Here is a 49724-nt window from a genome sequence, read left to right as displayed (position 1 = left end):
TCGCTGAAGGTGGTTCGGATCGACTGGTTCAGAACCGTGCATGAGTCACTCAACAGCGGTATCGGAAAAGAAGCCCGGCCTTATCAGCCGGGCTTTTTTCATTCTGATAACCGTCCAGCGCCAGGAAAGTCTCTAGCCGCGTTTCATGCAGCGCTGGTAGCGCTCGTCCACCCGCTTGGCGAACCAGGCCGTGGTCAGTTTGCGGGTAATTTTCGGGCTCTTGAGTTCGATGCCTGGCAACAACTGACGGGGCAGAGGCTGGCCGGCGGCGCGATCGGCCAGGGCGAACACCCGTTGGTACAGGCGGGTCTGCTCAAACTCCGCACCACTGCCCTTTTCCAATTGATCGCGCAGGGTCGGGTTGCGCATGTCCAACTGCTTGCCCAGGGTGCGCACCGCCAATTCGGTGCTGCCCGGCATCACCGAGTCGTAGCGGATCAGGTCGCCGTCCAGGGCCAGGGCAATCCCCGTGGCACGGCTGACGGCGTTCTGGAACGCGGCGTTGCGACTGGCGTACCAGCCGGCGTTGAAATCGGCGAAACGGTACAGCGGCTGCGGGTAATTCACTGGGTAGCCGAGTAAATGGGCGATGCCGAAATACATCCCGCCCCGGCGACTGAAGACTTCCTGGCGCACTGAACCCTGAACCGGATAGGGATAAGCCTTGGCCTGTTTTTCGGCGAATTCGATGCTGACCTGCATCGGCCCGCCGGTGTGCACCGGGTTGAAGCTGCCGAACAGGGTCTTGCCCATGGGCACCATGCCGATGAAGTCATCGAAAATCGCGCTCAACTCTTTCTCGGTGCGAGCCTTGGCCAGCCGCTCGCTGTAGGACTGGCCGTTGGGCGAGCGCACCTGCAGGGCCGCACTCACCAGCAGCGACGGCACATGCACCTTGGCCGCGCGCCGGTCGATCTCCTGGCGGGCGATTTTGCCCAACCCGGGCACCGGCGGGTCCACCTGAAAGGTCGACTCCTGCTCGGCCACCGCCAGCACCGCACACAGGTTGCCCTTGCTCGGCTCGATGCCCTGGGCGCTGAACGCCACCTGGATGTCCGTGGCCCAGCCCCGGCGATCCTGGGTCTGCGGCGGCAACAGGCGAACAACCTGCGCCTGCACCTCGGCCGGGCTTGGCGTCGGCGCCTGGGCACCGCGCTGGCCGGCGCAACCGGCCAGCAGCAACAGCGCCGTACTGGTGAAAATAACTCGATGCAGGTTCATGATTCCCCAAATACCGTGCCGGTCCACCCTGCTTCCAGTGAAGCAGGTTGCCGCGAATATCGACCGACAACCGCCAACGGCGTTCCCCCACGCCACCCGGCTAGACCAATAACCGCGAAGATCGGCGATTTTCACCTACGCTCAATCTGCAGCGCCCCGAGGGCGTCACGGGGCGCCGGCTGATCTGCCGTAAAACCCACTGTTCAAGGAGTTCGAACTGGATGTTAAGCCTGGATTTTCTCATCACCTCACTGCTCGTCGTGCTGATCCCCGGCAGCGGCGTGATCCTGACCATTTCCACCGCCCTGGTGGCCGGCAAGCGCGCCAGCCTGTTCACCGCCGTGGGCTGCACCGCCGGCATCGTCCCGCACCTGCTGGCCTCGGTACTGGGCCTGTCGGCGCTGTTGCACACCAGCGCCCTGGCTTTCCAGGGCCTGAAATTCGCCGGGGTCGCCTACCTGCTGTACCTGGCGTATGCCACCTGGCGTGATCGCTCGGCCTTCGCCGTGGACCGGCACACCGGCAGTACCCGCGCCGGCAGCCTGATGCTCAAGGCCTGCCTGCTGAACATCCTCAACCCCAAACTGACCATCTTCTTCCTGGCCTTCCTGCCCCAGTTCATCCGCCACGATGGCGCCGCCCCGGCCCTGCAAATGCTCAGCTTGAGCGCGGTATTCATGGCCATGACCCTGGCGGTGTTCGTGCTCTACGGGTTGCTGGCCAACCTGTTCCGCCGAGCCGTGATCGAGTCGCCCCGGGTGCAAAACTGGCTACGCCGCAGTTTTGCCGCGAGCTTCGCCGCCCTGGGCCTGAACCTGGCGTTCGCCCAACGCTGAGGGGGCGACTACAGCGCCCCGCCGTCCAGTGCATGCATTTGATTTCCCAGTGAGGGCAAGACATGAACTGCAGCGACGTATTGATCATCGGCGCCGGGCCTACCGGCCTGGTCCTGGCCCTGTGGTTACGCCAGCAAGGTATCCAGGTGCGCATCATCGACCGCACCTCGGGGCCCGGTACCACGTCCCGGGCCCTGGCCGTGCAAGCCCGGACCCTGGAGCTGTACCGCCAACTGGACCTGACCCAGGCCATCCTTGAACAGGGCCACCAGGTGCCGGCGGTGAATCTCTGGGTCCAGGGCCAGCGCGCCGCCCAGTTGCCCCTCAATGACATTGGCGAGGACCTGACGCCCTACCCCTTCCTGCACATTTTCCCCCAGGACCTGCACGAGCAATTGCTGGTGGAGCGCCTGGCGAGCCTGGGGGTGAGTGTGGAGCGCGACACCGAACTGCTGGGCTTCAACGACTTGGGCAACCTGGTGGAAGCCCGACTGCGCCATGCCGACGGCTACGAGGAACGCTGCCAGGCCTTTTACCTGGCCGGCTGCGACGGCGCCCGCTCGACGGTGCGCCAAACCCTGGGCAGCGGTTTTCCGGGAGGCACCTATCGGCAGGTGTTTTATGTCGCGGATGTGGACGCCAGCGGCCCGTCCATCGACGGCCAACTGCACGTGGACCTGGATGAGTCGGACTTTCTCGCGGTCTTCCCCCTGGCCGGTGCAGGCCGCGCCCGGCTGATCGGCACGGTCACCGGCGAACACGCCGAAGCCCCGGAAGAGTTGCGTTTCGAGGACGTCAGCCACCGCGCCCTGGACCAACTCCAGGTCGAGGTGCAACGGGTCAACTGGTTCTCCACCTACCGTGTGCATCACCGGGTGGCAGAGCAGTTTCGCAGCGGGCGGGTGTTTCTCTTGGGGGATGCGGCCCATGTGCACAGCCCGGCCGGCGGCCAGGGCATGAACACCGGAATCGGCGACGCCATCAACCTGGCCTGGAAGCTCGCCGCCGTGCTCACCGGCCAGGCCGAAGGACGCCTGCTGGACAGTTACGAAGTCGAGCGCATGGAGTTTGCCCGGCGCCTGGTGGCCACCACTGACCGGGTGTTCAGCTTCGCCACGGCCGAAGGCACCATTGCCAACCTGCTGCGCACGCGCCTGGCGCCGATGCTGATTCCCAAACTGGCGGCGTTCGAGGCGGCACGCGAATGGCTCTTTCGCACCGTGTCGCAGATCACCCTGAACTACCGCAACATGCCGTTGAGCAGCGGCAGCGCCGGCCAAGTGCATGGCGGTGATCGCCTGCCCTGGGCCCACGATGCGGAACACGACAACTTCACCAGCCTGACCCTGACCGGCTGGCAAGTGCACGTGTACGGGGTCACCAGCGACGAGCTGATCTCTTGGTGCCAGGAGCACAAGCTGCCCCTGAGTATCTTCGACTGGCGCCCGGCGCATGCCGCGGCAGGGCTGGCGCGCAACGGTTACTACCTGCTGCGCCCCGACACCTACGTGGCCCTGGCCGAGCGCAGCGCGGACCCCAAGGCCCTGGCACGCTATTTCATCGAGCGCGACATACGCCCCTGGCTTTGGGACAAAGGCCTTAGAAGCTGGCTTTGACCGAGACCATGAAGTTGCGCGGATCGCCGTAGAAGTTGCCGAAGTTCTCGGTGCCCACGGTGGCGTAGTAGCGCTTGTCCAACAGGTTGTTGCCGTTGAGCGCCAGGGACCAGGTGTCGTCGATGCGGTAGCCGATGCGCCCGTTCCAGATCGCATAGCCGGCCTGGGTGATCTTCTGCCCGGTGGTCGGCGAGCTGCGGAAGTTGCCGCTTTGCGCGTTGACCCCGGCACCGACGGTGAAGCGCTCAAGGGGACCACTGAGGCTGTAGTCGCCCCAGACTCGCAGCAGGTGCTTGGGCACGTAGCTGTTGAACGCCGCGCCATTCTTGCTGCTGTCCAAGTCGTCCAGAGTGCGGGTCTGGGTGAAGGTGTAGCCGGCCAACAATTGCAGGCGCTCGATGACTTCGCCACTGACTTCAGCCTCGAAGCCCTGGGCCCGGACCTTGCCGGCATTGGCGTAGCAATAGCCGTCGAACGATGCGCAACTGGACAGGTAGTCGGTCTGTGCCTGGTCTTTCTGAATCGTGCGGAACAGGTTGAAAGAGCTGTTCAGGCGCCCCTCGAACCACTCGCCCTTGATCCCCAGCTCGTAGCTCTGGCCCACCAACGGTTTGAGGGAAGAGCCGGATTCAGTGCGGTAACCGCCCTGGGGCGTGAAAATGTCCGAGTAGCTGGCGTACAGCGTCAGGTTGTCGTTGAGGTCATAGAGCACAGCGGCAAAGGGCGTGACCTGCCCGGTTTCCTTGGTCTCGGCGTGCTGGGTGCTGTTGTCGGAGATAAACAGGTAGTCGGTTTGCGACTTGTACCAACTCACCCGGCTGCCCAGAACCAGAGTCAGCGGATCGGCCAGTTTCAGGCGCAGGGTGGAATAGGCGCCGTACTGCTTGGTCACCGAATCCACCGGGCCGCCACGGGTCGAGTTGGCGTAGTAGTAGCTGTCGTCAGGCTCGGGGATGTGCTTGTTCGGGTTGAACACGTCCTGGCGCTGAGGAAGGATCGCGACGCTGAAAAAGTCGTCCTTGTTCGAGCGACTGGCGTTCACCCCCACCGTCAACTCGTGCTCCAGGCCGAAGGCATCGAATTTGCCGTCCACGTAGGCGTCGAAGCCGTAGTCCACTTGGTCGTAGTCGAACAGGCCGCTGATCAGCGGCGAGGTGGTGTTGGCCGGGGTCACCGAACCCGAGGCGAAGGCGTATTTGATGTCCTGGGTGTTCTTGGTATAGACCCCGGCCACCTTCAGCGACCAATCGTCATTGAACTGATGCTTGAGGTCGCCGAACAGGGTGGTGCGCTGGCTGCGCCAGGTATTCCACGACGGATTCAGGCAGGTGGAACGGCCGAGCTTGAGGTCGCTGCCATCGCGATAGCGCGGCAGGCCGCCCCAGCAAGGCGTGGCGTCCACGTCTTCATAGGCGATGCCCAGGCCCACGGTGGTGGCCGGGTCCAGGTCAACGTCCAAGGCACCGTAGTAGGTCTGGTCCTTGCGGCTGGCGTTGTCGTAGAAGTAGTGCTTGCTCTGCTCGGCCACCACCACCCGCCCGCGCACCGTGCCATCTTCGTTCAGCGGCCCGCCGGTATCGACCTGGCCACGGTAGTTGTCCCAACTGCCGCCGGACAACGAGAGCTCGGTGTGGGCCTCGCTCTGGCCGCGCTTGCGCACGAAGTTGACCGAACCCGAGGTGCCGCCGGCGCCCTTCATCATGCCCGCCGCGCCGCGGAGGATTTCCACTCGGTCGTAATAGGCCAGGTCGCCGCTGAAGCTGTCGGCCTGCACGTAGTTGTTGCCCATGTCCAGGGGCACGCCGTCGTACTGATACTGGCCGAGCATCTGGAAGCCCCGGGAATAGAAGTACTTGCCGCCCATGGGCGACTCGTAAAGGGTGATGCCGGGGGTCTTGGCCATCACGTCTTCGACCGTGGTGATGTTCTGATCGTCCATCAGCTTGCGGGTCATCACCGTGATCGATTGCGGGGTCTGCCGCAGGGAATGGGCGCCTTTGCCGATGGTCACCGCACCCGTGGTGTAGGAACCGGAGTTTTCGGTGGTGGCGCCCAGGGCCTGGGCCTGCACACTGGTCACCCCCAGTTCCAGGCTCGACGCGCTCTTGGGCACAGAACGCAGCACATAACTGCCGTTGCTCTGCGGCTCGGCTTGCAAGCCCGTGCCGGAGAGAATCCGTGCAAAGCCCTCAAGCACGCCGTACTCGCCCTGCAAGCCCGCCGAAGCCAAGCCGTCGGTTTGCCGCGCGTCGAAGGAAATCGCCGCACCCGCTTCGCTGGCGAAACGGCTGAGGACTTCACTCAGGTTGCCTCCGGCGATATCGAAACGCCGCACCTGGGTCTGCTCCCCCGCCGCCATGGCCGCCTGCGGCAGCGCTGTCGCGCCATACACCGCGAGCATGCCCCAGAGCCCGGCCTTCACCGCATTCGCCAACTTCGGCTTGTGAACATCCGACATGTCTTGCCTTCCCCCAATGATGAAAATGAATCCACTGGGGGATAAGCCGAACCAGGGGCGAACAAAGTGCAACGCTTGAGAAAAATATTTTCCGGCAGCCACGGGCTAGGCGCGAACCCGCACCCAATAAGGCGTATAGCGGCTGACTTTGAGGCCAAAACCGCTTTCCAGCGCCGCCAGGGCGCGGTCGGTGTTGTCGATGGGAAAGGCCCCGGAGACTTTCAGGCCGGCGATCTGCGGGTCGCAGTGCAGGAGCCCCGGCCGATAACGCGACAAGTCGGCCAGCAACTCGCCCAGCGGCCGGTCGATGGCAATGATGCTGCCCTGGCGCCACGCCCCTACCGAAGCATCGTTGCGCCGCACCGCGCCCACACTGCGAGCGTCGAAGTCCAGGCCCTGGCCGGCCTCCAGGCGCCGGGGTGGCGATCCGTCCGACAGGCTCAACTGCACCGCCTGCTCCAGCACCGCCACCTGGCCCCGAAGGGCCTCGGAACGCACCAGGAAGCGTCCGGCCAAGGTCTGCACCCGGCCGTGACGGGTGTCGATGCGCAACGGCCGCTGCAGCGAGTCCGGCGCCGCGCCGACCAGGACTTCGCCCCAAAGCAACTCCAGCACCCGCTGCTGGCCGTCAAACCGCAGGTTCACCGAGGTGTCGGTATTGAGCAGCAGCGAACTGCCGTCCGCCAGGCGCACTTCGCGACGCTCGCCCACACGGGTGCGGTAGTCGGCCATCAGGTTCTGCGCCGTGTCGCTGCGCCAGCCCAGCCAACCCAAGGCGCTGGCCGAGGTCAGCAGCAGGACCCCGCGCAACACCTGGCGCCGCGATTGCCCGGCACGGCGCAGCGCTGGGCCGGCCAAGCGTCCCGGCACCCCGGCCATTTGTTCGCCGACCATTTGCATGCGCTCCCAGGCCTGGCGATGCAGCAGGTCCGCCGCCAGCCAGTGCTGCCACTCCTGTTGCTCCTGCTGGCTGGCGCTGCCGGAACGCAGCCGCGCGTACCAGCGGGCTGCGGCGCTGATGGCCTGGAGTTCGCTGTCACTGAGCTGGGGGCTGGAAAAACTCATGAATACTGCATCCGGATCTGCATCAGGCAGCAGTGCTCCATGGCCTTGGCCATGTAGTTGTTCACGCTGCGCACCGAAATCTGCAGGCGCTCGGCGATGTGCTCGTAGGTCAGGCCGTCGCACTGGGACAGCAGGAACGCCTGCTTGACCTTGGTGCCCAGGCCGTCGAGCAAGCGGTCGATCTCCAGCAGGGCCTGAAGCAGGATGGCCTGCTCTTCCGGCGACGGATGCTCGCCTTCGGGCATCCAGGCCAGGGCTTCAAGGTAGGCCTGTTCCAGGGAGCGGCGGCGAAACAGATCGATCATCAGGCCTTGGGCGACCCGCGACAGATAGGGCCGCGGCTCGCGGATGTCCAGGGCGTTGCGCGCCTTGATGATGCGCACGAAGGTGTCCTGCACCAGGTCCGAGGCATCGCAGGCGTTGCCCAGGCGCTGGCGCAGCCAGCCGTGGAGCCAGCCATGGTGGTCGCAATAGAGGTCGTTGACGGCGCAGCGCAGGGACAGATCGTCGGCGGGCATGACAATAAAAGTTCACATTTGATAATGAATCGCATTGTCATGCAGACAGCAAAGGCTTGGCAATAGCCACGCCACCGGGAATCGGCGGCGCGGCTTTGTCGGGGCTCAAGAGCGCATCAGATGCCGCTCAGGGCCAGGTCCATGGCGAAGTAGGTGAAGATCAGGTCGGCACCGGCGCGCTTGATCGAGCCGAGGCTTTCACGCACCACGCGGGCTTCGTCGATGGCGCCGGCCTGGGCGCCGAACTTGATCATCGCGTACTCGCCGCTGACCTGGTATGCCGCCACCGGCAGCCGCGAGGCCTCGCGGATGTCACGGATGATGTCCAGGTAAGCCCCGGCCGGCTTGACCATCAGCGAGTCGGCGCCTTCCTGCTCATCCAGCAGCGATTCGCGCACCGCTTCGCGGCGGTTCATCGGGTTCATCTGGTAGCTCTTGCGGTCGCCCTTCAGGGCGCTGCCGCCGGCTTCGCGGAAGGGGCCATAGAGCGCCGAGGCGAACTTGGTGGAATAGGCCATGATCGGCGTCTGGGTGAACCCGGCCGCGTCCAGGGCCCGGCGAATGGCCTGGACCTGGCCGTCCATGGCGGCCGACGGGGCAATCACATCGGCCCCGGCGCGAGCGGCTGCCACGGCTTGCTTGCCGAGGTTGAGCAGGGTCTGGTCGTTGTCCACTTCATGACCGTGCATCACGCCGCAATGGCCGTGGTCGGTGTATTCGCAGAAGCAGGTGTCGGACATCACGATCATCTCCGGCACGGCGTCCTTGGCGATGCGCGACATGCGCGACACCAGACCGTTCTCGTTCCAGGTGTCGCTGCCGTCGCTGTTCAAATGGTGGGAAACGCCAAAGGTCATCACCGACTTGATCCCGGCCCGGGCGTAGCGCTCGATCTCCCCGGCCAGCCGGGATTCCGGAATGCGCATCACCCCCGGCATGCTCTTGATCGGCACGAAATCGTCGATCTCTTCTTCAACGAAAATCGGCAACACCAGGTCGTTGAGGGTGAACTCGGTTTCCTGGAACAGGCTGCGCAGTTGTTCGGAGCGACGCAGGCGACGGGGACGGGCTTCTGGGAACTGGCTGGACATGATTTTTCCTAAAGGCAGGCCGGGTGTGAAGCGGACCAAAGTCGAAAAAAGGCGCAAAGCTTATGCCCCAGCGCCGAGCGATACAAACCCCGGTTGCCCAAGAGTGCGTTGCCACTTTCGCAACAATGGGTTTTGCCCCTAGTATTTGCAGGTGTTAACCCCCCTATTCGTACCCGCACAGGAAGGCACCCGCGATGTTCGAGATCCAGAACTACGGCAGCTTTATCGCTGCCATCGTGATTTTCCAGATGATCCCCGGCGCCGGCACCCTGGCGATCCTCAATGCCACGGCGCGCAATGGCGTGGCCGCGGGGTTCGGTGCAGTGCTGGGGACCCTGCTCGGCGACATTATCTACATGGTGGCGGCGGTCGCCGGGCTGGCGGCGCTGATGCAGGCCAACCCGCTGCTGTTCCAGGGCCTGCAATGGTTTGGCGCGGCCTACCTGTGCTGGCTCGGCGTGCAACTGCTGCGGGCGCCGGCGGCCAGCAACGGCAGCGCCGTGGAGCCGAAGAAATCCGCCCGGGTGTACTTTCGCAATGGCCTGGCGGTGGCCCTGACCAACCCGAAAGTGATCCTGTTCTTTGTCGCGTTCTTTCCGCTGTTTATCCGCCCGGACGGCTCCAGCCTGACCTTGCTGGTGATGATGCTGCACATCACCCTGATCAGCCTGGTGTACCAGGTCGTGCTGGTGCTGCTGGGCAATGCCGCGGCCATCCGCCTCAAGGCGCTGCCCCTGGCACGGGCCATTGCCACTCGGGTGGCGGGCCTGGCATTGATTGGTTTCGGCATCAAGCTGGCAGCCAATAACCGCTGAACCCTGACCTGCCGCCGATGGCGCGATGACCGCCGCCATCGCCGGCACTTACAGCGACAACGTGCCCTGCAGGCAGGTCACGGCCGCACCGCCGATCCACACGTCATCCCCCACCTGCTCCACCTGAATCCACCCCGCGCGCCCCATGCTCACTCCCTGGCTGACCACATAACGGCTCGGCGCCAGGCCGGCACCCAGCAGCCATTGGGCGATACCGGCGTTCAAGCTGCCAGTGGCCGGGTCTTCAGGCATGCCGTCACCGGCAATAAAACCCCGCACTTCGAACTGTGCATCCGTGGCATCGCGCGCCGGGTCACAGCGGGCGATCACCCCCACGGCCAGGCCCAGCAGTTGCGTGTAATCGGGCTGCAAGTCCAGCACCTGCTGGCGCTCGGCAAGCATCACCGCCAGCCAGCCGGCGCCGTTGTCCACCCACTGGGCGGCAATGATCGCCTGCGGTTCCAGGCGCAGACCCATGCGCACCTGCTCCAGCAACTCGGGTTCCACTGGGCCGGAACGCAGCAACGGTGGCGCCAGGAACGCCAGCTCCGAACCCTGGCGCCGGATTCGCACCAGGCCCACACCGCATTCCTGAATGATCTCCTCGCCCTTGGGCTGGCCGCCGGATTCCAGCCAGGCATGGCAACTGCCCAGGGTCGGGTGGCCGGCGAACGGCAGCTCCTGGACCGTGGTGAAGATCCGCAGGCGGTAGTCGGCGCGCGGGTCCTGGGGTTTGAGGATAAAGGTGGTTTCAGCGAGGTTGGTCCAATTGGCGAACGCCGCCATGCGCTCGTCACCCAGCGCGTCGGCCTCGAACACCACCGCCACCGGGTTGCCTTTGAGCGGCTGATGACTGAACACGTCGACTTGTTTAAATGGCAAGGGGCCCATGAGCGGTCCTTGTAGTCAAAGCGCCCGCATCCGATGCGGGCGAGGTGCGCGGTCAGACCGCCTTGGGTATTTCCAGGCCACGAATCACCGCCGGCCGCGCCACGAAGCGCGCCAGCACTCGCTGCACATTGGGGAAATCGTTGATGCCCACCAGGTCCCCGGCTTCATAGAAACCGATCAGGTTGCGCACCCAGGGGAAGGTTGCGATGTCGGCGATGGTGTAGCGCTCGCCCATGATCCAGTCACGGCCCTGCAAGCGCCCTTCAAGCACGCCCAGCAGGCGCTTGGATTCGGCCACATAACGGTCCCGCGGACGCTTGTCCTCGTAATCCTTGCCGGCGAACTTATTGAAGAAGCCCAACTGGCCGAACATCGGGCCGATGCCGCCCATTTGCCACATCAGCCATTGCAGGGTCTCGTAGCGCGCCGCGCCTTCCTGGGCCAGCAACTGCCCGCTTTTGTCTGCCAGGTAGATCAGGATCGCCCCGGACTCGAACACCGCCAGCGGCTGGTCGCCCGGCCCGTGGGGGTCGAGAATCGCCGGGATTTTGTTGTTGGGGTTCAGGGACAGGAACTCGGCGGACAGCTGGTCATTGCTGTCGAACGCCACGCGGTGCGGCTCATAGGGCAGGCCGATCTCTTCGAGCATGATCGAGACCTTGACCCCGTTGGGCGTGGGCAGGGAATACAGTTGAATCCATTCGGGGAACTGAGCAGGCCACTTTGCAGTGATGGGGAATGCAGAGAGATCAGTCATGACAGGCTTCCGGTGACAATCAGGGGGCTAAGACGCATGCCGGCTAAGGCGCGGGGGATTATAGGCACGGCGCCGCGCCTTCTTAAATCGGCAACATTCAACCGTTAGGCTGCACCGGCATCGAACCAAACGGCGCCCAGGGACTCAGACAACTGCCTTCGGGCTGACGCACAGGTTCAACGACAGGGACATCACGGCACGCCAACGGCCACCGTGGACAGGTTTGTCAGCCTTAAACCGCTGCGCTGAAGAATGACTAACCCATGACTCGATTGCTGACGCTGATTCGCCGCCTGCCCCGTCGCGGCCCGCTGTTGTTGCCGGCCCTGCTGCTGGGCGGCGCCTTGTGCCTGTCCCTGGAATCCAGCGACAGCCGGGCACAACCGGCGGACGGCACCCAGACCCTGGTGTTCCTGCGCCATGCCGAAAAACCCGCCGGCGCCTTGGCCAGCTCAACTGCCAGGGCTTGAACCGCGCCATCGACCTGGCCTCCCTGCTGCCGGAAAAATTCGGCAAGGCCGACTACGTGTTCGCCGCCAACCCGACGCGCAATGTCGAGGAAGGCGAAGCCGACAACTCCTACAGCTACATCCGCCCGCTGATGACCATCAGCCCCAGCGCCATCAAGTTGGGCCTGCCGGTGAACATCGAGTACTCGGCCAACGACACCAGCGAACTGGCCGATGAACTGCTGGACGACCGCTATCACAACTCGATTATCTACACCGCCTGGTCCCACGGTTACCTGCCGGAGTTGATCAACAAAGTCGCCCGCGAAGCCGTGGGCGAAAAACGCAGCATCGCCGACGACTGGGCCTCCAACGACTATGACTCGCTCTACGTCTTGACCCTGACCTGGCACAACGGCAAAGCCAGCCTCGACAGCCGCAGCTACAAGCAAGGGCTGGATAACGGCGAACAAAGTTGCCCGAGCTGAGGCGATAGGGATCTCACGGGCCCTATCGCTGGCAAGCCGGCGCCTATAAAAAGCGTGACGCCTGCCCCGTGGCTCAGGGGATGAGGATGATTTTTTCGCCGCGGCCCTGATTCACTTCGGCATAACGCGCCAGGCCCTCGGCCAGGGGCGATTCGAGTAAGCCTTCGGGCAGGGGCAGCAAGCCCTGGTCAAAGAAACGGCCAAACTCTTCGAGCATCGCCGCGCAGGCTTCGACGCCGTACAGCAATGAGTTGATCCCCACCACCGAGCCGCCTTTGCGGTACAGGGCCAGGGCCGGCAGTTGCACCTGCCCGTCCACCGGCGCGGCAATGATGGCGATGCGGCCGAAGGTGGCCAAGGCCGCAACCGACGCTGGCAACCAGAACCCGGTGGTGTCGAAGATCACATCGGCACCGCCGGCAAACACCCCATTGACCTGCTCCTGCAAAACTTCCGGCCCCTGCAACTGCAACGTGGCATAGCCCTGGGCCTGCAAGGCCTGGACCTGCTCCGGGCGCCGCGCCGCAGCAAGCACCTGCGCCCCGCGCACCTTGGCCAGGGCCAGGGCGGCACTGGCCACGGCACCGCCACCGATCACCAAAAAACGGGTTTCAGCATTGACGCCGCTGCGTTGCAGGGCATCCCAGGCGGTGGTGTAAGGCACGCCGAGGCTGGCGGCCTGGGCAAAGCTCAGGTGACTCGGCTTGGGGCTCACGCCCTGGGCCGACACCACCAGATACTCGGCGTGGGAGCCATCCGCGAAAAACCCCAGTTCCTTGCCCGTGCCCCAGACCTCACGGCCCAGCAGCGCGTCGGGCCCCTGCACCACCACCCCGGCAAAATCGCGCCCCGGAATCCGCGGCAACGTGGTGTAGGGGAAACGCCCAAGGACGTTTTTCACGTCGCTGGGGTTCAGGCCGGCGGCCTTGATCTGCACCAGGACCTGGCCAGCGCTCGGCACCGGGGTCGGCACGTCCACCCATTGCAGGGAGGCCAGGTCACCGGTGGCGGAAAATTGCAGGGCTTGCATAAAAAACTCCTTCAACGAACACAGGGAAACCGCTTCAAGACAACCAACTGCTGAGCAACTGCCGGCCCCAAGGCCAGAGTTGCTCACCGCTCAACATGCCCAGCAGCCCCACCAGGGCGATGGCCGGGGGCGCCGGCGAGCGCACCTGCAGCGCGCCGTAGAGCAGCCCCACGGCGAGGCCGATGGCCAGGGATATCAGGTAGTTCATGCTCAGCTCCGGGCAAGGGACAGTCGATGCACGGAGTCTAGGGAGGGGCGCGGCCAGGCATCGGCCAAGTGCTTCAGGATTTCGGCCAAAGGTCCGGGTTCAGACTCAACCCTGTGTCAGGCCGACACGCCTTCGGCGGCGTATTGCGAGGGGGCCAGGCCCAGCTCCCGGCGGAACATGTCGCTGAAGCTGCTGGGGGAGTAGCCCAGTTCTCGGGCGATGCGGCTCACCGGCACGCCCTGGATCAACTCCGCCGCCGCAGTGGCCAACTGCACCTGGCGCCGCCACTCGGCAAAGCCCAGGCCCAACCCCTCTTTGAACAAACGCGCCAGGGTGCGCACGCTGGCCCCCGCTGCTGCCGCGTGCTGTTCAAAGGAAACCGCCAGGGACGGCGCCGCCATCACCGCCTGGCACAGGCTCATCAGGCGCCGGTCGGCAGCGTCCGGCAGGGCAATCTTGAGCTGCGAACGGCGGGCCCGTCGCAACTCCAGCAGCGCCAGCCCCACCAAGGCCTCGTAATAGTCCGCCGACGCCCCCTCGCCCTGCTCCACCAGCCGCAGGATCAGCTCGCGCAACAGGTTGTCCACCTGCAACACCTGAACCTGAGCATCGAGGGTGGCCGCCAGGGCCGGACGCAAGTAGATATTACGCATCTGCAGGTCGCTGACCACGCGGATCCCGTGTTCCACCCCGGGCGGCAACCAGACCGCTCGCTGGGGCGGCACCACCAGGGCTTCGTGGGGCGTCTCGACCCACATCACCCCGCTCATGGCGTACAGCAACTGGCCCCAGTCATGCTGGTGGGGCTCGATAAACAACCCCCGCGGGTAAGTGCGGGCCAGGGGTTGCAGCGGCACATCGGTGTCGGTGAGGTCGGGGGGCGCGGCAAGGGCCATGGCAAGGCGTCGTCACTGAACGGGCGGGCGCCCATGTTAACCAGCGCCCCGGGCAGTCGCCAGCATCGATCTATGCCGTGGTTCGCCAGCGTTTTCGGGGCACGTGACCGTTGGTAGCGGCGTCGGACAATCCGACTGAATTTTTCGCCACCACAGGGATCACTAAACCAACACAGGGAGGATCAACGGCTTTATGAACAACGCAAAACTCTTCGTCATCGAATACACCCTGCACGGCAGCCCCAAGTCTTTCATCATCCGCCTGGACAAGATGGACAACGCCGAAGCCTGGCACTGGGCAAGCTGCGACGCAGGGGTCGGTCGCATCGGACGCTTTGGCCGGGAACAGGTGAAAAAGACCAGCAAACCCATGGCAGAGAAATTCGGCATCGAAAACGTCACCTGGCGACCGTCGGCCTGAAGCGTCACCGGCCCCTCGGGCATCGCACCCGAGGGGTCGGCTACAGGTGACGAGGTCATCCGCCTTCGGAGCCCTCCGCGCATTTACACCCGTCGTGGGACACACAAGGTGCACCGTCGGCATGATGATCGGCACAGGCCATGCAGCAGTACTGCTTGCCGTGACGGACGATGGCATTGGGGCCGACCTTGCAGGTACAGGCCGGGCAGGCACAAGTCGAATCGGGCATGGTGCGGACTCCTATTGACTGAAGGCGCCCACTGGCTGAGCGCTTCCAATGGCAGAGGGCACTCATCGGCTGAGGCCCCCAGGCGCGTCAGAGCACGCGCCTGTATCCATGACTTTAGCCGGGGACGGCCAGATCATCGGCCTTTTTGCGTGACCCTCGTCTAGGCTCAGCGGCAACGCCCTCACAGCCACGGCTGGCCAACACACGCGGCGCGGCCGAAAAAAACAACACGATAAAAACAACAAGGGTCCTGACCGCCCATGAACATCCTCTACGACGAAGCCCTCGACGGCGCCTTGCCCAAGGTCGACAAAACCGCCCTGCTCCACGCTCTGCGCAGCCAATTGCCGGACTTGGATATCCTCCACCAGCCCGAGCAACTCAAACCCTACGAATGTGACGGCCTCAGCGCCTACCGAACCACGCCGCTGCTGGTGCTGTTGCCCCGGCACCTGGAGCAGGTGCAGACCCTGCTGCAGATCTGCCACCAGATGAAGGTGCCAGTGGTGGCCCGGGGCGCCGGCACTGGCCTGTCCGGCGGCGCCCTGCCCCTGGCCAGCGGCGTGCTGCTGGTAATGGCGCGTTTCAATCAGGTGCTTGAAATCGACCCGCAGGCGCGCACCGCCCGGGTCCAGCCCGGGGTGCGCAACCTGGCGATCTCCCAGGCGGCGGCGCCCTTCGGCCTGTACTACGCGCCAGACCCTTCGTCACAGATTGCCTGCTCCATCGGCGGCAACGTCGCGGAAAACGCCGGCGGCGTGCACTGCCTGAAGTACGGCCTGACCGTGCACAACCTGCTGCGCCTGGAAGTCCTGAGCATCGAGGGCGAGCGCCTGGTGCTGGGCAGCGACGCCCTGGACGCGCCGGGCTTCGACCTGCTGGCGCTGTTCACCGGCTCCGAAGGCCTGCTGGGCATCATCACCGAGGTCACGGTGAAGTTGCTGCCCAAACCTCAAGTGGCCAAGGTCTTGCTGGCGGCCTTCGACACGGTGGACAACGCCGGTCGCGCGGTGGCCGAGATCATTGCTGATGGGATCATTCCCGGCGGCCTGGAAATGATGGACAACCTGGCGATCCGCGCCGCCGAGGACTTTATCCACGCCGGCTACCCGGTGGACGCGGCGGCCATCCTGCTCTGTGAGCTAGACGGTGTGGAAGCCGATGTCCATGACGATTGCCAGCGGGTCCACGCCGTGCTGCAGCGCTGTGGCGCCACGGACGTGCGCCAGGCCCGGGACGAGGCCGAACGCGTGCGTTTCTGGGCCGGGCGCAAAAATGCCTTTCCCGCCGTCGGGCGGCTGTCGCCGGACTACTACTGCATGGACGGCACCATCCCCCGCCGCGCCCTGCCCCAGGTCCTGCGGGGCATCGAGGAACTGGGGCAGGCATACGGCCTGCGAGTGGCCAATGTGTTTCACGCCGGCGACGGCAACATGCACCCGCTGATCCTGTTCGACGCCAACCACCCCGGGGAACTGGAACGAGCGGAAAACCTCGGCGGCAAAATCCTCGAACTGTGCGTCAAGGTCGGCGGCAGCATCACCGGCGAACATGGCGTGGGCCGGGAAAAAATCAACCAGATGTGCGCCCAGTTCAACGCCCACGAACTGCACGTGTTTCATGGGGTGAAAGCCGCCTTCGACCCCGGCGGCCTGCTCAACCCCGGCAAGAACATCCCGACCCTGCAACGCTGCGCCGAGTTTGGCGCCATGCATGTGCACGCCGGGCAACTGCCCTTCCCCGAACTGGAGCGTTTCTGATGCTGGAGACTGCGGACGACGACACCAGTGCCGTGCTGCTGGAGCAAGTGCGCCAGGCCTTGGAAAACCGCACGCCACTGCTGATCCAGGGCGCCAACAGCAAGGCGTTCCTGGGCCGCAGCGGCGCCGGCGAGGTGCTGGACACCCGGGCCCATCGCGGCATTGTCAGCTACGACCCCACGGAACTGGTGATCACCGCCCGCGCCGGCACCCCGTTGCGCGAACTGCAGGCGGCCCTGGAGGCGGCCGGGCAGATGCTGCCCTGCGAACCGCCCGCCTTCGGTGAGGGCGCAACCCTGGGCGGCATGGTCGCCAGCGGGCTGTCAGGTCCGCGGCGCCCTGGGCCGGCTCGGTACGGGATTTCGTCCTCGGCACCCGGGTCATCAGCGGCCAGGGCCAGCACTTGCGCTTTGGCGGCGAGGTGATGAAAAACGTCGCCGGCTATGACCTGTCGCGCCTGTTGGTGGGCAGTTACGGCTGCCTAGGGGTGCTCACCGAAGTGTCCCTCAAGGTCCTGCCCAAACCCCGGCAACGCCTGAGCCTGGTGCTGAAAATGCACAGCACCGAAGCCCTGGCCAAGCTCAGCGAATGGGGCCAGCAGCCGCTGCCCATCAGCGCCGCCAGCCAGCATGACGGGCGCCTGCACCTGCGCCTGGAGGGCGGCGCGGGCTCGGTGGCCGCGGCCCATGAGCGCCTCGGCGGCGAGCCCCTGGCGGACCGCTATTGGGACGACCTGAACGAGCAGCGCCTGGACTTTTTCGACGCTGGCCTGCCGTTGTGGCGCCTGTCGCTGCCCAACCACTGTGGGCCCCTGGCGTTGCCCGGCGAGCAACTGCTGGACTGGGCCGGCGCCCAGCGCTGGCTCAAGTCCGAGGCCGACGCCGAACAGATCCGCGCGGTGGTCAGCGCGGCTGGCGGCCATGCCACCTGCTACAGCCACGGTCTGATCGACAGCCCGTTCCAACCCCTGGCGCCGCTGATGCTGCGCTACCACCGGCAACTCAAGGCGCAGCTGGACCCCCAGGGGATTTTCAACCCCGGCCGCCTGTACCGGGAGCTTTGATCCATGCAGACCACCCTGAGCGAACAGGCCCGGCAACTGCCAAGGGCCGAAGAAGCCGAGCGCATCCTGCGCAGTTGCGTGCACTGCGGTTTCTGCAACGCCACCTGCCCCACCTACCAACTGCTGGGCGATGAACTGGACGGGCCCCGGGGGCGCATCTACCTGATCAAGCAGGTGCTGGAAGGCGCCCCCGCCACGGCCCTGACCCAGCAGCACCTGGACCGCTGCCTGTCGTGCCGCAACTGTGAAACCACCTGCCCGTCCGGGGTCGACTACCACCACCTGCTGGACATCGGCCGCGCCGTGGTCGACGCCGCCGTGCCCCGGCCCCTGGGCCAGCGCCTGCTGCGCCAAGGCCTGCGCGCACTGACAATCAATGCCCTGGGGTTCAAGGCCCTGGTCAACGGCGCCAGCCACTGGCGCCCGCTGCTGCCCCAGGCCCTGCAAGACAAACTGCCCCAACGCGCCCAACCGGCTGGCGTACGCCCCACAGCACGTCATGGGCGGCGGGTACTGCTGCTGGAAGGCTGCGTGCAACCGGGGCTGTCGCCCAACACCAACGCGGCGACGGCGCGGGTCCTGGATCGCCTGGGCATCAGCGTCGACAGCGTCCCCGAGGCCGGCTGTTGCGGCGCCGTGGACTATCACCTGGACGCCCAGGCCACCGGGCTGCAGCGGGCCCGGGACAACATCGACGCCTGGTGGCCGCACCTGGAAAACGGCGCCGAGGCCATCGTCCAGACCGCCAGTGGCTGCGGCGCCTTTATAAAGGAGTACCGCTACCTGCTGGCCGCCGACCCGGCCTATGCGGCCAAGGCAATGCGGGTCAGCGAATCGGCCAGGGACCTGGTGGAGATCCTGCGTGACGAACCCCTGGAGCCCCTGGCGGTGTGCAGCGACCAGCGCCTGGCGGTGCATTGCCCTTGCACCCTGCAACACGCGCAACGACTGGGCGGCGCGGTGGAGGCGGTGCTGGTTCGCCTGGGCTTCAACCTCACCCAGGTGCCGGACAGTCATCTATGCTGCGGCTCGGCGGGCACCTACTCACTGACCCAGCCACAATTGGCCCGGCAACTGCGGGACAACAAACTCTGTGCCTTGGAAAGTGGTCGACCGGACGTCATCGTGACTGCCAATATCGGCTGCCAGACCCACCTCGGCGGCGCCGGACGCACCCCGGTGCGGCACTGGATCGAACTGGTGGACACCGCCCTTTCCCACACTGGAACCCCTCGATGAACAGCAAAGCCGTACTCAGCCAGCATGAAGTGCAACAGATTCTCCAGGCCGCCCGCGCCGAAGCGGTGCGCAACCAGTGGGCCGTGAGTATCGCCATCGTTGACGACGGTGGCCACCCCCTGGCCCTGGAACGCCTGGACGGTGCCTCGTCCATCAGCGCCTACATCGCCACGGAAAAGGCCCGCACCTCGGCCCTGGGCCGTCGCGAATCGAAGTTCTACGAAGAAATGGTCAACGGCGGGCGCACCGCCTTTCTCGGCGCGCCGACCCTCACGCCCCTGGAAGGCGGGGTGCCGATCCTGCATGAAGGCCAGGTGATCGGCGCCATCGGTGTGTCCGGGGTCAAGTCTGCGGACGATGCACAGATCGCCCGCTGCGGCGCTCAATGCCTGGGCTGAGCAATACCTGGGCTGAGCCGCCTCAGGCCTGGCGACTGCTGCGGTACATAAACACCAGGGCCAGCGCCAGGCACAGCATGGCCAGCAAACGGTTGGACGACAGCTCGATGGCCGGGTTGCCGAGCCAACCGAAGTTGTCGATCAGCAGCCCCATGGCCAGTTGCCCGAGAATCACCGCCACCGTGGCCACCGCCGCGCCCAGCCGGGGCACGGCGCCCACCATGACCATCATGTAGACCACGCCGAACAAGGCTCCGACCAATTGCCACTTGGGCACCTGGAGCAGGTTCATGGCCTGGGGCGGCTGGAAAAACAGGATCAGCAAGGCACTGACCACAGCCCCCACCACAAAGGTCAGCAGGCTGCTGCGCAACACCCCCACCGTCTCACCCAGACGGCCATTGATCGCCGCCTGCACACTCAACACCGCACCGGCGGCCACCACCAACAGCAACAACAGAAACACACTCATATTCAACCTCGGGCAATCAGGACAAGGGCCGCGACAATCAATACCAGCGCCAGCCAGCGCTCGGCATTGACCTGCTTGCGCGCCGCGCCGAACCAGCCGAAGTGGTCGATCAGCACGCTTTTGCCCACCTGGCCGGACAGGATCGCAATCATGGTCATGGCAATACCGATATGGGGCGTGGCCAGGGTCAGCACCACCACGTAGATCGGCCCGAGCAGGCCGCCGATCAATTGCCAGCGCGGCAGGCTGCTGAAGGCCGGCCCCGGCTGCGGACCGCTGAACAGCAAGAGCAGAAACAACAGCGCCGAACCGACCCCGAAGATGCTCAAGGTGGCCCATAAATGGCCAACCTGGGCCCCCAACGGCCCGAGCAAACCGGCCTCTACGGAAAGGCCCATGCCGGCGAGAATCACCAGTGGCAACAACAGTAAACGGCTCAGCGAAGGGCGCGAAACCCTGAGCGACACGCGCTCATCCAGCGACGAAGACGGCATGCAACAACCTGCAATAACGGGAAAGAATGGCGGCCATTATCGATTGCCCAAGCTTTGCGATAAATGGGACCATCCCGACAACACCTTTGCGCATTACGCACAGCAGGACATTCCCATGCAAGGCTTCAACGATCTCAGCTTCAAGGCCCTGCGCCTGTTCGTGGCGGTGCTCGACCAGGGCAGCTTCTCCGCCGTGGCCCGCCGTGAAGGGCTGGCGCCGTCTTCCATCTCGCGGCAGGTGCAATTGATGGAACAGGCCCTGAGCCAACAGTTGCTGTACCGCCACACCCGCGCCGTCAGCCCCACCGAAGCCGGGCGTCTGCTGGGGCACCACGCACGGCGGGTACTGGCCCAGTGGCAGGAAGCGGAACAGGCCCTGCAGGAACAGGACAGCGAACCCAGCGGCCTGGTGCGCATCAGTGCACCGATGGCGTTCGGCCAGTTGCACCTGGCGCCGTGGCTGGGGGAACTGTGCGGGCGCTACCCCAAGCTGCAACTGGATGTGCAGCAGACCGACCGCTACATCGACCCGCTACAGGAAGGCGCCGACCTGCTGTTTCGCATCGGCAGCCTGAACGACTCCGGGATGCAGGCCCGGGTGCTGGCGCCCCAGCGCTACTGCGTCGCTGCAAGCCCGGCTTACCTGGCCCGATACGGCACGCCTCGGCACCCGCAGGAGCTGCACGAACATCAGTGCCTGGCGTACAAGGGCGAGGCCGGGCAACAGCGCTGGTTCTACCGCCAGGGCCAAGAGGATTGGGTGCCTTACAGCGTCAAGGGGCCGTTGACCGGCAACCACGCCGACACCCTGACCCAGGCGGCCGAACAGGGCCTGGGGCTGGTGCTGTTTCCGTCCTGGCTGATTGGCGAAGCCCTGCATCAGGGGCGCCTGGTGGCCTTGTTCGACGACTATCAAGTGGCCATCAGCCTGGAGCCACAACAGATCGCCGCACTTTGGCCCGGCAGCCGGCGCCTGTCGGTGAAAGTCCGGACAGTGATTGATTTTTTTGTCGAGAAGTTCGGCCCAACGCCCTATTGGGACCGCTAGCCTAGGCCGCGGCACCCGCCAGGGCCGGTTCAAAACAGCAGTTGGGCAATCAGCCAGGCATTGGCTGCGCTGATCACCGCGAACAGGCTCCAGGCCAGGACCCTGGTTGGCCAGCGGTTGACGAACTCGCCCATCAGGCGCGGATCGTTGGTCATGCGGATCAACGGGTACAGGGCAAAGGGCAACTGCAGGCTGAGCACCACCTGGCTCAACACCAGCAACTTGCCCACCGCGCCGTCGCCCATCAGCCACACGCCGACAAACGCCGGCACCAGGGCCAGGCCCCGAGTGATCAGGCGGCGCTGCCAGCACGGCAGGCGCAGGTCGAGGTAGCCCTCCATGATCACTTGCCCGGCGATGGTGCCGGTGAAAGTCGAGCTTTGCCCCGAGGCCAGCAACGCCACGCCGAACAGCACGCTGGCCAACGCCCCGCCCACCAGCGGGTCGAGCAAATGGTAGGCGTCCTGGATTTCCACCACGTCGCTGTGCCCGGTGCTGTGGAAGGCCGCCGCCGCAAGGATCAGGATCGAGGCATTCACCAACAGCGCCAGGGCCAGGGAGCCAATGGTGTCGATGCGCGCCAGCTTGATCGCGTCGCGGCGGCTCTCCAGGTCCTTGCCGATCAACCGGGTCTGGACGATGGAGGTGTGCAAATAGAGGTTATGAGGCATGACCGTGGCCCCGAGAATGCCGATGGCCAGGTACAGCGGCGCGGCATCGCTGATGGCCGACAGCGACGGGGTGAAGCCCCGGGCCACGTCGGGCCAGTAAGGTTTGATCAGCAGCAGTTCAATGAAGAAGCACACGCCAATGGTCGCCACCAGCGCCAGCATGATTGCTTCCAGGCGCCGAAAACCGCGGTTCTGCAAGGCCAGAATGAGCAAGGTGTCGAAGGCGGTGATGACAATGCCGGTGGTCAGCGACACCCCCAGCAGCAAATGAAACGCCAGGGCGCAGCCCAGCACTTCCGCCAAGTCGGTGGCGATGATCGAGACTTCCGCCAGCAGCCACTGAGTGCGCGCCGAACGGCGGCTGTAGCGTTGACGGCAGAGTTGGGCCAAATCACGCCCGGTGGCGATGCCCAGCCGCGAGCACAGGCACTGCACCGCCATGCCCGCCAGGCTGGCCAGCAACACCACGAACAACAGGTTGTAGCCGTAACGGGAACCGGCCTCAATGGCCGTGGCCCAGTTGCCTGGGTCCATGTAGCCAATGGAAATCAACAGCCCGGGGCCGGCAAAACGCAGGATGCGCTTGAACAGCGAAGCGTTGGGGTCGACGCTGACAGAGCCCGCCACTTCCGGCGGGCAGAACGGGGCGGTACCGATTTTGGGCAGGCTGAATTTCACACAAGCATCCGGGCGGCTGAAACGATGGCCAAGCTTAGACGTTTCAGCCCACGCGCCCAAGCCGGAAAATTCACCGTGCCACGCCGCCCGGGCGCGCCCCTGCCCGCTTAAGGCTGCTTGCGGAAGAACAGGGTGACCTGGCCCAGTTCGAAGCCGAACTTGGTCATGTAGGAGCGATTGGCCAGGGTGTTTTCATCCAGCAGGAACATCCAATCGTCGAAGTGCACCTGGTAGGTCTTGCCGTCCACCGGCAGGTTCAACACATAGCGCCAGCGCAAGGCATTGCCGGCCACTTCGCCCTCGGCCTCGCCAACCACGTCGTCGGCAGTGCCGCGCCAGCGCCCCGGACCGTCGGGGTGCAAGGTCCAGACACGGGTCTGGCGGGTGCCGTCGCTGTAGGTGAAGTCCTCATGCATGATGAAACGGTCGCCCTCGCTGCGGCTGTTGATCTGCACATGGAACCGCTTGATCACCTCCCCCGAACGCTTCTGGAACATGCCCCAGGCCTCGACCCGCCCCGTGAAGAACTGACGCAGTTCAAGTGCTGGGGTCTGCTCACGGTACTGGCTGACCTCAACGCCCCCACAGCCGGACAGCAACGCGGCGCATAGCAGCAAGATCCATGTCTTGAACATCAGCAAACTCCTCGATAAAGGCGGTTATTGCCCGAGCAACCGGGCGCGTAATTCCGGGTTGCGGGTGCGCGGGTCGAGCCAGATGGCGAAAAACGCCTGGGCGAACGCCGGGTCCTTCACTTCGTGCTGCAAGGTCTGGTCGACGAAGAACTGCGCGCCACGCCCGGGCAGAAACACCCCAGTAATGATCCGCCCCGGCACCACGTCGACAAACGAACGCTGCATCTGCGCCCGCCAGTCGCTGAGCTGGGCCGCGCTGACCGCCGGGCCCGACAGGCGCTGGATCTCGTCCAGGCTGGTTTGCACCAAGTCGTCGCGGCTGATCTTGCGCTGGTAGGTCAGTTCCAAGGCAAACGGCGTATCGGCCGCCAGGGGCGCCGCCGAGCTCCACAGCCGCGCCTGGTAAACCTTGAAGCCGAACCAGGTGAATTCACCGCTGCCCACCACCCGTGCGTTGGGCAAGGTCGCCTGCCAGCCGGCCGATGCCGTGGCGCTGAGCAGCACCAGGAGCCAGAGCGCACGGCGCAGGGCCGTCAGCGGTGGGCGCTGCACTTAGGGCTGCCTTCTGATCAGTTGCAGGAATTCCTGGCGGGTGCTGCTCGATTCGCGGAACGCGCCTAGCATCACCGAGGTGTTCATCAGCGAATTCTGCTTCTCCACGCCGCGCATCATCATGCACATGTGCCGCGCCTCGATCACCACGGCCACACCGGCGGCCCGGGTGACCTCCTGAATGGCCTCGGCGACCTGCCGGGTGAGGTTTTCCTGGATCTGCAGGCGGCGGGCGTACATGTCAACGATGCGCGCCACCTTTGACAGCCCCAGCACCTTGCCGGTGGGCAGGTAGGCCACATGGGCCTGGCCGATAAAAGGCAGCAGGTGATGCTCGCACAAGGAGTACAGCTCGATGTTCTGAACGATCACCATCTCGTCGCTGGTGGAGCTGAACAGCGCGCCGTTGACCACCTCTTCCAGGCTCTTGTGGTAGCCGTTGCACAGGTAGCGCATGGCCTTGGCGGCGCGCTGCGGGGTGTCGCGCAGGCCCTCGCGAGCGGGGTCTTCGCCAACGCCGGAAAGGATCTCACGATAGTGTTCTGGCAGCAGGTCGCTCATTACAGGGTCATCCGAAAGGCGATTGCAGCGCTCGGCAGATGAGCGCTGCAACGGGGGTAGCAAAGTGGACCTGAGGCGGTCGATTGCTCGTCTGACCGTGCCCAGGCAGTGCTCGGGCGTGGCCTCAGGTCCAAAACCGGGGGAACAGCACAACGCAGGTCGGGGAGTTGATCCCGGTAAAGGCGAGCTCGCTGTTCCCTGGGTAAAAACTTATACGCAAAAACAGATTCTGTACAATTTTTTTAAGCGATATAGCGCTTGAAATTGCAAAAACCTGTACATATCCGACTGAATACCTGCCCAACGACAAAATTCCTGTACAAGAAAAAACCAAACCCGCCCGTCCTCCGGGAGCGTCTTGCAAGACATACGCGCCAACACCGCGATTGGATGCTAGTTTTGCCAACCTCCTCCTTCAGGTCTGATCCCGTGCTGCTTGTAAAACTGCTGACGGTTCCCGGGTTTCTCTGGCTGATTTCCCTCGCCAACCGGCGCTGGGGCCCGAGTGTCGCCGGCTGGCTCGCGGGACTGCCTGTGGTGGTGGGGCCGATCCTGTTGTTCCTGGCCCTGGAACAAGGCCAGGACTTCGCCGCCCAGGCGGCGGTCGCGGCCTTGTCGGCACTGTTTGCCATGGTCGCCTTTAGCGTCGCCTACGCCCGGGCGGCACAACACCTGGCCTGGCCGGGAGCCCTGGCGGTCGCCATGCTGGTCTGGGCGTTGTTGGCCACAGCGATTGCCCAAGTGCCGACGTCCCTGGGGTTTTCCGTCGTCTGCGCCCTGTCGGCGCTGATCCTCGCGCCGCGCCTGTTTCCCGCCGTGGGCACGCTTGCCGTCAGCCCTGGCCCGGGCTCCGACAAACTGCCATACCGCATGTTCGCCGGGGCCCTGCTGACCCTGGCCGTGACCTGGCTGGCGAGCACTGTGGGCCAACAGTGGAGCGGCCTGCTGGCGGTGTTCCCGGTGCTGGGCAGCGTGCTTGCGGTGTTCTCCCATCAACGCCATGGCCCAGCCTTTACCACCGTGCTGTTGCGGGCCCTGGCCACCGGGCTGTATTCGTTCGCGGCGTTTTGCCTGGTGCTGGCCCTGGCGTTGCCACACCTGGGGCTGGTGGCCTTTGTCGTGGCAGTGCTGGTGTCGATGGCGGTGCTGGGCATCAGCAAGCGCTTGCTGGCAGGCCGCGCCTAAGCACTCGGGCCTGGGGCACAGGCGGTTTAGATGGGGCGGCTTTTTATCCGAAGGCACAAATCCCACTGGAGCGCTCAATCACGGCCATGGGATGATGCGCGCCTTTCGCGACCACCCTGGAGCCCTTCCCCATGTCATTGTTCGGCAAACACGCCGCAGTCCTGATCCTCGCGGCACTGGCCGGTTTCGGCGCCATGAGCGCCCAGGCGGCGGACAAGAAAAGCAGCAAGCCCCCTGCGGCGCAAAACATCTCGATGCTCAATGGCAAGTTCAGCTTCACCCTGCCCAAGGGCTTCACCGCTTCCACGCTGGGGGCCGGCGACGAGGCCAGTGGCACCGCCGGCGCCAGCGGCACACTGTACTCCAACGCCACGACCAAGACCGTGGTGATCGCTGCGCATAACACGCTGCCTAACGGCCAGCAGGTCGAAGACAACGACAGCGTCTTCCTCGATGGCGCGGTGGCGGGTTTTCTCTCGCAACAGGCCGCCGCCCTGCCGGACTTCAGCAAGCAGAGCGAAAAAAGCATGCGCGTCAAAAGCCTGGGCGTACGGCAGATCGACAGCACCGCAAGCATGGGCGGCGGCCTGACCCTGAACTCCACCCTGCTGGCCGGTTCGGGCAACAAAATGATGGTGATCCAAGTGATTTCCCGGGCCGGCGACAAGGCCGGCCATGAAACCCTGATGAAGCAGATCCTCGGTCAATAACCCCGCCTAGGGGTTGAGGGCCTGCAGCCAACGGCCCAGGTCCTGGACCTCGGCCGCGTTGATACCGTGGCCCATGCCCGGGTACACCTGCCACTGGGGTTGCAGCCCCAGCGCCCGCAGTAGGCTGTTGGCCTCGACGCCATCGCTGTAGGGCACCAGTGAGTCGTTGGTGCCATGGCCGATAAAGATCGCCAGTTGCGTCAGCGCCGGCCGGGCCTTGAGTTCCGCGCGCAGCACCGGCAGCACCTTGCCACTCAAGGCGGCGATCCCGCGTACCGCCTGGGGCTGCCGCAGCGCCAATTGATAAGCCATCATCGCCCCCTGGCTGAAGCCCACCAGGAACACCTTGTCGGCCGTGGTGTGGTACTTGGCGACCGCTTTCTCGACAAAGCTACCCAGCACCCGGGTGCTGTCGGCCAGGTCCTCGGTCACGCCGTCATAAGGCCCGTCGCCTTTACGTCGGAACCACTGGTAACTGCCCTCTTCCAGGGTCAGCGGCGCCCGCACCGACAGGTAGTTATAGCCGCTCGGCAAGCCTTCCCGAAGGCCGAACAGGTCTTCTTCGTTGCTGCCATAACCATGGAGGAAAATCACCAAAGGCTGGTGGGGCGCCGGGTTATCGGCCTGCTCCAGGTAACGCAAAGGCAGGTCGTCGTGCAGCGGCGCCTGCGCCTGGACAACCGGCGCGGCGAGCAGCGCCAAGAGCGCTAGACAGCGGATCATAGGGGGCTCCTTGAGGGCTGAAAAAGACCAGGCCAGAGCCTAACACTCGACGCCCGGCTGAACCCAGGAGCGATTCGATCAGGCCGTTGGCCAGGTCTGGTACGGCGCCCGGCGCATCAACAGCAGCAACACCATCGCGACCATGACCCCGGGGCCCATCACCAGGGGGCTGAAGCCCACGGGCAGGTAGGCGCCGAACATCAGCAGCACCGAAACGCCAATGCCGCACCACAAGCCCAGGGCCCAGCGACGTTTGTGCTCGAACAGCGGCTGCGCGCTCATCAGGTGGAAATAGACGATCCAGCCACTGAGCACGCCGTACCAGCAGGCCAGCACCATCAACAGCAACCCCAAGGCGGCAACGGGGTCGCGGGCCAGGCCATTCAGGGCCGCTTGCAGCCCCATCAGCCCCGCCGACACGGCCATCAGGGTTTGCGGAAACACAATCAGCAGCACCATGCAGGTCAGGGCGCTTTGTCTCAGGGCAACACGGTTCATGGGTTCCATCCTTGGGGGTGAGGCCGGGGGTCAGTCGTTGATCAGCTTGCCGGCCCGTATCGCGTCGCGTCCGGCGACCTTGGCCAGCCAGGTGCCCGGCTGGGTGTAGCGTCCGCGATCCAGGGCAAAGAGCACGCCCGCGGTGCCGGCGCGCACGGTGCTGACCTGATCGCTGAGCGGGTCCACCACTTCGAACAGGGCATCGCCCTGCTCCACCCATTCTCCGGCGTCCCGCAGGAAGCTGACCACGCCGTGGTGCGGCGCAAACAGGTACTCGGTGCCCTCGAACGGCATGCCTTCGCAACAGTGTTCGGGCGCGGCTGGCCAATCACCGGTGATAAACCCCTGCTCCGCAAGAAAACCGAGGATTGCCTCGCTGTTGGCCCGCGCCTGCTCGACCCGGGTGTCGCCCATGCTGCCCAGTTCCAGGGTGGTGGCCAGGTTGGCCGGCGGGATCGTCGCCTTGGGGAAGTCCCGGGCCAGGCGCAACCAGGGCGAAGAGCAGGATTCATCGAACGAACTGCCGCCCGAGTCCTCGCACAGCAAAGCCACCCCAGCCTTGAGCCGTGCCGCCAGGGATTGCCATTGCGGCCAGTGCTGGGGCAGTGCGTACAGGTGGATCGCTGCCTCGAAATCACAGTGCAGGTCGAGGGTGATATCGGCGTCGCAGGCGTGGCGCAGCAACAGCCGGTGCAGGGCTTCCAACTGCGACCCCGGGGCTGGCAGCGCGTCCAGGACCTGGCCCATGGCGTGGCGAATCAGGACGATGTTGGCGGCCGCGTCGCTGCCCAGTTGCGCGCCGATCAGGTCGCCCACCGGACCGCTGAGTTCGACGAAGGCACGGTTGAAGTTTTTGCCGCTGCCCAACTCGAAACGCCCCAGGTGGCTGCCTTGCACATGCTGGTCGAGGCCAATGGGGTTGGCCACCGGCACCAGTTCTATCACCCCCTGCAATTGCCCGCGTGTTTCCAGCTCGGCCAGGCGTTGCTTGAGTTCCCAGGCGGTGCGCATGCCCGGCAGCTCGTCGGCGTGCAGGCTGGCCTGGATGTACACCTTGCGCTGGCCGCTGCCGAAACGGAACACGCTGAGCTGGCGCTGGCTGCCCAGGTGACTCCAGGGCAGAGAATGGTCGATGCGTTGCATGGGGGCTCCCAGGTAAAAAAAGCGTGGCGCAGGATAAAACACTGAGGCACAAAAAAGGTGGCCAACGGGTCAACCGTGGCCACCTTTTTACAACGAGGGAATTACTCGCCGTAGACGTCGAAATCGAAGTACTTGTCTTGCACTTGCTTGTACTTGCCGTTGGCACGGATGTCGGTGATGGCCTTGTTGAATTGCTCCGCCAGGGCCGTGTCCCCCTTGCGCACCGCAATGCCGGCACCGCCGCCGAAGTATTTCGGATCGTTGTACTCAGGGCCTACAAAGGCAAACCCTTTGCCGGCGTCGGTTTTCAGGAAACCGTCGTCGAGGTTGACCGAGTCGGCCAGCAAGGCATCGACGCGACCGGCGAGCATGTCCAGGTTGGCTTCCTGCTGGGAGCCGTAGCGCACCAGGTTGATCCCGGCCGGGGCCAGCACTTCAGTGGCGAAGCGGTCGTGGGTACTGGCGCGCAGCACCCCGACTTTCTTGCCCTTGAGTTCGGTCAGCGGGTCTTTGACAGTCGAACCGGCCTTCATCACGAAGCGCGCAGGGGTGTGGTAGTACTTGATGGTGAAGTCGACGTTCTTCTTGCGGTCGTCGGTGATGGTCATGGACGACAGGATGGCGTCGATCTTCTTCACTTTCAGCGCCGGGATCAGGCCGTCGAACTCTTGCTCGACCCAGGTGCATTTGACCTTCATCTGCTCACACAGGGCGTCGCCCAGGTCACGTCGAAACCGGTGAGTTTGCCGTCGGAGGTTTTCATCGAGAACGGCGGGTAGCCGGCTTCGATACCGATGCGGATCGGCTTGGCCTCGTCAGCGGTGGCGGTCAGGGAAAACAGGGACAGTGCCAGGGCACCGAACAGCGCGAACTTGTTCATTTATAACTCCAAGGGGCGGAGGTTTTTATTGGCTGGTTTCGACTGCCTGAGCAGCGAAGTGGCCAGCAGTCTAGAGGCGCCCCCAGGAATGAAATTATGTTGATGCGACAAATACTTATAAAAAAACCATGACCTCGCGCGCGTCCCGAAAAGCCTGCCCCGGTTCGTTGCAAAAGCCACTAAAAACCCCGCGGATCGCCACCAAACGGTGCACGTTGGCGGCCGAAATCCGACCCGCGAGTCTCGTTGAAAACCCTTGAACGTTGGAGCGTCACACGCGGACCGTCGTCAACGGTCCGCGCACTATCAAGCAGTGACCGCTCAGCAATCGCAGGCCAAGGTGACGGGTTGCTCGCGCAGCACGTCGGCGGTCAAGGCAAAGCCTTCATCCAGCCAGCCCGTGACGCCGCCGATCATCTCTTTGACCGGGTACTCCAGCGCGGCCAGTTTCACCGCCGCCTTGTTCGCCCCGTTGCAATGGGGCCCGGCGCAATACACCACAAACAAGGTGTCTCGCGGGTAGGCCGCCAAGCCCTCGGCGCTAAGCTGCCGTGTCGGAATATTGATCGCCCCCGGCACATGCCCGCGCTCGAACGCGCCAGGGCCGCGCACGTCCACCAGGACAAAATCCACCTCCCCGGCGGCTTGGCTAGCGTGTACGTCGGAACAATCGGTCTCGAAGGTCAGGCGGTTGGAAAAATGCATCAGGGCAATGGCCGAAGGGGCGGCGGGAATATCACGGACCAGGCTGGTCATGGGCGCTCTCCAGGAGTCGATAAGGGCTGGGAAGGACTTTATCCGCTGCGCCCCTGGCGCTACAGTGGCGGCCCAGACATTGACTGGTAACTTTCCGCCAAATGCACACTGCCCCCGGTTTGGTCGCCATCCTGGCCTATGACGGCCTCTGCACCTTTGAATTCGGCATTGCTGTGGAGATCTTCGGCCTGCCGCGGCCGGAGTTCGATTTCCCCTGGTACCGGCATTGCATCGTCGCCGTGGACAGTGGCCCGATGCGCGCCACCGGTGGCATCCAGGTGTTGGCCGATGGCGGCCTGGACCTACTGGAGCAGGCGCAGACGATAATCATCCCCGGCTGGCGCAGCCGCAGCGAGCCCTTGCCGCCCCTGCTGATCGAGGCCCTGCAGCGGGCTCACCAGCGCGGTGCGCGGCTGCTGTCGATCTGCTCCGGGGTGTTTGCCCTGGCCGCCAGCGGCTTGCTCGATGGCCTGGGCGCTACCACCCATTGGCGCTACACCGACGAACTGGCCGAGCGCTTTCCGAAGATACGAGTCGACCCGGATGTGCTCTATGTCGACTCCGGGCAACTGATCACCTCGGCCGGCAGTGCGGCCGGAATCGACGCCTGCCTGCATCTGGTGGCCCGGGATTTCGGCACGGCGGTAGCCAACAGCGTGGCCCGGCGCCTGGTGATGTCACCGCAACGCACCGGCGGCCAGGCGCAATTTATCCCGACCCCGGTGGGGCGCACGCCGCGCAACGATTTGTCGCGAGTCATGCAATGGGCCCGCGAGCACCTGCACGAGCCACTGGAAGTGCGCGACCTGGCCGGCCAGGCGCTGATGAGCGAACGCACCTTTCTGCGGCGTTTCAGCGACGCCACCGGCGCCACGCCGAAGGCCTGGCTGCAACACGAGCGGCTGGCCCGGGCCCGGGAACTGCTGGAAAGTGGCACCGACACCACCGAGCACATCGCCCAACGTTGCGGTTATCGCTCGGTGGAGAGTTTTCGTGTGGCCTTTCGCAGCGTGGTGGGCTTGCCGCCATCGGCGTACCGCGAGCGGTTCGGCCGAAGCGGCGCTGACCTCAACCCCTAGCGCCGAGGCTGGCAGCTGCGCCCAGGATGTGCGCAGCCGGTGCCTAGGGTTTGCGCAGCAGATACGTGTCCATGATCCAGCCGTTCGCGGCGCGGGCCGCCGTGCGCTGGCGCTGGATCTCATCCGCCACCTCGTCGAGGCGACCGGCCACCAGGATTTCCTCAGGTGTGCCCAGGTAGGCGCCCCAGAAAATATCCCAATCCTGACCACGCAGGTGCTGGTAAGCGTCCTCGGCATCGAGCATCACCACCAGGCTGTCGGCCTCACTGAACTGGCCCGCAGCCACACGGCGCCCGGTGGTGATTTCCAGGGAGCGACCGATGCGGTTCAACGGCACCCGGTGCCGCGCCGCCAGGGCCTGGACGCTGGTGATGCCGGGGATCACCTCGAACTCGAACCGGCACTGCCCCGCCGCGAGGAGCCCCTGGAGAATGCGGATCGTGCTGTCGTACAGCGCCGGGTCGCCCCAGGCCAGGAAAGCCCCGGTCTCACCGTCCGCCAGTTCTTCATTTATCAGCCGCTCGAACAGTTGCTGCTTAGCGAGGTTGAGGGCCTCGACGCTGCTCTGATAGTCCACCTCCCCACGCTCGCGCTCGGGGCTGGGCGCCTCGACAAACCGGTAGTCGCCGCCGGCGATGTGCTGCCGACACAGCTCGCGGCGCAGGTCGACCAACGAGTCCTTACGGGCACCCTTGTCCATCAGGAAAATCACCTGGCTGCGATTCAACGCCTTGATCGCCTGCACGGTGATGTGGTCGGGGTTGCCGGCACCAATGCCGATGATCAGAAGGGTTTTCATGGGGACAGGCTCTCGGGGCGGGTCGTGATCGGTGGGGCCAGGGGGCTGAGTCAGCATGGTTTGCGTCAGCGTCGGTTCAACCCTGCACATCCTCGTTGTTGGCTTGCAGGCGCAACCGCCACCCCCCATTGAAGCGCAATTCCAGGCTCGACAGCGGCTCCACGTCCATCTGCCGGCAGCTGTGCAACGGGCAATTCAGCACCTGGGCCAGCGCCACCCGGATCACCCAGGGATGGGTGATGGCCAGCAGATGCCCAGGCTGCGCAGAGACTTCCTGTAACCACCGCGCAAGGCGCGCCTGGAGTTGCAGCAAGGACTCACCGCCGTGGGGCGCCGCAGCGCTGTCATCAAGCCAGGCCTGCAAGGCATCGGGCTGCTGTTGTTGCACCTGATCGAGGCCCTGCCCCTGCCAGCAGCCCAGGTCGAGGTCCCGCAGGGCTGGAACGATGGTCGCCGGCCCGGCGAACAGCTCGGCGGTCTGCCGCGCCCTGAGTTCAGGCCCGCACAGCAGGCGCGGCGTGCCCTTGAACTGCCCGGCGCGGCTGCCCTTGGGGGTTGACCAGGGCATGTCCAGCGGCTCATCCAGGGGGAAACAGGCACGCTTCTGGGCGGCGGTGCGGCCGTGGCACATCAGGGTCAAGCGGGTCGCCTGCACAGGGGGGGTCTCGATAAAGGACAGCCAGGGTTGAGGCGGGGTTTGTAGCACGGGTCGAGGCCCGTTTCCCAGCCTGCCGTGTCAGCCTGCGACGGCCTTGAGCCCGGGCTGCGCCAGGTACAGCACTTCATAGTGCTCGACCCCGTGAGCAGGAACCGGCGCTCCGGACGACAGGGTAAAACGCAACAATCGCCAGGCTTGCAGGTCCAGGGCCACGAACACCGCAAAGGTCTCTGGGTCGGCGGCGATGGCCTGGTTGCGTTGCTGTTCCTCGGCCAGCAGTTGGGCCCGATCGGCCTGCGGATCGATGTCGCAGCTCTCGCGGTACAGCGCTCGGGCTTGCGTCGCCGGGCCGCGACGCCAGTCCAGGGGCAGCCAGGACTCGATCACCGGGCGGCCGAATGAATCGATCACCCCCTGAAACCCCGGGCCCATCAGGAACGCCCCCGCTGCCGAGGGATCAGCCCACAGGTAAATCGACGCATAACCGTTGTGCGACGCGCCGTGTACACCCCGCTCCTGGCCGGCGAAGACCTTGAACAGCAAACCCGGGACCTGGTCCCACAAAGGCCCCCGTTCTGCCGCCCGACGGCGGATCAGGCCCATGTCGTAATCGGCGGGCAGGCGGTGAGAATACTGTTTGGCAAACATAGCAGTGCTCCAGTGCACGGAAGGTGTTGCCAGCTTGCGCAGCCCTGATGATTACAACAAGATATCGCCAAATATATCTGTGATAAGAGATTGCTATGTCTGAGCCCACCAAGCCCCTGGACCTCGACACCGTGCAGGCCTTTGTCCTGATCGCCGACTTCGCCAGTTTCACCCGCGCCGCCCAGGCCCTGGACACCTCCCAGGCGGCCATCAGCCTCAAACTCAAGCGCCTGGAGGAACGCCTGGGCTACCGGCTACTCGAACGCACGCCGCGCCATGTGCGCCTGACTGCAGAAGGCGAGACCTTTATCGTCGCCGCCCGGGACCTGCTGCACGCCCATGAGCGGGCCCTGGACCACCAGCAGGCCGCGCCGAAACGGCGCCTGGTGATCGGCATCAGCGACCATGTGGCCGGGCCCGATCTGCCGCACATGCTGGGGCGCATCGCCACGTACGACCCCTTGTTGCTGATCGAAGTGCGCATCGCCGCGTCCCGGGAGCTGACCGCGGCCTTCGACCGCCATGAACTGGACGCCGCCATCGTGCGCAACGAGGGTGCCCGGCAGGACGGCGAAGTGCTGGTGGCCGAGCCCATGGGCTGGTTTGCCGCCCCCCACTGGCAGCATTCGCCGGAGGCGCCCCTGCCCCTGGCGACCCTGGCCGCACCTTGTGGCGTACGGCAACTGGCAGTGCAGGTGCTGGACGCCGCCGCAGTGGCCTGGCGCGAAGTGTTTATCGGAGGTGGCGTGATGGCCGTGGGCGCAGCGGTGAGTGCCGGGCTGGGGGTGGCCGCCCTGGCCCACCGCGTGGCACCGAGCGGCGCCGTGGAAGTGGGCGAACGCCTGGGCCTGCCGAGCCTGCCGCTGACGGAGATCGTGCTTCATACCCGTGCCGGCGATGCCCGGACCCAGGCCACCTTGCGCGCCCTGAGCGCAGCGTTCCGCGGCAGCCTGGTGCGCTAACTGCGCTGCTGATGGAGGGGAAACCAGGGAAATCAGCGTAGGGGGCGCCAACACCAGCCAGGGCGGCGTGGCGTCAGTGTGAGGTCATCAGGCGCAGCGACTGTTCATCCCAAGGCCGATAGGCGACCTTGTTGCGCCCCGTGCTCTTGGCCTCGTACAAGGCCAGGTCGGCGTCATTCAGCCAGCCGAGGGCATCCGCATGCAGAGGGTCGAACGCCGCCAGGCCAATGCTCAGGCTGACCTGCAATGCAGGGTTCTGCTCATAGCCCAGCGCGCTGAACCGGTCCCGCAGCGCTTCCATCAACTGCGCCGCATGGGCAATGGGCACATCCGGCAAAATCACGCAGAACTCATCGCCGCCATAACGCCCGGCCAGGTCGCTGACCCGCAGGTTCTGCCGGAGGATCTTGCTCAGTTGGCGCAGTACGATGTCCCCCGCCACATGGCCGTAGGTGTCGTTGATGACCTTGAAATGATCGATATCGATCAAGGCGATCGCCCCGCCCTGCTGCTGGCGCTTGCAACGCTGGAACTCGATGTCCAACTGGTCTTTCCAGGCACCATGGTTGAGCAGCCCGGTCAGGCTGTCAGTGCGACTCAGCGCCAGCAATTCACGTTTATGCCGGCCCAGGGTGAAGGCCTGCTGGTAGCAGATGTAACCCAGCACCAGCGGATACAGGGTCAACATTGGCAAGCAGGCATACAACTGCAGCGGCGTGGTGTCGGGCACCGAGGTCACGGGGAACAGCAGCAGGGATATGCCGATGCCCAAGGCCTGGGCCAGCGAGCCGAACAAAAAGAAACGCATGCCGCCAATGGCGACGTTGTGCATCGCCATCATCCCCAAGGTGGTAGCCAGAGGCAGCGGGTTGAACTGCATGGCCGCGACCCAGAAGCCGCCCATCAAGGAGTCCACCAGCAGATTGCGATGCTCAGCCCAGAACGGCACCCGCGCCCGACGCGCCCATTGATAAGCCACATGGGGCCAGATGAAGGCGTTGAACAACATGAGCCCCCACAGCCAAGCGGGAGGATGCAAGGGGTAAAGGCCGGCCGCGACACAAATCAGCCCCAGGCCGAGGCCCAGAATGCGCGATTTGTATAGCCTCTTGGCCAATGACAGTCCTTTGCCTTTGCTGTGCTGCGCAGGGCCCAAGGCTCCTCCGTTGAAACTGTGCGGAGAGAAAAAGCATGAAGGGGAATAATGCTAGGCAGTCTATCAGCGCACGATCAAATAGCCATCACTGGTCGAAGACTGTTTTATGGCCACGACCCGGCCCCTGATCGAGCGGTTCAATGGGCGCTGGGCCTCGCCTGGGGCGGCCTTTCCAACCGCCCAGGGCGCCGCCGCCCCCACGTTTGCAATCAGCTCGGCTCACACTCCCAGGACGCGGTTATCGACACCGTCTCGACAACGCTCGCGGGCAGCACGGCCAACGCCACCCTGGCTTCCTCGGCACTGATCAAGGCCGGTGAATCTGCCTCCCGTTGCTCAATCAGCACCCGCACCCGCTCCAGGCCCGTGCGCAAGGGTTCCGGCAGGTAGCCATCAAACAATCGCAGGTTGGCGATCACACACTGCCGGGCATCGCTCAGGTCAAAATCGCTTTCAAGCTGGTGCTCAACGTCCCTCGCGGACTCCACCAACAACCGATACACGAACTCAGCGAAGGACAGGTTCTCCACTTCGCTGGTCTCTTGGTCATGCCAGATAAAAGCCACGCCCATTTGCCCGTCGGCCATGGGCGTCAAGCAATACGCATCACCGGCACCTGATTGCGCAAAGGGCAAAAAGCGCCGTCCATTCTGATAGGCCGGATTGAGCCATTGCTCGACAAACTCAGCGGCCTCCTGAGCATCGATCCACTCTAGGTCATAGACACACGACAACGCGGGCTGCGCCGACAAGCTGTAGTTGCGCCACTCTTTCTGCCAATCAGCGCGGTCTTTGCCGTAGCGGGTCTTGCCATCCGCCAACAGGCGGACAAACACATCCGGCAACGCTATGCCGCAAGATTGGGCCAACGGTTGAAAATCACTCATGCGCACTCGCTCTGGAAAATTCGCTAATGCCCTATCGGCACCGCCCGTAATCGTGGGCAAGTGGGGCCGACGGCTTTTGACTTGAGGCTGATGCTACAAACATTCGAAGGCATTTTAGAGTAAACGCAAAGCGCTGCATTAAATGACCCGGGTGAAAACGCCTCCCACGGGCTGTCGCTCTTCACCTTTGGCCCACTTCAATCCCCCGACTAATGTCGCCCACTCAACATTCCGATACGAAAATCGCGCCCCCTCCTCCCCCTCTGCTGCTTACCTGATAGCCAGGCATTCGCCATGGACCGCCAGTCGGATCAGTTGCACGACGGCATTGTAATAAGTCTCCATATGGATACACTCCACCATGAACTACACCCTCCAGCAGACGCCCGTCTTTGCGCGCTGGCACTCCTCGCTTCGCGATCTGCGGGCCCGGATCGCCATCGCACGGCGTCTTGAACGTGCGGCGGCGGGCAACCTCGGCGACGTCAAGGCCCTGGGCGGCGAACTCTGTGAAATGCGTGTAGATATCAGCGCCGGCTACCGCATTTATTTCATCCGGCGTGGCACCTGGCTGATCATTCTGCTGCAGGGCGGCAACAAGGCCACCCAAGCCGCCGATATCCAAAAAGCCCGGGCCCTGGCAAAGGAGTTTTAAATGGCTGACACACTGATTCCCTTCGACATCGCCACCCTGCTCGACAGTGACGAGGCCATCAGCGAGTACCTGTCCCAGATCCTCGCCGACGGCGATACCGATGAACTGCTGCGAGCCCTGGGCCACGTCGCCCGAGCACGGGGCATGGCCCAGGTTTCCCGCGACTCGGGCCTGGGCCGCGCCAGCCTGTACAAAACCTTCGCTCCCGGTGCCAAGCCGCGCTTCGACACCGTACTCAAGGTCATGCGTGCCCTGGGAATTGAACTGCGCACCCATGTACCCCATGCCTGATCGGTGGCCTGGCTGCAGATAAAAAAGCCTGCCACCGGCTTGTAAAAAACACCGCATCAATTCAGGCTCCGCGCTCACCTGACAGGGACTGGACCATGGACGTCGCCCCCCCTCTGCAACAGCAGATCCGCGAGCTGATCGACGCACTGGTCGCGGCTGACTACACAAAAATCGCCACCGCAGGCTGGCTCGGGCGGCTGCGTGCAGACGACCTGCACGCACGCGTGCGTGAGTACGGCGCCAGGCTCGTCACCCCTCCCCCGACCTTTATGGACAGCATCGAGGCCTACCCCTACAAGGATGGTTCGGGCCTGCATCTGGATGTACCGCTGTGGACGGCAGAGGAAGGCCTGAGCGACCTGACCCTGTCCCTGGAGGTGCTGTTCCAGGGCGATGACGGCCTGTTGCACCTGCATGACCTGCGTGTGCTTTAAGCCGATGGTCATGGCCCGACGCGAGGTGTTCCCCCCATGCAAAGCAGTCTGAATATGCTCCATGCCGCCTACCCACAGGGCCTGCCCGATGGGGATTACCTGCCGCTGCTGGCCTTGCTCTACGAGCACTTTTCCGACCGCAATCTGGCCGAGCTGGTTGCCGCGATCTGCGGCCGGGATGCGCACCGGGTGCTCAACGATATTTACCGCGCGTGCAGCACGCACAAACCCGACGCTTCGCAGGTGGCGCGTGTGCAACAGCACCTGCAATCCCACGGTCTTTCCAGCCTGTGTTTGCAGCCATGAACGTTCGCCTCTTGCAGATCCACCCATCCACCCCACCACGGGTCAGTTTTTTCAGCGCGTGCGGTACGGGCGAAGCCAACTGGTCAGGCCCACTGCCTTCAGTCGACACCTGGTGCGAAGTCGAGCTCGACCTCGATGATGAATTCCGTTGGGGGCACAACCTGAAGCCGACTCAGCGCCACAGCGCCAGCCTGAACGTGCAGGCTGATGGGCTGCACCTGTGCGCCGAGCTGGTGGCCCTGGAAGCGGATGGCACAGCCGTGCTCAACCTGCATGGCTCTATCGTCCTGATCAGCCTCCACCCCCACACAGAGGCCCATACGGGATGGGTCGAACTGGTCGCCCAGGACCTGACCCTGCATGGCGTTGAACGATGAACCGGCCATCACACCCTCCCCTCCAGCCAGACGCGTCGTTCTCGGTGGTCGACGGTAGCATCCAAGGCATCAGCAGCCGCCCCGGGCTTTTGCGGGTTGAATTCATCGACTGGCAGGAGCAGCCATGGGTGCTGTCCTTCAACGACCTGGTGGCGTTCCAGAGCCTGGGCGCCGAGGGCTCGCAGATCGCCGAATTGAGTATGGCTGCCATGCCCCTGTTAATGGCCCAGGTCGATCCACAGGAACTGACATCAAGCCCCCACAGCTACAGCTTTATCTGTGCCTGGAGCGCTCGCCCGGTGCTGAGCGTCATTGCCGGCAGCTACCACTGCGAGCGGGCCAGCCAACCTGAGGCGGCAACTTGGTCAGGCAACTGACCATCAGCCCGTGACAGTCACGCCAAAGCGCCACGCCACCCACTTATCGCCACGGGCCCAACCCACCAGACCAGGTCCAGAACCGAAATGACCACTGCGCCACCACCGAACCGTTTTGAGCACTTCAACCGCCTCATCGACAGCGCACGCCAGGAGCAACCGATCTGGTTCGCGCTGGAGCCGGACCAGCCGCCAAGCGCCGGCCAGATCGAGCATGCCCAGCAGCAGTTGAACTGCCTGCTGCCCGAGGACTATCTGAGTTTCATCAGCCGCTACGGTGGCGGCTACTTCGGGCTGGGCATCGTCTACTCGCTGGATGAAGCCAGTGATTTCAACCTGATCCAGCGCAACCAGCAGTGCGCCCATTTGCGTGGGGCGCATGTGGTGTTTTCCGACAATGGCTGTGGCGACCTCTATGGCTTTCCCATCAGCAAGGGCCATTGCCTGCCTCAGGTGTCGATCTACCTGCACGACAACGACAGCTGGAGCCCCCTCGACGATAGGGGCTTCCTGCACTTCCTGCTGGGCCAATCCATTGATTACCGAGAGCACCCATGACCTATCACGATGTGTTCATCAACCGCGTCGAGCAGTTTTGCATCGGCATCGAAACGGAGTCGGGCAGGACCTATGTGTCGATGCCGTTGCGCCCCAACGGGTGCCTGATCGAGTTCGACCACTACTTCGAGCTGGACGCTGCCGCCTTCGAGCAGTTCCAGCGTGACCCGCAGGCGGCACTGGCGTTCGTCGAGCGCTGTCGCCAAGGCCAAGTCGCGCCCATGGTGATCGGCGTATGAAGCTCTACTACGTGATCGCCGAAAAAGACCTGTACCCCCAATACCCCCATCACGCCGACTGGCCCAAGCAGATTGCCTACTGCCTGCAAGACCGCAGCATCATGCTGACCGAGGGTAAGGGGCATGGTCTGGCAGGCAGCGTGATTACCCTGCCGCGGCCAGCGAGCCACACTGGTGGGCCGTGTTCACAGCCTTGCAGGCCGAGTGGTTTCTGAGCTTTATCGAAGAGGGGCGGTTTGCCGATGAGGGGGAATTTACGGCAGCGTTGAGCGAGAAAATCGGTCCATTGCGGACTGTGAAGTATTGAGGGCAAGCCCCCCACAAAAGGTGTTCGCCCAGTGCTATGGCCTCGGCAATCCATGCACTGGTAAAGAGCCTTTGCACCGGGCGAACGGGCGCTATTTTAATCGAATGAACAAGGAAAGTCCTTGCCCAGATTCTGAAAAAAACTGCACACAATTCCCGCCAGAATTGTTCGGAGTAGCCCGTAAAAACGGGTGTTTGACGGTCGGATTTTTCTTCGGCTGCCGCCTCAATAACCGGTCATTTCCAGGTAGCCGCTGCCACCGTGGCTGCCGCTGATGTGCACCGGCCCTTCCCAGTAAGGAATGCGCAGGTTCATCCAGGCCTTGGGGTTGAGTGCCTGAGTCGTGACGTCCAGGCCCTTGGAGGGAATTTTCAACTGCCAGCGGGTGGGCAATTCACGGCCCTCGACCTTGGAAACATCCAAGGGCAACAGCTCGATCTCCCCCTTGTGCAAGGTCCGGGTTCGCCCGTCGGCGCTGATCCAGGTGCCGGTGATGTAGTGCGCACCGGTGCTTTCTCGGACGCGGAACAGCATCAGCCGCTCGCCACTGTCCAGGTGCAGGGAGAACCAGTCCCAGCCACTCTGCCCGGCCGCCAGGGGCTGGCTGCTCCACTCGCGATCAAGCCAGGCCGGACCGCTGACCTGATAGGTCTGGCCATCGATCTGCAGGCTGCCCGTCGCCTGGAAAAACGGCTGGCTGTAGTAATAGGACGCCTGGCCCTGATCTGACTTTCGGCTATAGCCCTGCTCACCCTGCAGCACCAGCGGCTGCTGAGTGCGCAATTGCAGTTGGTAAGCGAACCCCGGCCCGTTGGCCTGCACGTGCAGGTGCGCAAGGGGGTCGCCTGCCGCTGACAGGCTGCGCACCCCCCAGTCATCGATCCAGGCCTGGAACGGCTGGGCACTCACCCCGGCCTGGCCAACGCCGCCCCGGGCGTAGCGCTCGGCCGCATGGTGGCTGCTGGCCGAGGTCGCCGCCGCGTGCCCCAGCCACACCACCGGCGAATGCCAGCCCGGCTGCTCGGGGCCAGGGCGCAAGGCGCTGCGAAACAACGTCCACTGCACCCCGAAGCGCTGACCACTCGGGTCCACCAGATCGGCGGTGAGGTACCACCATTCGATGCGAAACCCCTCATGGGCGCCGTGATCGGCCGGAAAGCTGAATACCCGACCGGGCACCACCTGAGTGAACTCGGCCGCCTGGTTGCCCAACCCGGCAAAGCCCTGCTGCGGTTCGCTCGACTGATCGCATCCGCTCAAACCCAGCAGCAGTAACAGCACCAGGCCCCGTGCCCATTCAACGCTCATCGGCAAAGGTCCTCAGCAGGTCCACCGGTTGCGTGCGGTAGAGTTTGAACAGCGGCCACGCCGACGCCAGCAAGGTGGCCAGCAGCGCCAAGCCCAACAACTGCGCGAGCTGCCACGGGAACACCCGCAATGGCAGGCGCCAGCCAAAGGCCTGGACGTTGATCACCGTATCCAGGCACCAGGCCAGGGCGATACCCAAGGGCAACGCCAGCACCAGGGTCAGCACCGCCAGCAGCCAGGTCTGGCCCAGGTTGAGCAGCATCAACTGGCGCCGGGTCACGCCCAGGGCCCACAGCGGCGCCAACTGGCCAAGGCGGCTCTGGCTCTGGGTCAGCAGGCTGATAAACAGCGCCACGCCGGCCACGCCCAGGGTCAGGCTGTTAAGGGCAGCCGTGGCGGCGAAGGTGCGCTCGAAGACTTGGCTCGACCAGCCCTTGAGTTGCGCCTGATCGACGATGCGGCTGTCGTCGAGCGTAAAGCGCTGATGCAAGGCGGCAACCAGAGGCCCGATGGCGGACGGCGCAATCCGCAGGTTGAAGCGGCTCGGCGCCAGCCCCGGCCAGTGCTGCAACAGGTGCTCGACATTAACCAGTACGTGGCCCTTGGGGTTGCCGTAGTCGGCATAGATCCCCACCACCTGCGGTGCCCATTGGCCGTCGGGTACCGGGATCGGCAAGCGATCACCCAGGCGTACCTTGAGCCGGCGCGCCAACTGCTCGCTGAGCATCAGGCTGTCGCCATGGGCCAGTTGCTCCCAGGGCTTGTCCCCCAGAGCTTCCAGCAGGGGCCAATGCTGGCGGTAGGTCGGGTGATCGATCACCCCGTACAGCTCCGCCGGCCAACCCTGCAATGGCAACGGCACCAGCCAACTGGGCAGCACTGCCTGCACCTCCGGCTGAGTGGGCAGCCACTGTTGCAGCTCGCGGGCCTGGGTCGGGTCTTGCGGGTTGAGGTACAGCTCGGCAGTCAGGCGTTGTTCGAGCCAGTCGTTGAAGGTCTCGCGGAAACCGGCGGTCATGCTGCCGGCACCGATATTGGCCGCCAGGGCCAGCAGCAGCGCCATCAACGCCAGGCTCAGGGCCGGCAGTTGCTGGCGGCAGTCGGCGACAAACCATTGCCCCAGCACCGAGCGACTGCGCCCCAACAACCCACCGAGCAAGGCATTCAGCAACACCGGCAGCGCCAGGGCAGCACCCAGCAACAAGGCCGCCATCAGCACAAAGCCGCTGCCCAGGCTGTCGCCCAACCACCACGCCGTGACAGCCACTACCACCGCCAGCGCGGCGACCCAAGCCTGGCGGCGCAGCCAGCGGGCATGGGCTTGATGCCAGGCTTGGGGGTTGGCCAGGGCCAGCAACGGCAAGCGTGCGGCACGCAAAAGGCTGTTGGCACCGGCCAGCAACGCGCCCAGCAGGCTCAAGCCAATGCCGCTGAGCCACCACCAGGGGCTCAGGCTCAACTGCCCCGCCACTTCGGCGCCATACAAACCGCGCAGGCTGGCGGCCACGTCGGGCAGCAACAGCGCCGCCAGCAGGTAACCACTGGCCACCCCGGCCACGCCGCCCAACAGGGCCAGAGCACCCAATTCCAGCCCCAGGCACAGGATCAGCATCCGCGCACTGACGCCGCAGGCACGCACCGTGCGCAACAGGCCACGACGCTGTTCCAGGGCCAGGCCGATGGCAGCGTGGACGATAAACAGCCCGACCACGAATGACAGGAAACCCAAGGCATTGAGGTTCAGGTGAAAGCTTTCGGTGAGCCGTGACAAGTCGTTGTCTTGCATACCCGGGCGCAGTTGCAACAACCCCGCAAGGGCCTCGGGCAACGGCGGCATTCGGCTGGCGAACTCCCTGGGCAGCAGCAGGCGCGACAGTTGCCCGGGCTGCCCCAGCACGGCCTGGGCAAAGCCGATGTCCACCAGCAACACGCCCGGGGCCATGCCCTCCTGGCTGCGCAACGGCGGCAAGCGCTGGCCCTCCAGGGCCTGGGGTTGCTCACCCGGTTGATAGCCGAGGGCCTGCAAGGTTTGCGGTGCCACCCAGGTGCTGCCCGGCGGGCTGAAGAACTCGACGATGCTGCGAAGGTCCAGGGCTTGCCCGGCCACCGCGGAACCGGCCGGCAGGGACAGCGGCTCGATGCCCATCAGTTGCAGGCGCTGGTCTGGGTGTCCCTTGAGCTGCACCCGGCCTTGCAGCACCGGCGACACCGGCCAGCCAGCCCGCCGCAGGCTGATGAAGAGGTCTTGGGAAAAGTTGGCGCCATTGGCGGTGGCCAGGCTGGACTGGGGTTCGCCGCCCAGCAGTTGGCTGGCCCGGGCATAACTGTCCCGGGCCTGGCTGTTCAGCGCCAGGACCCCGGTCAGCAGGCTGGTGGCCAGCCACAGTCCGGTCAGCACACTGAAAAACTGCACCGGGTGCTGGCGCCAATGGCTGAGCAAGGCGTCGAGGGTCCAACGCATGACCCGCACCTCAAGCCTCCTGCACAGCGGCCAGACGGCCACCCTGCAACACCACGGTCCGCGCCAGGCGGCTGGCCACCCGCTGGCTGTGGGTGACCATCAACAGGCTGGTGGAGCTGTCGGCCAACACCTCCAGCAACAGTTGCAGGACCTGATCGCCCGTGGCTTCGTCGAGGCTGCCGGTGGGTTCGTCAGCCAGCAGCAGGCCCGGTTTCGCCGCCAGGGCCCGCCCCAGGGCCACCCGCTGCTGCTGGCCGCCGGAGAGCTGTTCGGGGTAGCGCTGAAGCAAATCACCCAGCCCCAGGCGCTCCACCAACTGGGCTTGCCAGCGGGGATCGAAGCGCCCCGCCAGCCGCGCCTGAAACCCCAGGTTGTCTTCGACCCGCAGGCTGCTGATCAAGTTGAACTGCTGGAACACCAGCCCCACTTGCGTGCGGCGCCAGCCGGCACGCTGGCTTTCATTGAGCCGCTCCAGCGGTTGCCCGTCGATGCGAATGCTGCCGCCGTCTACCCGGTCCAGCCCGGCGACCAGATGCAGCAAGGTGCTCTTGCCGCTGCCCGACTCCCCCATCAGCGCCAGGCTGCTGCCCTGGGCCAAGTGCAGGTCCACACCCTGCAACACCGTCAGCGGGCCCTGGGGCGTGGCGTAACCTTTGTAGACCGCGTGTACATCGAGCATGGGTGGGTGAGTCCGCCGGCAGATGGGGCTCAAGGATAGCCCCTGTGACAGCACGGGCTGGAAGAAACCTGCGTAGGCAACGGCGACAGGCCGCCACGCCCCCAACTAAAAGGCCTATCGGCCAGCGGCCTCGAAATATAGTATTGCCGCCCGACTCGTCATGGCAGGAAGCACACATGAACTATCTACGCGCCCAGTTGCTCTACCGGCTCAGCATCGCGGCAGGCGCGCTGACCTTCAGCGCCGCGCTGATTTCCACGGTCTTCTCAACCCTCAAGATGCTGCACTGGCGCCTGGACAACGGCACCGCCATGTCCGAAACCATCAATCGCCCGATCACCCAATTCACCGTCTGGCTTAACAGCAACACCCGTCCCCTGGACTGGTTCTGGGACAACAGCCCGACCCCGGATTTCATTCGCCTGAGCAACGCGTCGCACTGGAAATACCTGGTCATCTACCTGCTGATTTTTCTTGGCGCGGCCCTGTATTCCTGGGGGCGGACCCTGATGGTCAAAATGGAGGCCGTCGAAGACCAGATGGAGGCCCAGCTCAAGCTCGCCACGCCGGACGGCGAGACGGCCTTGACCCGCGAGCAGCTCGAAGACTCGACGGTGATCGACGAAATACCTTCGTTCTTTGCCCAGGTCAGCCTGCTGGTTGTGAAGCCGCTGACCATCGGCCTGATCGGCGTGGGCCTGCTGTGGATGCTGCGGATTATCTGAGCCGGCGTCCTAGCCCAGCAACTGACTGAGCACCGCCCGCAGCTTGCCCGGCTTGACCGGTTTGTTCAGCAGCGGCGCGCCGAGCTTCTGCAAGGCGCGGCGGCACTGGTCGCTGCGGTCGGCGGTGATGATCACCGCTGGCACCCGCTGCTGGAAATGCTCGCGCAACTGCTTGACCACCTCGCACCCGGTCACCCCGTGATCCAGGTGGAAGTCCGCCAGGATCAGCTCCGGCGCTCGTCCCTGCAGGACCTCCAGGGCCGCCGCCTGATCGGTAGCGGTGAGCACCTCGCAGCCCCATTGGCCGAGCAGCGCGGCCATGCTTTCGAGGATGCTGGTTTCGTTGTCCAGCACCAGTAGCCGGCGCCCCGGCAACGGATTGCCAGCGCCCGGTTGCGGCAGCGCCAGGCTGATGGGCAGTGGCACTTCCCGGGACAGTGGCACCTCAATGCCGAACATCGAACCGCGCCCCGGCTGGGAACGCACCAGCACCCGGTAACCGAGGATCTTGGCGATGCGTTCGACGATCGCCAGGCCCAGGCCCACGCCTTTGCGGTCGGCAGCCCGGCCCACGTCCAGTTGGTTGAATTCCAGGAAGATCGAGTCCAGGCGGTCGGCAGCAATGCCGCGTCCGGTGTCCCAGACTTCCAGGCGCAAAAACTCGCCCCGACGCCGCGCGCCCAAGAGGATGCTGCCCTGCTCGGTGTAACGGCAGGCGTTGCTGAGGAAGTTACGCAGGATCCGTGTCAACAGGCGCAAATCGGTGTGCAAGGCGAAGTCGCCGATCCGCGACCGCAAGGTCAGCCCGGCGGCCTCGGCCACTGACTGGAACTCCGACGCCAGGGGCGCCAGCAGCTCATCCAGGCGATACAGGGCCGGGTCCGGCTTGACCGCAGCCTGGTCCAGCTTGGAAATGTCCAGCAGATCGGTGAGCAGGTCTTCGGCGCCTTCCAGGGCCTGATGCGTACGCTCCACCAGCACCTGTTCGCTGGCCGGCAACTGCCGCTCGCGCAAGGTGGAAATCAGCAGGCGCGCAGCGTTCAAAGGCTGCAGCAGGTCATGGCTGGCGGCGGCCAGGTACTTGTCCTTGCTGCGGTTGGCGGCCTCGGCAGCGTCCCGGGCCTCGCGCAGGTCACGCTCGACACGCTCGCGCTCGGCAATCTGCTGCTGCAGGTTGCGGTTGGCCTCCAGCAACTCATCGGTGCGCGCCGCCACCCGTTGTTCCAACTGGTCGTTGAGTTGCTCCAGGCGTTGCTGGGCCAGCTTGCGCTCGGTGATGTCGGCGACAAAGCCCTCCACCAGGCCATCCTCGTCAGGCTTGAGCAGCAGGTTCATCAGCACATCGATGCTGCTGCCGTCCTTGCGCCGCAACTGGGTTTCATACCCCAGCAGGCTGCGCTCGCGCTCAAGCCGGTCACCGATGGCCTCCAGCTCCGCAGCGCCGCCAACAAACAGGTTGCCCGCCAGGTCCGCCAGGGAAAACAGCACCTCCTGCGGGTCGCTGTACCCGAGCATGCGCGCCAGGGCCGGGTTGGCCGCACGCATGCCGGCCAGCAGGCTGGCCTGGAAGATGCCGTGCACCGCATGCTCGAACAGCCATTTATAGCGATTGCGTTCGGTTTCCAGGTCTTCCAGGCGCGCCGCCAGTTCCGGGTAGTGACTCTTGCGCGCCGAATGGTTGCCCAGTCCCAGCAACCCGGCCAGGGCCCGTTGCTGCTCCTCAGAGGGCCTCGCCATACACGACCTCGACATCACGCTGGCTGGATTCACGCGGGTTGGTGAGGATGCACGGGTCGTCCATCGCGTGCTGCGAAAGGAACGGAATGTCGCTGCTGCTGACGCCATGCAGGCCCAGGGTTTCGTGGAAGCCGATGGCGTGCTTGAGGGCGATCAGGTGCTCCACCAGGCGCCCGCAAATCTGCCGCTGGTTAAGGCCCCGGCAGTCGATGCCAAAGGTCTCGGCGATCACCTTGAAACGCTCCGGCGCCGAGCTGTAGTTGAAGGCCACCACATGTTCCACCAACACCGCGTTGCACAGGCCGTGGGGCAAGTCGAGGAAGCCGCCGAGGCTGTGGGACATGGCGTGCACCGCGCCGAGAATCGCATTGGAGAACGCCAGCCCGGCCTGCATGCTGCCGAGCATGATCTTTTCCCGCAGGGCGATGTCCGCCGGGTTGGCGATCATCTGCACTAGGTTGCCGTTGATCAGGCGCATGGCTTCCAGGGCGTGGGGGTCGGTGAGCGGGCCGTGGCCGGTGGAGACGAACGCCTCGATGGCATGCACCAGGGCGTCGATGCCGGTGCAGGCGGACAGGAACGGGTCCATGCCAAGGGTGGTTTCCGGGTCGATCAGCGACACATCGGGCACCACCGCCTTGCTGACGATGGAGAACTTCATGCGTTCCTGCTGGTTGGAAATGATCACGAACTGTGACACGTCCGCCGAGGTGCCGGCTGTGGTGGGAATCATGATCAGCGGCGGGCTGGGCACGCGGATGGTGTCCACGCCCTCGAACTCGAGGATGCTGCGGCCGTGGGCGACCACGATGCCGATGCCCTTGCCGCAGTCCATGGGGCTGCCGCCGCCGACCGCGACAATCACGTCGCAACCGTTCTCGCGGTAAATCTCGGCGCCGAGCATCACCTCCTCGACCCTGGGGTTGGGGGAGACGGCGCTGTACAGGCAGTAATCGACGCCCTGGGCCTGCAGGCTGGCCTCGACATCGGCGACCCAGCCGGCGGCGATCACCCCGGGGTCGCTGACCACCAGGACCTTGCGCGCACCGAAGGTTTTGGCGTAGTTGCCGACGTTATGCCGACAGCCGGCACCGAAGATGATTTCCGGGGAAACGAATTTACGCAGCAGACTGAGATTCTGGCTCATGGCGGAAGCCTGTTTCTTATTGTTCTGAAAAGAGAACGCCAGCCTAAAGCAACGGCGCGCAGCGCGCTATGTGCGGTGTGGAGCTCGGAGCTTCAAGCTTCAAGCTTCAAGCTTGCGGCTTGCGGCTTACGGCTTACGGCTTACGACTGCCTCAAACAAAAACATCCATCCCGTCATACGCCACTTCAATGCCACGCCGCGTCAGCTCGGCGCGCTCTGCCGAGTCCTCATCGAGGATCGGGTTGGTGTTGTTGATGTGGATCAGCACCTTGCGCGCCCGGGGGAAGCCCTCCAGCACTTCCAGCATGCCGCCGGGGCCACTTTGCGCCAGATGGCCCATTTCGCTGCCGAGCTTGTCGCCGACCTCGCAAACGCGCATTTCGTCATCTCGCCACAGGGTGCCGTCCACCAGCAGGCAGTCGGCGCGACGCATCCAGCCCAGCAACGCGTCATCCACCTGCCCCAGCCCGGGGGCGTAGAACAGGGTGCCGCCGCTTTGCCGGTCCTCGATCAACAAACCGATATTGTCCCCGGGGTGGGGGTTGCCGCGGTGGGGTGAATACGGGGGCGCGCTGCTGCGCAAAGGGATCGCCCGCAACAGCAGGTTGGGGCAGGCGGCGATGCTGAAGGCCTCGCCGGTCAGGTCGATGGGCTGCCATTGCAGGCCGCCGTTCCAGTGGCTGAGCATGTTGAACAACGGGAAACCGCTGCTCAGGTCCTGATGGACCATCTCGGTGCACCAGACTTGATGAGGGCAGCCTTCGCGCAGGCTGAGCAGCCCGGTGCAATGGTCGATCTGGCTGTCCAGCAGCACCACCCCGGCAATCGCCGAATCCCGCAGGTGCCGGGCCGGTTGCAGGGTCGGAAACGATTCGAGCTGTACGCGGATATCGGGCGAGGCGTTGCACAGAATCCAGTCCACCCCGTTGTCACTCAAGGCGATGGACGATTGGGTCCGGCGTTGGGCGCGGACACTGCCGTTGCGCACACCGGTGCAGTTGCGGCAGTTGCAGTTCCACTGCGGGAAGCCACCCCCGGCCGCGGAACCAAGAATGCGGATATGCATGGGGGAAGCTCCCGTGATCGGAGGAGACTCCGGCCAACGCAACGATTGACCGGAGCGGAACGCATCAACGATTGGCGAAATACATCGTCACTTCGAAGCCAATACGCAGATCGGTGTACGCGGGTTTATGCCACATGGGTCAATCCTCTTCTTGTGCCGGGCGATTCCGGTAGAGGCATTAATGCACGGAGGGCGACGGGGTCGAATGCTACTTTCGAAGGAGCGCGCGGGGTGCATTGGTAGGGGGCGAACCGCGGCGCCGAGGACCATGGTCAAGGGACGCTCGCCATCGGGCAAAAAAGAATAGGAGCCGCCATGGCAGCGAGGGCACAGCACAAGCCCGGTCGCCGCCAGCCGACTCCTACAAAGAGAGAGCGATCACACCAGACGGCACGACGTCCACCCAAGGCGCC

Annotated in this window: 55 protein-coding genes, 1 tRNA gene and 3 pseudogenes; 25 read left to right on the top strand and 34 right to left on the bottom strand. The window is 64.7% G+C overall.

The annotated features are described in order from the left end of the window. Window positions 1-132 precede the first annotated feature (132 nt). Window positions 133-1221 (bottom strand): DUF1615 domain-containing protein, encoded by a 1089-nt coding sequence (locus M1B35_RS31170; RefSeq protein ID WP_268263985.1) that lies wholly within the window; start codon window positions 1219-1221, stop codon window positions 133-135. A gap of 221 nt (window positions 1222-1442) precedes the next feature. Here M1B35_RS31170 and M1B35_RS31165 point away from each other — a divergent pair, with 221 nt between their 5' ends. Both M1B35_RS31165 and M1B35_RS31160 read left to right on the top strand, forming a co-directional pair. Then, a complete protein-coding gene (locus M1B35_RS31165; protein ID WP_268263984.1) occupies window positions 1443-2057 on the top strand; it encodes a LysE family translocator in 615 nt (204 codons plus the stop codon). Between the two features lie 62 nt (window positions 2058-2119). After that, the gene (locus tag M1B35_RS31160; protein ID WP_123331387.1) at window positions 2120-3673 is read left to right on the top strand and encodes an FAD-dependent oxidoreductase; all 1554 of its coding nucleotides are present in this window, start codon (window positions 2120-2122) and stop codon (window positions 3671-3673) included. Here the strand turns inward: M1B35_RS31160 and M1B35_RS31155 are convergent. The 4 genes from M1B35_RS31155 to hemB form a co-directional block, all read right to left on the bottom strand. Then, window positions 3657-6131 (bottom strand): TonB-dependent siderophore receptor, encoded by a 2475-nt coding sequence (locus M1B35_RS31155; protein WP_268263983.1) that lies wholly within the window; start codon window positions 6129-6131, stop codon window positions 3657-3659. The genes M1B35_RS31160 and M1B35_RS31155 overlap by 17 nt on opposite strands. A 105-nt stretch (window positions 6132-6236) precedes the next feature. Next, window positions 6237-7196, bottom strand: coding sequence for a FecR domain-containing protein (locus M1B35_RS31150; RefSeq protein WP_268263982.1), 960 nt, complete (start codon window positions 7194-7196; stop codon window positions 6237-6239). Further along, the gene (locus M1B35_RS31145; RefSeq protein ID WP_123331381.1) at window positions 7193-7714 is read right to left on the bottom strand and encodes a sigma-70 family RNA polymerase sigma factor; all 522 of its coding nucleotides are present in this window, start codon (window positions 7712-7714) and stop codon (window positions 7193-7195) included. Before M1B35_RS31145 ends, M1B35_RS31150 begins: the two co-directional genes overlap by 4 nt. 116 nt (window positions 7715-7830) lie before the next feature. Beyond that, entirely contained in the window at window positions 7831-8805 is a 975-nt protein-coding gene (gene hemB, locus M1B35_RS31140; protein WP_123331379.1) for a porphobilinogen synthase, read from the bottom strand. Window positions 8806-8999: 194 nt separating this feature from the next. On the opposite strand from hemB, the gene M1B35_RS31135 reads away from it, so the two are divergent. After that, complete coding sequence (locus tag M1B35_RS31135) at window positions 9000-9620, top strand: LysE family translocator (protein WP_123331377.1); 621 nt, start codon at window positions 9000-9002, stop codon at window positions 9618-9620. 48 nt (window positions 9621-9668) lie between these two features. On the opposite strand, the gene M1B35_RS31130 is transcribed toward M1B35_RS31135, so the two are convergent. Next, window positions 9669-10511 carry a PhzF family phenazine biosynthesis protein gene (locus tag M1B35_RS31130; protein ID WP_268263981.1) on the bottom strand — a complete coding sequence of 281 codons (843 nt, stop codon included), beginning with the start codon at window positions 10509-10511 and terminating at the stop codon, window positions 9669-9671. On the opposite strand from M1B35_RS31130, the gene M1B35_RS31125 reads away from it, so the two are divergent. Then, window positions 10463-10613 (top strand) — tRNA-Arg (locus M1B35_RS31125). The genes M1B35_RS31130 and M1B35_RS31125 overlap by 49 nt on opposite strands. On the opposite strand, the gene M1B35_RS31120 is transcribed toward M1B35_RS31125, so the two are convergent. Further along, entirely contained in the window at window positions 10564-11268 is a 705-nt protein-coding gene (locus M1B35_RS31120; protein WP_123331373.1) for a glutathione binding-like protein, read from the bottom strand. The genes M1B35_RS31125 and M1B35_RS31120 overlap by 50 nt on opposite strands. Before the next feature lie 263 nt (window positions 11269-11531). Between M1B35_RS31120 and M1B35_RS31115 the strand changes: the two are divergent. Then, window positions 11532-12205, top strand: a pseudogene (locus M1B35_RS31115) (histidine phosphatase family protein). 73 nt (window positions 12206-12278) lie between these two features. Here M1B35_RS31115 and M1B35_RS31110 read toward each other — a convergent pair. The 3 genes from M1B35_RS31110 to M1B35_RS31100 form a co-directional block, all read right to left on the bottom strand. Further along, the gene (locus M1B35_RS31110; protein WP_268263980.1) at window positions 12279-13235 is read right to left on the bottom strand and encodes a quinone oxidoreductase family protein; all 957 of its coding nucleotides are present in this window, start codon (window positions 13233-13235) and stop codon (window positions 12279-12281) included. A 34-nt stretch (window positions 13236-13269) separates the two neighbouring features. Next, window positions 13270-13443 carry a DUF1427 family protein gene (locus M1B35_RS31105; protein ID WP_123331367.1) on the bottom strand — a complete coding sequence of 58 codons (174 nt, stop codon included), beginning with the start codon at window positions 13441-13443 and terminating at the stop codon, window positions 13270-13272. 116 nt (window positions 13444-13559) lie between these two features. Beyond that, window positions 13560-14339 (bottom strand): AraC family transcriptional regulator, encoded by a 780-nt coding sequence (locus tag M1B35_RS31100; RefSeq protein WP_268263979.1) that lies wholly within the window; start codon window positions 14337-14339, stop codon window positions 13560-13562. A gap of 193 nt (window positions 14340-14532) precedes the next feature. On the opposite strand from M1B35_RS31100, the gene M1B35_RS31095 reads away from it, so the two are divergent. Then, window positions 14533-14760, top strand: a complete 228-nt coding sequence (locus M1B35_RS31095; protein WP_123331363.1) for a DUF6555 family protein — start codon at window positions 14533-14535, stop codon at window positions 14758-14760. Between the two features lie 55 nt (window positions 14761-14815). Here M1B35_RS31095 and M1B35_RS31090 read toward each other — a convergent pair whose 3' ends face one another. Beyond that, window positions 14816-14989: a metallothionein gene (locus M1B35_RS31090; RefSeq protein WP_123331361.1), complete on the bottom strand. Its 174-nt coding sequence runs from the start codon at window positions 14987-14989 to the stop codon at window positions 14816-14818. 260 nt (window positions 14990-15249) lie between these two features. On the opposite strand from M1B35_RS31090, the gene glcD reads away from it, so the two are divergent. From glcD to M1B35_RS31070, 4 genes and pseudogenes are all read left to right on the top strand, one after another. After that, window positions 15250-16749, top strand: coding sequence for a glycolate oxidase subunit GlcD (glcD, locus tag M1B35_RS31085; protein WP_268263978.1), 1500 nt, complete (start codon window positions 15250-15252; stop codon window positions 16747-16749). After that, window positions 16749-17812: pseudogene (gene glcE, locus M1B35_RS31080) on the top strand (glycolate oxidase subunit GlcE). The gene glcD and the pseudogene glcE overlap by 1 nt, the downstream one beginning before the upstream one ends. Window positions 17813-17815: 3 nt before the next feature. After that, the gene (gene glcF / locus M1B35_RS31075) at window positions 17816-19051 is read left to right on the top strand and encodes a glycolate oxidase subunit GlcF (protein ID WP_268263977.1); all 1236 of its coding nucleotides are present in this window, start codon (window positions 17816-17818) and stop codon (window positions 19049-19051) included. Then, window positions 19048-19449, top strand: coding sequence for a GlcG/HbpS family heme-binding protein (locus M1B35_RS31070; RefSeq protein WP_123331353.1), 402 nt, complete (start codon window positions 19048-19050; stop codon window positions 19447-19449). The genes glcF and M1B35_RS31070 overlap by 4 nt, the downstream gene beginning before the upstream one ends. A gap of 22 nt (window positions 19450-19471) precedes the next feature. On the opposite strand, the gene M1B35_RS31065 is transcribed toward M1B35_RS31070, so the two are convergent. Beyond that, window positions 19472-19921 (bottom strand): DMT family transporter, encoded by a 450-nt coding sequence (locus M1B35_RS31065; RefSeq protein ID WP_123331351.1) that lies wholly within the window; start codon window positions 19919-19921, stop codon window positions 19472-19474. 2 nt (window positions 19922-19923) lie between these two features. Continuing rightward, on the bottom strand, window positions 19924-20415 hold the full coding sequence (locus tag M1B35_RS31060) for a DMT family transporter (RefSeq protein WP_268263976.1): 492 nt from the start codon (window positions 20413-20415) through the stop codon (window positions 19924-19926). A gap of 115 nt (window positions 20416-20530) precedes the next feature. Between M1B35_RS31060 and M1B35_RS31055 the strand changes: the two genes are divergently transcribed. Next, window positions 20531-21463, top strand: coding sequence for a LysR family transcriptional regulator (locus tag M1B35_RS31055; protein WP_268263975.1), 933 nt, complete (start codon window positions 20531-20533; stop codon window positions 21461-21463). A 29-nt stretch (window positions 21464-21492) separates the two neighbouring features. On the opposite strand, the gene M1B35_RS31050 is transcribed toward M1B35_RS31055, so the two are convergent. The 4 genes from M1B35_RS31050 to folE all read right to left on the bottom strand — a co-directional run bounded on the left by M1B35_RS31050 (window position 21493) and on the right by folE (window position 24560). Then, entirely contained in the window at window positions 21493-22812 is a 1320-nt protein-coding gene (locus M1B35_RS31050) for an Nramp family divalent metal transporter (RefSeq protein ID WP_123331345.1), read from the bottom strand. 107 nt (window positions 22813-22919) lie between these two features. Continuing rightward, entirely contained in the window at window positions 22920-23447 is a 528-nt protein-coding gene (locus M1B35_RS31045) for a DUF3833 domain-containing protein (RefSeq protein ID WP_268263974.1), read from the bottom strand. A 24-nt stretch (window positions 23448-23471) separates the two neighbouring features. Next, complete coding sequence (locus M1B35_RS31040; RefSeq protein WP_259740367.1) at window positions 23472-23999, bottom strand: chalcone isomerase family protein; 528 nt, start codon at window positions 23997-23999, stop codon at window positions 23472-23474. Next, complete coding sequence (gene folE, locus M1B35_RS31035; RefSeq protein ID WP_123331340.1) at window positions 24000-24560, bottom strand: GTP cyclohydrolase I FolE; 561 nt, start codon at window positions 24558-24560, stop codon at window positions 24000-24002. Window positions 24561-24989: 429 nt separating this feature from the next. Here folE and M1B35_RS31030 point away from each other — a divergent pair, with 429 nt between their 5' ends. Together M1B35_RS31030 and M1B35_RS31025 are read left to right on the top strand one after the other, a co-directional pair. Beyond that, a complete protein-coding gene (locus tag M1B35_RS31030; protein ID WP_268263973.1) occupies window positions 24990-25745 on the top strand; it encodes a hypothetical protein in 756 nt (251 codons plus the stop codon). Window positions 25746-25876: 131 nt separating this feature from the next. Then, window positions 25877-26455, top strand: coding sequence for a DcrB/PsbP domain-containing protein (locus M1B35_RS31025; protein ID WP_268263972.1), 579 nt, complete (start codon window positions 25877-25879; stop codon window positions 26453-26455). Between the two features lie 6 nt (window positions 26456-26461). On the opposite strand, the gene M1B35_RS31020 is transcribed toward M1B35_RS31025, so the two are convergent. The 5 genes and pseudogenes from M1B35_RS31020 to M1B35_RS31000 all read right to left on the bottom strand — a co-directional run bounded on the left by M1B35_RS31020 (window position 26462) and on the right by M1B35_RS31000 (window position 30455). Then, window positions 26462-27178, bottom strand: a complete 717-nt coding sequence (locus M1B35_RS31020; RefSeq protein WP_268263971.1) for an alpha/beta hydrolase — start codon at window positions 27176-27178, stop codon at window positions 26462-26464. A gap of 78 nt (window positions 27179-27256) precedes the next feature. Then, window positions 27257-27676, bottom strand: coding sequence for a hypothetical protein (locus tag M1B35_RS31015; RefSeq protein WP_268263970.1), 420 nt, complete (start codon window positions 27674-27676; stop codon window positions 27257-27259). A 30-nt stretch (window positions 27677-27706) separates the two neighbouring features. After that, a complete protein-coding gene (locus M1B35_RS31010) occupies window positions 27707-28819 on the bottom strand; it encodes a M14 family metallopeptidase (RefSeq protein WP_123331331.1) in 1113 nt (370 codons plus the stop codon). 101 nt (window positions 28820-28920) lie between these two features. Further along, window positions 28921-29699 (bottom strand): annotated as a pseudogene (locus M1B35_RS31005) (ABC transporter substrate-binding protein). A 321-nt stretch (window positions 29700-30020) separates the two neighbouring features. Beyond that, complete coding sequence (locus M1B35_RS31000) at window positions 30021-30455, bottom strand: rhodanese-like domain-containing protein (RefSeq protein ID WP_268263969.1); 435 nt, start codon at window positions 30453-30455, stop codon at window positions 30021-30023. A 101-nt stretch (window positions 30456-30556) separates the two neighbouring features. Here M1B35_RS31000 and ftrA point away from each other — a divergent pair, with 101 nt between their 5' ends. Further along, entirely contained in the window at window positions 30557-31534 is a 978-nt protein-coding gene (ftrA, locus tag M1B35_RS30995) for a transcriptional regulator FtrA (protein ID WP_268263968.1), read from the top strand. Between the two features lie 43 nt (window positions 31535-31577). On the opposite strand, the gene cobF is transcribed toward ftrA, so the two are convergent. The 3 genes from cobF to M1B35_RS30980 all read right to left on the bottom strand — a co-directional run bounded on the left by cobF (window position 31578) and on the right by M1B35_RS30980 (window position 33639). After that, complete coding sequence (gene cobF, locus M1B35_RS30990; RefSeq protein ID WP_268263967.1) at window positions 31578-32333, bottom strand: precorrin-6A synthase (deacetylating); 756 nt, start codon at window positions 32331-32333, stop codon at window positions 31578-31580. Window positions 32334-32409: 76 nt separating this feature from the next. Continuing rightward, window positions 32410-32988: a histidine phosphatase family protein gene (locus M1B35_RS30985; RefSeq protein ID WP_268263966.1), complete on the bottom strand. Its 579-nt coding sequence runs from the start codon at window positions 32986-32988 to the stop codon at window positions 32410-32412. Window positions 32989-33069: 81 nt separating this feature from the next. Then, window positions 33070-33639, bottom strand: coding sequence for a DUF4865 family protein (locus tag M1B35_RS30980; RefSeq protein ID WP_268263965.1), 570 nt, complete (start codon window positions 33637-33639; stop codon window positions 33070-33072). A gap of 95 nt (window positions 33640-33734) precedes the next feature. Between M1B35_RS30980 and M1B35_RS30975 the strand changes: the two genes are divergently transcribed. Further along, window positions 33735-34601 (top strand): LysR family transcriptional regulator, encoded by an 867-nt coding sequence (locus tag M1B35_RS30975; protein WP_268263964.1) that lies wholly within the window; start codon window positions 33735-33737, stop codon window positions 34599-34601. A gap of 73 nt (window positions 34602-34674) precedes the next feature. Here M1B35_RS30975 and M1B35_RS30970 read toward each other — a convergent pair whose 3' ends face one another. Both M1B35_RS30970 and M1B35_RS30965 read right to left on the bottom strand, forming a co-directional pair. Further along, window positions 34675-35757, bottom strand: a complete 1083-nt coding sequence (locus M1B35_RS30970) for a diguanylate cyclase (protein WP_268263963.1) — start codon at window positions 35755-35757, stop codon at window positions 34675-34677. A gap of 209 nt (window positions 35758-35966) precedes the next feature. Further along, window positions 35967-36644: an SMI1/KNR4 family protein gene (locus M1B35_RS30965; protein ID WP_268263962.1), complete on the bottom strand. Its 678-nt coding sequence runs from the start codon at window positions 36642-36644 to the stop codon at window positions 35967-35969. 361 nt (window positions 36645-37005) lie between these two features. Here M1B35_RS30965 and M1B35_RS30960 point away from each other — a divergent pair, with 361 nt between their 5' ends. The 9 genes from M1B35_RS30960 (at window position 37006) to M1B35_RS30920 (ending at window position 40096) form a co-directional block, all read left to right on the top strand. Continuing rightward, entirely contained in the window at window positions 37006-37299 is a 294-nt protein-coding gene (locus tag M1B35_RS30960) for a type II toxin-antitoxin system RelE/ParE family toxin (protein ID WP_123331309.1), read from the top strand. Continuing rightward, a complete protein-coding gene (locus tag M1B35_RS30955) occupies window positions 37300-37590 on the top strand; it encodes an addiction module antidote protein (RefSeq protein ID WP_123331307.1) in 291 nt (96 codons plus the stop codon). 95 nt (window positions 37591-37685) lie between these two features. Continuing rightward, window positions 37686-38024 carry a DUF7668 domain-containing protein gene (locus M1B35_RS30950; RefSeq protein WP_123331305.1) on the top strand — a complete coding sequence of 113 codons (339 nt, stop codon included), beginning with the start codon at window positions 37686-37688 and terminating at the stop codon, window positions 38022-38024. A gap of 36 nt (window positions 38025-38060) precedes the next feature. Next, window positions 38061-38330 (top strand): DUF3349 domain-containing protein, encoded by a 270-nt coding sequence (locus M1B35_RS30945; protein ID WP_268263961.1) that lies wholly within the window; start codon window positions 38061-38063, stop codon window positions 38328-38330. Beyond that, a complete protein-coding gene (locus tag M1B35_RS30940; protein WP_148053466.1) occupies window positions 38327-38707 on the top strand; it encodes a hypothetical protein in 381 nt (126 codons plus the stop codon). Before M1B35_RS30945 ends, M1B35_RS30940 begins: the two co-directional genes overlap by 4 nt. Beyond that, window positions 38704-39084: a hypothetical protein gene (locus tag M1B35_RS30935; RefSeq protein WP_268263960.1), complete on the top strand. Its 381-nt coding sequence runs from the start codon at window positions 38704-38706 to the stop codon at window positions 39082-39084. The genes M1B35_RS30940 and M1B35_RS30935 overlap by 4 nt, the downstream gene beginning before the upstream one ends. Window positions 39085-39171: 87 nt before the next feature. Beyond that, on the top strand, window positions 39172-39642 hold the full coding sequence (locus M1B35_RS30930) for an SMI1/KNR4 family protein (RefSeq protein WP_268263959.1): 471 nt from the start codon (window positions 39172-39174) through the stop codon (window positions 39640-39642). Continuing rightward, window positions 39639-39881 (top strand): hypothetical protein, encoded by a 243-nt coding sequence (locus M1B35_RS30925; RefSeq protein ID WP_268263958.1) that lies wholly within the window; start codon window positions 39639-39641, stop codon window positions 39879-39881. Before M1B35_RS30930 ends, M1B35_RS30925 begins: the two co-directional genes overlap by 4 nt. Next, entirely contained in the window at window positions 39878-40096 is a 219-nt protein-coding gene (locus tag M1B35_RS30920) for a hypothetical protein (protein WP_268263957.1), read from the top strand. The genes M1B35_RS30925 and M1B35_RS30920 overlap by 4 nt, the downstream gene beginning before the upstream one ends. Before the next feature lie 317 nt (window positions 40097-40413). Here the strand turns inward: M1B35_RS30920 and M1B35_RS30915 are convergent, their stop codons facing one another. Genes M1B35_RS30915 through M1B35_RS30905 form a run of 3 tightly spaced genes read right to left on the bottom strand, consistent with a single transcriptional unit; the run spans window position 40414 to window position 44636 of the window. After that, a complete protein-coding gene (locus tag M1B35_RS30915) occupies window positions 40414-41496 on the bottom strand; it encodes a lipocalin-like domain-containing protein (protein ID WP_268263956.1) in 1083 nt (360 codons plus the stop codon). Further along, window positions 41486-43957, bottom strand: a complete 2472-nt coding sequence (locus M1B35_RS30910) for an ABC transporter permease (RefSeq protein ID WP_279653969.1) — start codon at window positions 43955-43957, stop codon at window positions 41486-41488. Before M1B35_RS30910 ends, M1B35_RS30915 begins: the two co-directional genes overlap by 11 nt. 10 nt (window positions 43958-43967) lie before the next feature. Further along, the gene (locus tag M1B35_RS30905) at window positions 43968-44636 is read right to left on the bottom strand and encodes an ABC transporter ATP-binding protein (protein ID WP_268263954.1); all 669 of its coding nucleotides are present in this window, start codon (window positions 44634-44636) and stop codon (window positions 43968-43970) included. A 176-nt stretch (window positions 44637-44812) separates the two neighbouring features. Between M1B35_RS30905 and M1B35_RS30900 the strand changes: the two genes are divergently transcribed. Then, on the top strand, window positions 44813-45361 hold the full coding sequence (locus tag M1B35_RS30900; RefSeq protein ID WP_268263953.1) for a YniB family protein: 549 nt from the start codon (window positions 44813-44815) through the stop codon (window positions 45359-45361). Between the two features lie 9 nt (window positions 45362-45370). Here M1B35_RS30900 and M1B35_RS30895 read toward each other — a convergent pair whose 3' ends face one another. The 4 genes from M1B35_RS30895 to pqqA all read right to left on the bottom strand — a co-directional run bounded on the left by M1B35_RS30895 (window position 45371) and on the right by pqqA (window position 49447). Further along, window positions 45371-47098: a hybrid sensor histidine kinase/response regulator gene (locus M1B35_RS30895; protein ID WP_123331283.1), complete on the bottom strand. Its 1728-nt coding sequence runs from the start codon at window positions 47096-47098 to the stop codon at window positions 45371-45373. Beyond that, on the bottom strand, window positions 47082-48245 hold the full coding sequence (gene ercA, locus M1B35_RS30890) for an alcohol dehydrogenase-like regulatory protein ErcA (RefSeq protein WP_123331281.1): 1164 nt from the start codon (window positions 48243-48245) through the stop codon (window positions 47082-47084). The genes M1B35_RS30895 and ercA overlap by 17 nt, the downstream gene beginning before the upstream one ends. 151 nt (window positions 48246-48396) lie before the next feature. Next, entirely contained in the window at window positions 48397-49311 is a 915-nt protein-coding gene (pqqB, locus tag M1B35_RS30885) for a pyrroloquinoline quinone biosynthesis protein PqqB (RefSeq protein ID WP_123331279.1), read from the bottom strand. A 64-nt stretch (window positions 49312-49375) separates the two neighbouring features. Then, a complete protein-coding gene (gene pqqA, locus M1B35_RS30880; protein ID WP_011060521.1) occupies window positions 49376-49447 on the bottom strand; it encodes a pyrroloquinoline quinone precursor peptide PqqA in 72 nt (23 codons plus the stop codon). Window positions 49448-49724: the final 277 nt, after the last annotated feature.

Origin of the sequence: Pseudomonas morbosilactucae (genome assembly GCF_023241665.1) — a bacterium.
Taxonomy (GTDB): domain Bacteria; phylum Pseudomonadota; class Gammaproteobacteria; order Pseudomonadales; family Pseudomonadaceae; genus Aquipseudomonas; species Aquipseudomonas morbosilactucae.
The sequence above is the reverse complement of the archived record's forward strand: the minus strand, read 5'-3'. Positions and strand labels throughout refer to the sequence as shown.

Bases quoted from the DNA above. Each gene is read 5' to 3' on its own strand.
- glcF (WP_268263977.1), top strand. From the start codon at position 17,816: ATGCAGACCACCCTGAGCGAACAGGCCCGGCAACTGCCAAGGGCCGAA.
- M1B35_RS31170 (WP_268263985.1), bottom strand. From the start codon at position 1,221: ATGAACCTGCATCGAGTTATTTTCACCAGTACGGCGCTGTTGCTGCTG.
- M1B35_RS30940 (WP_148053466.1), top strand. From the start codon at position 38,327: ATGAACGTTCGCCTCTTGCAGATCCACCCATCCACCCCACCACGGGTC.
- M1B35_RS31130 (WP_268263981.1), bottom strand. From the start codon at position 10,511: ATGGGCCCCTTGCCATTTAAACAAGTCGACGTGTTCAGTCATCAGCCG.
- M1B35_RS31070 (WP_123331353.1), top strand. From the start codon at position 19,048: ATGAACAGCAAAGCCGTACTCAGCCAGCATGAAGTGCAACAGATTCTC.
- M1B35_RS30900 (WP_268263953.1), top strand. From the start codon at position 44,813: ATGAACTATCTACGCGCCCAGTTGCTCTACCGGCTCAGCATCGCGGCA.
- M1B35_RS30895 (WP_123331283.1), bottom strand. From the start codon at position 47,098: ATGGCGAGGCCCTCTGAGGAGCAGCAACGGGCCCTGGCCGGGTTGCTG.
- M1B35_RS31095 (WP_123331363.1), top strand. From the start codon at position 14,533: ATGAACAACGCAAAACTCTTCGTCATCGAATACACCCTGCACGGCAGC.
- M1B35_RS30945 (WP_268263961.1), top strand. From the start codon at position 38,061: ATGCAAAGCAGTCTGAATATGCTCCATGCCGCCTACCCACAGGGCCTG.
- ftrA (WP_268263968.1), top strand. From the start codon at position 30,557: ATGCACACTGCCCCCGGTTTGGTCGCCATCCTGGCCTATGACGGCCTC.
- M1B35_RS31060 (WP_268263976.1), bottom strand. From the start codon at position 20,415: ATGCCGTCTTCGTCGCTGGATGAGCGCGTGTCGCTCAGGGTTTCGCGC.
- M1B35_RS30950 (WP_123331305.1), top strand. From the start codon at position 37,686: ATGGACGTCGCCCCCCCTCTGCAACAGCAGATCCGCGAGCTGATCGAC.
- ercA (WP_123331281.1), bottom strand. From the start codon at position 48,245: ATGAGCCAGAATCTCAGTCTGCTGCGTAAATTCGTTTCCCCGGAAATC.
- M1B35_RS31135 (WP_123331377.1), top strand. From the start codon at position 9,000: ATGTTCGAGATCCAGAACTACGGCAGCTTTATCGCTGCCATCGTGATT.
- M1B35_RS30925 (WP_268263958.1), top strand. From the start codon at position 39,639: ATGACCTATCACGATGTGTTCATCAACCGCGTCGAGCAGTTTTGCATC.
- M1B35_RS30975 (WP_268263964.1), top strand. From the start codon at position 33,735: ATGTCTGAGCCCACCAAGCCCCTGGACCTCGACACCGTGCAGGCCTTT.
- M1B35_RS30980 (WP_268263965.1), bottom strand. From the start codon at position 33,639: ATGTTTGCCAAACAGTATTCTCACCGCCTGCCCGCCGATTACGACATG.
- M1B35_RS31145 (WP_123331381.1), bottom strand. From the start codon at position 7,714: ATGCCCGCCGACGATCTGTCCCTGCGCTGCGCCGTCAACGACCTCTAT.
- M1B35_RS31025 (WP_268263972.1), top strand. From the start codon at position 25,877: ATGTCATTGTTCGGCAAACACGCCGCAGTCCTGATCCTCGCGGCACTG.
- M1B35_RS30935 (WP_268263960.1), top strand. From the start codon at position 38,704: ATGAACCGGCCATCACACCCTCCCCTCCAGCCAGACGCGTCGTTCTCG.
- M1B35_RS31045 (WP_268263974.1), bottom strand. From the start codon at position 23,447: ATGTTCAAGACATGGATCTTGCTGCTATGCGCCGCGTTGCTGTCCGGC.
- hemB (WP_123331379.1), bottom strand. From the start codon at position 8,805: ATGTCCAGCCAGTTCCCAGAAGCCCGTCCCCGTCGCCTGCGTCGCTCC.
- M1B35_RS31020 (WP_268263971.1), bottom strand. From the start codon at position 27,178: ATGATCCGCTGTCTAGCGCTCTTGGCGCTGCTCGCCGCGCCGGTTGTC.
- M1B35_RS31055 (WP_268263975.1), top strand. From the start codon at position 20,531: ATGCAAGGCTTCAACGATCTCAGCTTCAAGGCCCTGCGCCTGTTCGTG.
- M1B35_RS31000 (WP_268263969.1), bottom strand. From the start codon at position 30,455: ATGACCAGCCTGGTCCGTGATATTCCCGCCGCCCCTTCGGCCATTGCC.
- folE (WP_123331340.1), bottom strand. From the start codon at position 24,560: ATGAGCGACCTGCTGCCAGAACACTATCGTGAGATCCTTTCCGGCGTT.
- M1B35_RS30915 (WP_268263956.1), bottom strand. From the start codon at position 41,496: ATGAGCGTTGAATGGGCACGGGGCCTGGTGCTGTTACTGCTGCTGGGT.
- M1B35_RS30920 (WP_268263957.1), top strand. From the start codon at position 39,878: ATGAAGCTCTACTACGTGATCGCCGAAAAAGACCTGTACCCCCAATAC.
- M1B35_RS30965 (WP_268263962.1), bottom strand. From the start codon at position 36,644: ATGAGTGATTTTCAACCGTTGGCCCAATCTTGCGGCATAGCGTTGCCG.
- M1B35_RS30930 (WP_268263959.1), top strand. From the start codon at position 39,172: ATGACCACTGCGCCACCACCGAACCGTTTTGAGCACTTCAACCGCCTC.
- M1B35_RS31120 (WP_123331373.1), bottom strand. From the start codon at position 11,268: ATGACTGATCTCTCTGCATTCCCCATCACTGCAAAGTGGCCTGCTCAG.
- M1B35_RS30905 (WP_268263954.1), bottom strand. From the start codon at position 44,636: ATGCTCGATGTACACGCGGTCTACAAAGGTTACGCCACGCCCCAGGGC.
- M1B35_RS30960 (WP_123331309.1), top strand. From the start codon at position 37,006: ATGAACTACACCCTCCAGCAGACGCCCGTCTTTGCGCGCTGGCACTCC.
- M1B35_RS30955 (WP_123331307.1), top strand. From the start codon at position 37,300: ATGGCTGACACACTGATTCCCTTCGACATCGCCACCCTGCTCGACAGT.
- cobF (WP_268263967.1), bottom strand. From the start codon at position 32,333: ATGAAAACCCTTCTGATCATCGGCATTGGTGCCGGCAACCCCGACCAC.
- M1B35_RS31150 (WP_268263982.1), bottom strand. From the start codon at position 7,196: ATGAGTTTTTCCAGCCCCCAGCTCAGTGACAGCGAACTCCAGGCCATC.
- M1B35_RS31010 (WP_123331331.1), bottom strand. From the start codon at position 28,819: ATGCAACGCATCGACCATTCTCTGCCCTGGAGTCACCTGGGCAGCCAG.
- M1B35_RS31015 (WP_268263970.1), bottom strand. From the start codon at position 27,676: ATGAACCGTGTTGCCCTGAGACAAAGCGCCCTGACCTGCATGGTGCTG.
- glcD (WP_268263978.1), top strand. From the start codon at position 15,250: ATGAACATCCTCTACGACGAAGCCCTCGACGGCGCCTTGCCCAAGGTC.
- M1B35_RS31090 (WP_123331361.1), bottom strand. From the start codon at position 14,989: ATGCCCGATTCGACTTGTGCCTGCCCGGCCTGTACCTGCAAGGTCGGC.
- M1B35_RS31100 (WP_268263979.1), bottom strand. From the start codon at position 14,339: ATGGCCCTTGCCGCGCCCCCCGACCTCACCGACACCGATGTGCCGCTG.
- pqqB (WP_123331279.1), bottom strand. From the start codon at position 49,311: ATGCATATCCGCATTCTTGGTTCCGCGGCCGGGGGTGGCTTCCCGCAG.
- M1B35_RS31110 (WP_268263980.1), bottom strand. From the start codon at position 13,235: ATGCAAGCCCTGCAATTTTCCGCCACCGGTGACCTGGCCTCCCTGCAA.
- M1B35_RS31165 (WP_268263984.1), top strand. From the start codon at position 1,443: ATGTTAAGCCTGGATTTTCTCATCACCTCACTGCTCGTCGTGCTGATC.
- M1B35_RS30910 (WP_279653969.1), bottom strand. From the start codon at position 43,957: ATGCGTTGGACCCTCGACGCCTTGCTCAGCCATTGGCGCCAGCACCCG.
- M1B35_RS31105 (WP_123331367.1), bottom strand. From the start codon at position 13,443: ATGAACTACCTGATATCCCTGGCCATCGGCCTCGCCGTGGGGCTGCTC.
- M1B35_RS31065 (WP_123331351.1), bottom strand. From the start codon at position 19,921: ATGAGTGTGTTTCTGTTGTTGCTGTTGGTGGTGGCCGCCGGTGCGGTG.
- M1B35_RS31160 (WP_123331387.1), top strand. From the start codon at position 2,120: ATGAACTGCAGCGACGTATTGATCATCGGCGCCGGGCCTACCGGCCTG.
- M1B35_RS31155 (WP_268263983.1), bottom strand. From the start codon at position 6,131: ATGTCGGATGTTCACAAGCCGAAGTTGGCGAATGCGGTGAAGGCCGGG.